At 61.7% G+C, this 56,354-nt stretch carries 56 protein-coding genes and 1 pseudogene (2 of these 57 running past the window's edge); 21 read left to right on the forward strand and 36 right to left on the reverse strand.

What is annotated here, in order from left to right; all coding sequences use genetic code 11:
* Nucleotides 1–55: the start of a cytochrome P450 gene (locus PCS43_RS05370; RefSeq protein ID WP_007734124.1), read on the reverse strand. The gene continues 1,151 nt to the left of window position 1, outside the view; 55 of the gene's 1,206 nt are visible here — the first part of the coding sequence; its start codon is at nt 53–55; its stop codon lies beyond the left edge, outside the window.
* A gap of 139 nt (nt 56–194) precedes the next feature.
* Between PCS43_RS05370 and PCS43_RS05375 the strand changes: the two genes are divergently transcribed.
* From PCS43_RS05375 to PCS43_RS05385, 3 genes are all read left to right on the forward strand, one after another.
* Nucleotides 195–1,055, forward strand: a complete 861-nt coding sequence (locus PCS43_RS05375; RefSeq protein WP_064075148.1) for an SDR family oxidoreductase — start codon at nt 195–197, stop codon at nt 1,053–1,055.
* Complete coding sequence (locus PCS43_RS05380) at nt 1,052–1,780, forward strand: acetoacetate decarboxylase family protein (RefSeq protein WP_042920495.1); 729 nt, start codon at nt 1,052–1,054, stop codon at nt 1,778–1,780. The genes PCS43_RS05375 and PCS43_RS05380 overlap by 4 nt, the downstream gene beginning before the upstream one ends.
* A 95-nt stretch (nt 1,781–1,875) precedes the next feature.
* Nucleotides 1,876–3,933, forward strand: a complete 2,058-nt coding sequence (locus tag PCS43_RS05385; protein ID WP_209911345.1) for a neutral/alkaline ceramidase — start codon at nt 1,876–1,878, stop codon at nt 3,931–3,933.
* Nucleotides 3,934–4,014: 81 nt separating this feature from the next.
* Here the strand turns inward: PCS43_RS05385 and PCS43_RS05390 are convergent, their stop codons facing one another.
* A complete protein-coding gene (locus PCS43_RS05390; RefSeq protein WP_020906161.1) occupies nt 4,015–5,211 on the reverse strand; it encodes an MFS transporter in 1,197 nt (398 codons plus the stop codon).
* Nucleotides 5,212–5,354: 143 nt separating this feature from the next.
* On the opposite strand from PCS43_RS05390, the gene PCS43_RS05395 reads away from it, so the two are divergent.
* A complete protein-coding gene (locus PCS43_RS05395) occupies nt 5,355–5,801 on the forward strand; it encodes a MarR family winged helix-turn-helix transcriptional regulator (protein ID WP_003945852.1) in 447 nt (148 codons plus the stop codon).
* On the opposite strand, the gene thrS is transcribed toward PCS43_RS05395, so the two are convergent.
* Complete coding sequence (gene thrS / locus PCS43_RS05400; RefSeq protein ID WP_064112426.1) at nt 5,798–7,018, reverse strand: threonine--tRNA ligase; 1,221 nt, start codon at nt 7,016–7,018, stop codon at nt 5,798–5,800. The two genes, PCS43_RS05395 and thrS, sit on opposite strands and share 4 nt — an antisense overlap.
* A gap of 330 nt (nt 7,019–7,348) precedes the next feature.
* Between thrS and PCS43_RS05405 the strand changes: the two genes are divergently transcribed.
* Together PCS43_RS05405 and PCS43_RS05410 are read left to right on the forward strand one after the other, a co-directional pair.
* Entirely contained in the window at nt 7,349–8,623 is a 1,275-nt protein-coding gene (locus tag PCS43_RS05405; protein ID WP_007734105.1) for a DUF445 domain-containing protein, read from the forward strand.
* A 2-nt stretch (nt 8,624–8,625) separates the two neighbouring features.
* The gene (locus PCS43_RS05410; RefSeq protein ID WP_007734103.1) at nt 8,626–9,450 is read left to right on the forward strand and encodes an Abi-alpha family protein; all 825 of its coding nucleotides are present in this window, start codon (nt 8,626–8,628) and stop codon (nt 9,448–9,450) included.
* Nucleotides 9,451–9,517: 67 nt separating this feature from the next.
* Here the strand turns inward: PCS43_RS05410 and hsaB are convergent, their stop codons facing one another.
* The 4 genes from hsaB to hsaA are packed head-to-tail and all read right to left on the reverse strand — an operon-like array spanning nt 9,518 to nt 13,065.
* A complete protein-coding gene (gene hsaB / locus PCS43_RS05415) occupies nt 9,518–10,102 on the reverse strand; it encodes a 3-hydroxy-9,10-secoandrosta-1,3,5(10)-triene-9,17-dione monooxygenase reductase subunit (RefSeq protein ID WP_003945677.1) in 585 nt (194 codons plus the stop codon).
* On the reverse strand, nt 10,099–11,001 hold the full coding sequence (gene hsaC / locus PCS43_RS05420; protein WP_003945585.1) for an iron-dependent extradiol dioxygenase HsaC: 903 nt from the start codon (nt 10,999–11,001) through the stop codon (nt 10,099–10,101). The genes hsaB and hsaC overlap by 4 nt, the downstream gene beginning before the upstream one ends.
* Complete coding sequence (gene hsaD, locus PCS43_RS05425; protein WP_003945808.1) at nt 11,001–11,879, reverse strand: 4,5:9,10-diseco-3-hydroxy-5,9,17-trioxoandrosta-1(10),2-diene-4-oate hydrolase; 879 nt, start codon at nt 11,877–11,879, stop codon at nt 11,001–11,003. The genes hsaC and hsaD overlap by 1 nt, the downstream gene beginning before the upstream one ends.
* A gap of 10 nt (nt 11,880–11,889) precedes the next feature.
* The gene (gene hsaA / locus PCS43_RS05430; RefSeq protein WP_039973406.1) at nt 11,890–13,065 is read right to left on the reverse strand and encodes a 3-hydroxy-9,10-secoandrosta-1,3,5(10)-triene-9,17-dione monooxygenase oxygenase subunit; all 1,176 of its coding nucleotides are present in this window, start codon (nt 13,063–13,065) and stop codon (nt 11,890–11,892) included.
* 195 nt (nt 13,066–13,260) lie between these two features.
* Here hsaA and PCS43_RS05435 point away from each other — a divergent pair, with 195 nt between their 5' ends.
* Both PCS43_RS05435 and PCS43_RS05440 read left to right on the forward strand, forming a co-directional pair.
* Nucleotides 13,261–14,421, forward strand: coding sequence for a Rieske 2Fe-2S domain-containing protein (locus tag PCS43_RS05435; RefSeq protein WP_209911342.1), 1,161 nt, complete (start codon nt 13,261–13,263; stop codon nt 14,419–14,421).
* Between the two features lie 2 nt (nt 14,422–14,423).
* Nucleotides 14,424–14,795, forward strand: a complete 372-nt coding sequence (locus PCS43_RS05440) for a hypothetical protein (protein WP_007734099.1) — start codon at nt 14,424–14,426, stop codon at nt 14,793–14,795.
* A gap of 73 nt (nt 14,796–14,868) precedes the next feature.
* Here the strand turns inward: PCS43_RS05440 and PCS43_RS05445 are convergent, their stop codons facing one another.
* The 7 genes from PCS43_RS05445 to PCS43_RS05475 all read right to left on the reverse strand — a co-directional run bounded on the left by PCS43_RS05445 (nt 14,869) and on the right by PCS43_RS05475 (nt 20,069).
* A complete protein-coding gene (locus PCS43_RS05445) occupies nt 14,869–15,702 on the reverse strand; it encodes a hypothetical protein (protein ID WP_007734098.1) in 834 nt (277 codons plus the stop codon).
* 197 nt (nt 15,703–15,899) lie between these two features.
* Complete coding sequence (locus PCS43_RS05450) at nt 15,900–16,526, reverse strand: TetR/AcrR family transcriptional regulator (RefSeq protein WP_007734097.1); 627 nt, start codon at nt 16,524–16,526, stop codon at nt 15,900–15,902.
* Nucleotides 16,527–16,600: 74 nt separating this feature from the next.
* Nucleotides 16,601–17,857 carry an NAD(P)/FAD-dependent oxidoreductase gene (locus PCS43_RS05455; RefSeq protein WP_209911339.1) on the reverse strand — a complete coding sequence of 419 codons (1,257 nt, stop codon included), beginning with the start codon at nt 17,855–17,857 and terminating at the stop codon, nt 16,601–16,603.
* Complete coding sequence (locus tag PCS43_RS05460) at nt 17,857–18,048, reverse strand: rubredoxin (protein WP_007734094.1); 192 nt, start codon at nt 18,046–18,048, stop codon at nt 17,857–17,859. Before PCS43_RS05460 ends, PCS43_RS05455 begins: the two co-directional genes overlap by 1 nt.
* Nucleotides 18,049–18,078: 30 nt before the next feature.
* Entirely contained in the window at nt 18,079–18,249 is a 171-nt protein-coding gene (locus tag PCS43_RS05465; protein ID WP_007734092.1) for a rubredoxin, read from the reverse strand.
* Nucleotides 18,246–19,421, reverse strand: coding sequence for an alkane 1-monooxygenase (locus PCS43_RS05470; protein ID WP_003945652.1), 1,176 nt, complete (start codon nt 19,419–19,421; stop codon nt 18,246–18,248). Before PCS43_RS05470 ends, PCS43_RS05465 begins: the two co-directional genes overlap by 4 nt.
* A gap of 171 nt (nt 19,422–19,592) precedes the next feature.
* Nucleotides 19,593–20,069, reverse strand: coding sequence for an HIT family protein (locus tag PCS43_RS05475; RefSeq protein WP_054826824.1), 477 nt, complete (start codon nt 20,067–20,069; stop codon nt 19,593–19,595).
* Between the two features lie 140 nt (nt 20,070–20,209).
* On the opposite strand from PCS43_RS05475, the gene PCS43_RS05480 reads away from it, so the two are divergent.
* Nucleotides 20,210–21,817 (forward strand): FAD-dependent monooxygenase, encoded by a 1,608-nt coding sequence (locus PCS43_RS05480; protein ID WP_136471578.1) that lies wholly within the window; start codon nt 20,210–20,212, stop codon nt 21,815–21,817.
* Here PCS43_RS05480 and PCS43_RS05485 read toward each other — a convergent pair.
* Genes PCS43_RS05485 through PCS43_RS05510 form a run of 6 tightly spaced genes read right to left on the reverse strand, consistent with a single transcriptional unit; the run spans nt 21,804 to nt 27,383 of the window.
* Nucleotides 21,804–22,292, reverse strand: a complete 489-nt coding sequence (locus PCS43_RS05485; protein ID WP_070160499.1) for a VOC family protein — start codon at nt 22,290–22,292, stop codon at nt 21,804–21,806. The genes PCS43_RS05480 and PCS43_RS05485 overlap by 14 nt on opposite strands.
* On the reverse strand, nt 22,289–23,041 hold the full coding sequence (locus tag PCS43_RS05490; protein ID WP_075832130.1) for an SDR family NAD(P)-dependent oxidoreductase: 753 nt from the start codon (nt 23,039–23,041) through the stop codon (nt 22,289–22,291). Before PCS43_RS05490 ends, PCS43_RS05485 begins: the two co-directional genes overlap by 4 nt.
* 3 nt (nt 23,042–23,044) lie before the next feature.
* Nucleotides 23,045–24,088, reverse strand: a complete 1,044-nt coding sequence (gene dmpG / locus PCS43_RS05495; RefSeq protein ID WP_007734084.1) for a 4-hydroxy-2-oxovalerate aldolase — start codon at nt 24,086–24,088, stop codon at nt 23,045–23,047.
* On the reverse strand, nt 24,085–24,987 hold the full coding sequence (locus PCS43_RS05500) for an acetaldehyde dehydrogenase (acetylating) (RefSeq protein WP_081557347.1): 903 nt from the start codon (nt 24,985–24,987) through the stop codon (nt 24,085–24,087). The genes dmpG and PCS43_RS05500 overlap by 4 nt, the downstream gene beginning before the upstream one ends.
* Before the next feature lie 8 nt (nt 24,988–24,995).
* On the reverse strand, nt 24,996–25,781 hold the full coding sequence (locus PCS43_RS05505) for a 2-keto-4-pentenoate hydratase (RefSeq protein ID WP_209911334.1): 786 nt from the start codon (nt 25,779–25,781) through the stop codon (nt 24,996–24,998).
* Between the two features lie 3 nt (nt 25,782–25,784).
* A complete protein-coding gene (locus PCS43_RS05510) occupies nt 25,785–27,383 on the reverse strand; it encodes an FAD-binding protein (RefSeq protein WP_064443102.1) in 1,599 nt (532 codons plus the stop codon).
* A 115-nt stretch (nt 27,384–27,498) separates the two neighbouring features.
* Here PCS43_RS05510 and kstD point away from each other — a divergent pair, with 115 nt between their 5' ends.
* From kstD to PCS43_RS05525, 3 genes are all read left to right on the forward strand, one after another.
* A complete protein-coding gene (gene kstD / locus PCS43_RS05515; RefSeq protein WP_270923000.1) occupies nt 27,499–29,223 on the forward strand; it encodes a 3-oxosteroid 1-dehydrogenase in 1,725 nt (574 codons plus the stop codon).
* Nucleotides 29,213–30,070, forward strand: coding sequence for a MaoC/PaaZ C-terminal domain-containing protein (locus PCS43_RS05520; protein ID WP_042449393.1), 858 nt, complete (start codon nt 29,213–29,215; stop codon nt 30,068–30,070). Before kstD ends, PCS43_RS05520 begins: the two co-directional genes overlap by 11 nt.
* Before the next feature lie 69 nt (nt 30,071–30,139).
* Nucleotides 30,140–31,903 (forward strand): cholesterol oxidase substrate-binding domain-containing protein, encoded by a 1,764-nt coding sequence (locus PCS43_RS05525; protein WP_042449392.1) that lies wholly within the window; start codon nt 30,140–30,142, stop codon nt 31,901–31,903.
* A 136-nt stretch (nt 31,904–32,039) separates the two neighbouring features.
* On the opposite strand, the gene PCS43_RS05530 is transcribed toward PCS43_RS05525, so the two are convergent.
* Entirely contained in the window at nt 32,040–32,276 is a 237-nt protein-coding gene (locus PCS43_RS05530) for a hypothetical protein (protein ID WP_007734072.1), read from the reverse strand.
* Nucleotides 32,277–32,761: 485 nt separating this feature from the next.
* Here PCS43_RS05530 and PCS43_RS05535 point away from each other — a divergent pair, with 485 nt between their 5' ends.
* From PCS43_RS05535 to PCS43_RS05550, 4 genes are all read left to right on the forward strand, one after another.
* A complete protein-coding gene (locus PCS43_RS05535) occupies nt 32,762–33,049 on the forward strand; it encodes a MerR family transcriptional regulator (RefSeq protein WP_003945791.1) in 288 nt (95 codons plus the stop codon).
* Between the two features lie 133 nt (nt 33,050–33,182).
* Nucleotides 33,183–34,370: a serine hydrolase domain-containing protein gene (locus PCS43_RS05540; RefSeq protein WP_209911332.1), complete on the forward strand. Its 1,188-nt coding sequence runs from the start codon at nt 33,183–33,185 to the stop codon at nt 34,368–34,370.
* A gap of 188 nt (nt 34,371–34,558) precedes the next feature.
* Complete coding sequence (locus tag PCS43_RS05545) at nt 34,559–35,368, forward strand: PE-PPE domain-containing protein (protein WP_209448347.1); 810 nt, start codon at nt 34,559–34,561, stop codon at nt 35,366–35,368.
* An 82-nt stretch (nt 35,369–35,450) separates the two neighbouring features.
* The gene (locus PCS43_RS05550; RefSeq protein ID WP_064688615.1) at nt 35,451–36,299 is read left to right on the forward strand and encodes a sterol desaturase family protein; all 849 of its coding nucleotides are present in this window, start codon (nt 35,451–35,453) and stop codon (nt 36,297–36,299) included.
* Nucleotides 36,300–36,317: 18 nt separating this feature from the next.
* On the opposite strand, the gene PCS43_RS05555 is transcribed toward PCS43_RS05550, so the two are convergent.
* Together PCS43_RS05555 and PCS43_RS05560 are read right to left on the reverse strand one after the other, a co-directional pair.
* A complete protein-coding gene (locus tag PCS43_RS05555) occupies nt 36,318–37,625 on the reverse strand; it encodes an FtsX-like permease family protein (RefSeq protein WP_209448346.1) in 1,308 nt (435 codons plus the stop codon).
* Nucleotides 37,622–38,467: an ABC transporter ATP-binding protein gene (locus tag PCS43_RS05560; protein ID WP_007734065.1), complete on the reverse strand. Its 846-nt coding sequence runs from the start codon at nt 38,465–38,467 to the stop codon at nt 37,622–37,624. The genes PCS43_RS05555 and PCS43_RS05560 overlap by 4 nt, the downstream gene beginning before the upstream one ends.
* Between PCS43_RS05560 and PCS43_RS05565 the strand changes: the two genes are divergently transcribed.
* Nucleotides 38,442–39,191: a helix-turn-helix transcriptional regulator gene (locus PCS43_RS05565; RefSeq protein ID WP_058227273.1), complete on the forward strand. Its 750-nt coding sequence runs from the start codon at nt 38,442–38,444 to the stop codon at nt 39,189–39,191. The two genes, PCS43_RS05560 and PCS43_RS05565, sit on opposite strands and share 26 nt — an antisense overlap.
* Nucleotides 39,192–39,200: 9 nt before the next feature.
* Here the strand turns inward: PCS43_RS05565 and zapE are convergent, their stop codons facing one another.
* A complete protein-coding gene (gene zapE / locus PCS43_RS05570; RefSeq protein ID WP_209911327.1) occupies nt 39,201–40,148 on the reverse strand; it encodes a cell division protein ZapE in 948 nt (315 codons plus the stop codon).
* A 127-nt stretch (nt 40,149–40,275) separates the two neighbouring features.
* On the opposite strand from zapE, the gene PCS43_RS05575 reads away from it, so the two are divergent.
* On the forward strand, nt 40,276–40,842 hold the full coding sequence (locus tag PCS43_RS05575) for a TetR/AcrR family transcriptional regulator (protein ID WP_209911322.1): 567 nt from the start codon (nt 40,276–40,278) through the stop codon (nt 40,840–40,842).
* A gap of 10 nt (nt 40,843–40,852) precedes the next feature.
* On the opposite strand, the gene PCS43_RS05580 is transcribed toward PCS43_RS05575, so the two are convergent.
* Nucleotides 40,853–42,013, reverse strand: a complete 1,161-nt coding sequence (locus tag PCS43_RS05580) for a lipase family protein (RefSeq protein ID WP_047269627.1) — start codon at nt 42,011–42,013, stop codon at nt 40,853–40,855.
* 209 nt (nt 42,014–42,222) lie between these two features.
* On the opposite strand from PCS43_RS05580, the gene PCS43_RS05585 reads away from it, so the two are divergent.
* On the forward strand, nt 42,223–43,017 hold the full coding sequence (locus tag PCS43_RS05585; RefSeq protein WP_208689889.1) for a putative protein N(5)-glutamine methyltransferase: 795 nt from the start codon (nt 42,223–42,225) through the stop codon (nt 43,015–43,017).
* Here PCS43_RS05585 and PCS43_RS05590 read toward each other — a convergent pair.
* The 3 genes from PCS43_RS05590 to PCS43_RS05600 are packed head-to-tail and all read right to left on the reverse strand — an operon-like array spanning nt 43,008 to nt 45,421.
* Nucleotides 43,008–43,637 carry a TetR/AcrR family transcriptional regulator gene (locus PCS43_RS05590; protein ID WP_007734052.1) on the reverse strand — a complete coding sequence of 210 codons (630 nt, stop codon included), beginning with the start codon at nt 43,635–43,637 and terminating at the stop codon, nt 43,008–43,010. The two genes, PCS43_RS05585 and PCS43_RS05590, sit on opposite strands and share 10 nt — an antisense overlap.
* Before the next feature lie 30 nt (nt 43,638–43,667).
* Nucleotides 43,668–44,468: an ABC transporter permease gene (locus PCS43_RS05595; protein ID WP_003945537.1), complete on the reverse strand. Its 801-nt coding sequence runs from the start codon at nt 44,466–44,468 to the stop codon at nt 43,668–43,670.
* On the reverse strand, nt 44,465–45,421 hold the full coding sequence (locus tag PCS43_RS05600; RefSeq protein ID WP_003945489.1) for a daunorubicin resistance protein DrrA family ABC transporter ATP-binding protein: 957 nt from the start codon (nt 45,419–45,421) through the stop codon (nt 44,465–44,467). The genes PCS43_RS05595 and PCS43_RS05600 overlap by 4 nt, the downstream gene beginning before the upstream one ends.
* Before the next feature lie 44 nt (nt 45,422–45,465).
* On the opposite strand from PCS43_RS05600, the gene PCS43_RS05605 reads away from it, so the two are divergent.
* The gene (locus PCS43_RS05605; protein WP_270923001.1) at nt 45,466–47,424 is read left to right on the forward strand and encodes a glycoside hydrolase family 71 protein; all 1,959 of its coding nucleotides are present in this window, start codon (nt 45,466–45,468) and stop codon (nt 47,422–47,424) included.
* 30 nt (nt 47,425–47,454) lie between these two features.
* On the opposite strand, the gene PCS43_RS05610 is transcribed toward PCS43_RS05605, so the two are convergent.
* The 6 genes from PCS43_RS05610 to PCS43_RS05635 form a co-directional block, all read right to left on the reverse strand.
* Nucleotides 47,455–48,915, reverse strand: coding sequence for an MFS transporter (locus PCS43_RS05610; RefSeq protein ID WP_209911315.1), 1,461 nt, complete (start codon nt 48,913–48,915; stop codon nt 47,455–47,457).
* Complete coding sequence (locus PCS43_RS05615; protein WP_003945658.1) at nt 48,912–49,760, reverse strand: mycofactocin-coupled SDR family oxidoreductase; 849 nt, start codon at nt 49,758–49,760, stop codon at nt 48,912–48,914. The genes PCS43_RS05610 and PCS43_RS05615 overlap by 4 nt, the downstream gene beginning before the upstream one ends.
* Before the next feature lie 103 nt (nt 49,761–49,863).
* Nucleotides 49,864–51,003, reverse strand: a complete 1,140-nt coding sequence (locus tag PCS43_RS05620; RefSeq protein WP_260646520.1) for a serine hydrolase domain-containing protein — start codon at nt 51,001–51,003, stop codon at nt 49,864–49,866.
* 180 nt (nt 51,004–51,183) lie between these two features.
* On the reverse strand, nt 51,184–51,594 hold the full coding sequence (locus PCS43_RS05625; protein ID WP_047269632.1) for a VOC family protein: 411 nt from the start codon (nt 51,592–51,594) through the stop codon (nt 51,184–51,186).
* 134 nt (nt 51,595–51,728) lie between these two features.
* Nucleotides 51,729–52,730 (reverse strand): AraC family transcriptional regulator, encoded by a 1,002-nt coding sequence (locus PCS43_RS05630; RefSeq protein WP_209911312.1) that lies wholly within the window; start codon nt 52,728–52,730, stop codon nt 51,729–51,731.
* A 31-nt stretch (nt 52,731–52,761) separates the two neighbouring features.
* Nucleotides 52,762–53,328 (reverse strand): GNAT family N-acetyltransferase, encoded by a 567-nt coding sequence (locus PCS43_RS05635; RefSeq protein ID WP_209911307.1) that lies wholly within the window; start codon nt 53,326–53,328, stop codon nt 52,762–52,764.
* An 85-nt stretch (nt 53,329–53,413) separates the two neighbouring features.
* Here PCS43_RS05635 and PCS43_RS05640 point away from each other — a divergent pair.
* Nucleotides 53,414–54,717: pseudogene (locus tag PCS43_RS05640) on the forward strand (DUF222 domain-containing protein).
* Between the two features lie 111 nt (nt 54,718–54,828).
* Here PCS43_RS05640 and PCS43_RS05645 read toward each other — a convergent pair.
* Nucleotides 54,829–55,998, reverse strand: coding sequence for a lipid-transfer protein (locus PCS43_RS05645; RefSeq protein WP_209911305.1), 1,170 nt, complete (start codon nt 55,996–55,998; stop codon nt 54,829–54,831).
* Nucleotides 55,995–56,354, reverse strand: the 3' portion of a protein-coding gene (locus PCS43_RS05650; RefSeq protein WP_020968404.1) for a MaoC family dehydratase. It continues 81 nt past the right edge of the window; only the last 360 of its 441 coding nucleotides appear in the window; its start codon lies beyond the right edge, outside the window; the stop codon is at nt 55,995–55,997. The genes PCS43_RS05645 and PCS43_RS05650 overlap by 4 nt, the downstream gene beginning before the upstream one ends.

Raw genomic sequence — 56,354 nt, forward strand, 5'->3', positions numbered from 1 at the left:
GGTCTCCGCTGTAGAAGCGTCCGTCGATCAAATCGAAGGTCGGTCTGGTAGCCATCACTCCACCTCTCGCACAACCCTTGCCTCAATAAGTAGAACCTGTTCCTATATAGCGTGGGGCGTTTTCACCGAAGCCGGACCGGAAAACCTCCAGAAGCAGCACGCGAGCCCGCCGGAGCAACGACCAGGAGACACGCATGGACGACGACACCGCCTCAGCGGGCATACCCACTTTCACCGGCACATCGATACTGGTGACCGGCGGCGGTAGTGGCATCGGCCTGGGCATCGCTCGTTCGCTCGTTGCGTCCGGCGCTCACGTCACGATCTGCGGACGCAACAAGGAGAAACTCGATGCTGCCGCCGAATCGATCCGGCAGGCGACTGCCGCAGGATCGGTCAGCGTCTCCCCCGCCGACGTCACGATCGAGACAGACGTCGTCGCCGCTGTCGCCGCGGCGGTGTCCGTCACCGGAAAGCTCGACGGAGTGGTGGCCTGCGCCGGCGGGAACGAAACCATCGCACCGGTCACGCAACTCGACGTCGACGCCTGGCGCCGCACCGTCGACCTCAACGTCACGGGGACCATGCTGACGATCAAGCACGGCGCGCGGGCACTGGTGGCAGGAGGCGGTGGATCCATCGTCGCGATCTCGTCGATCGCCAGCAGCAACACACATCGCTGGTTCGGCGCGTACGGCGTCTCGAAGTCCGGCGTCGACCACCTGGTGCAATTGGCGGCAGACGAACTGGGCGCCAGCAACATTCGTGTCAATGCGATCCGGCCGGGTCTGACCCGAACGGATCTGGTCGCGCTCATCACCGACGGTGGCCCCATCCTGGACGACTACCTGGCCAACACGCCGCTCGAACGCGTCGGCGAGGTCGAGGACGTCGCCGGACTCGCTTCTTTCCTACTCGGACCGCAATCCACCTGGATCACCGGGCAGATCATCAACGTCGACGGAGGCCAAATGCTGCGCCGCGGACCGGATTTCCGCTCGATGCTCGAACCCGTCTACGGCTCCGACGGACTCCGTGGGGTGGTAGCGCCATGAGCTACACGATTCTGGGCAAGAGGGTCGAGATGCCCGTCGAAGTTCGCACCGCGTCTGCCTTCATGGCGTTGTACTCGGTACCGAGCACAACCGCGCAGTCGATCATCGATTACACCGGCTTGACCGTGCTCCAGTACCGTCCTGGCCGGGCGCTGTGCGGCCTGGTTTTTGTCGACTACATCGACGGGGATCTGGGGCCGTACAACGAATTCGGAGTGACGTACATGGTGCGCAGCCACACTGCGCCTCCCGAAACCTCGGTGCTGGGAGATCTACGTTCGCTCGCTGCCGGAACTGCAGGGGCACTCATTCACGAGTTGCCGGTGGACGGCGAGTTCACCAAGGCCGCCGGCCGGGAAATCTGGGGATTCCCGAAGGTGCTCGCCGAGTTCGACACCGAGCACGTCGGCTCGGTCAAGCGCGGATCGGTCTCTCGCGACGGCAAACTCATCACACAGTTGAGTGTGAAATCCGGCGTCAGCGTGCCGGGCGGCGGAGCCAACATGTCGTTGGCCGCGTACTCACATCTCGACGGCGCCACCAGGTGCACGTCGTGGGACATGGCACCGACCGGCGTCAAATCGCGCCCTGGTGGAGCCGAGGTTCAACTGGGCAGTCACCCGATGGCGGCGGAGCTTCGGAAACTGGGACTCCCCCGCCGGGCCCTGATGACCACGACCATCAAGAACCTGGCGATGACGTTCGGGGAGGCCACAACAATCTGAGTGTCGGCCGACGGCACCCCTTTCGGTCACGTGTGACTCGGGCTACACTCCTGGACGGTTGACCAACTCGCGTCAGGCCGCCCGAAAGGACACTCGTGCAGATCACCCGACGCACCGTACTGGCAGGCGCTGCCGCCGCACCTGCGCTCGCCGCTCTGTCGACGAACCAGGCCGTCGCAGCTTCGCCGGCACGCACCGTTTCACCCGCACGCACCGACAAGTCGTCGGCGTCACTGCAGGTGGGCGTCGGAATTTCCGACGTGACCGGACCGGTCGCCGAAGTCGGCATGATGGGCTACTCGAGCTTCGATCAACGCGCCGAAGGCCTGCACCAGCGAATGCGCGCACGCGCCTTCATCTTCGAGTCCGGCGGGTCGCGGGTCGCCTACGTGTGCGTCGACAACTGCATGATCTTCCAGTCCGTTCACGACGAGGTCCTGCGCCGACTGGCCGGGAGGTTCGGTGACATCTACACCGAACGCAACGTCATGTTGACGGCCATCCATTCACACGCGGCATGTGGTGGGGCCTCGCACAACTACGCGTACAACCTCGCAGTTCTCGGCTTCGAACTGCAGGTGTTCGAAGCCGAGGTCAACGGCATGGTCGAGGCGATCAGCGCTGCGCACGAGAACCTGGCGCCAGGCACGGTCCGTTTCGGGCGGTCCGATCTCACCGATGCCAGCGTCAACCGATCGCGAGTGGCGTTCGATCTCAATCCCGAAGAGGACAAGGCCTACTACCCCGGTGGCAACGACCACCACATGCGTGTCATGCGGATCAGTCGGGGCAGCAAGGACATCGGGGCGATCAACTGGTTCGCCACCCACTGCGCCTCGCTCACGAACGAGAACCATCTCATCTCCGGGGACAACAAGGGCGCCGCGGCGTACTTCTGGGAGCACGACGACCAGGGCGTGCGCTACCTCGACGGCGACACCAGCTTCATTGCTGCGTTTCCGCAGACCAACAGCGGCGACATGTCACCCAACCTCTTCCTCGAGCCCGGACGCGGACCGACCGAAGACGAATTCGAGAACGCACGCATCATCGGGCTGCGCCAGGTAGCGGCAGCTCGAACTGCCTTCGACGCGGCGTCCGACACCGTCACCGGTGGCGTCGACAGTCGGATCATGTACCTGGACATGGCAAATCAGGTGGTGAGCGGAAGATTCACCCCCGACGGACGCGAGCACCGCACCGCTCCGGCCGCGATCGGCGCGGCAATGAGCGCCGGAAGCGTCGAGGACGGACCGGCAATCCCGATCTTCCCCGAGGGCACCCGAAACCCCATGATCGACGCCCTGGGCGGTATGGATGCTCCTGTGCCTCAATCGCTTCAGGATGCACAGGCGCCCAAACTCGTAGTCGTTCCGGTCGGCCTGCTGCCACCGGGAGGATGGGTGCCGAACGTACTCAAGATCCAGATCCTGCGGATCGGTCAGTTCTACATCGTCGGTGGCCCTGCGGAATTCACCATCGTCTCCGGATTACGAGTGCGTCGAACCGTCGCCGAGGAGCTTGGGGTTCCCCTCGAGAACGTCATCTTCCAGGGATACGCGAACTCGTACTCGAGCTACTGCACCACACCACAGGAATACGATTCGCAGCAGTACGAGGGCGGTTCGACGATGTTCGGTCGTTACACACTGCCGGCCTATCAGCAGGGGTATGCCGCCCTTGCAGCCGCGATGCGCGACGGCACCGAACCTCCTCGCGGCCCCGCTCCGGCCGACCTGTCCGGGTTCCAACCCAGCTTCGGACCTGGCGTCGACTTCGACGAGCCCTTGCCGGGAACACAATTCGGCGACGCAACCGTCCAACCCGGCGACACCTCACCGGGTGGGCAGGTTGCCGTCGAGTTCGTCACCGGCCACCCCAAGAACGACACTCACCGAAACGGGACCTTCTACGAGATCCAGCGCAATACCGGCGGATCCTGGACACGGGTCGCCGACGACAACGACTGGTCCACCAAACTGCACTGGCGCCGGGTCGGGAGCAACGGTTCCGTCGTGCGCATCACGTGGGATGTTCCGGCCGATACTCCGGCGGGTACGTATCGAGTCCAACACTTCGGTGCGTCGAAGGCTCGGGGTAGCGGCGCGATCACGCCTTTCTCCGGGGTGACCGCCGAATTCCGTCTCACCTGACCCGCGTGAACGTATCGCTCCCCTTGTTGGACAAGGGGAGCGATACGTTCACGCGATGGGGTCAGAGCGCAATGGCCAGGTTCAGGCGGCGGTCGGGTACAGCGAGGTGCTCATCGTCGACTGCTCTGACGCTGCCGGGCGGTCGATCTTCGCCGCGACGATCAGGACCAGCAGACCGGCGACGGTGACCGCCGCCCCCATCCAGATCGGGGAGGTGAAGCCGAGTCCCGCGGCGATGGTGATTCCGCCCAGCCACGCCCCGAGCGCATTGCCGACGTTGAAGGCGGCGATGTTGGCACCCGATGCCATGGTCGGTGCGGCCGACGCGTAGTTCATGATCCGCATCTGCAACCCGGGTACCGTCGCAAAACCGAAGGCGCCCATGAAGAACAGCGAGATCACAGTCATGACCTTGCTCTCCGCGGTGGCGGCGAACACGATCAGAACGACGGTCAGGATCGCGAGAATCCAGACCAGCGCCTTCGTGAGCGAACGGTCGGCCGCCTTGGCGCCGAGGAAGTTGCCGACGAACAGGCCCGAGCCGAAGAGGATGAGCAGCCACGGAACGCTGGACGTCGCGAAGCCGGTCACCTCGGTGAGGGTGAAGGCGATGTAGGTGAACGCTCCGAACATTCCGCCGTAGCCGAGGATGGTGATGATGATCGAGAGCCATACCTGCTTGTTGCGGAACGCCCCCAACTCTCCGCGCAATCCGCCGCCGGTCGTGCTGGCGGGTGTCGTCGGGACGAGTGCTGCAATTCCGATCAGGGCGATGACGCCGATAACGGTGATGGCCCAGAACGTCGAGCGCCATCCGAGTTGCTGGCCCAGCAGCGTGCCGAACGGAACGCCGAGAACGTTGGCGATGGTCAGGCCCGCGAACATCATCGCGATGGCGCCGGCGCGCTTGTTGGGCGCGACCATGTCGGCGGCAACCACCGAGCCGATTCCGAAGAACGCACCGTGGCACAGCGCCGCGACGATGCGTCCGCCCATCATGACCTCGTAGGAGGGAGCGAGCGCGGACATCAGGTTGCCGATGATGAACAGCACCATGAGCGAGAGAAGGACCTTCTTGCGCTCGAAGCGGGTGACGGCAGCGGTCAGGAGGATCGCGCCGATCGCCACCGACAGTGCGTAGCCCGAGATCAGGTAGCCCGCGACGGACTCGGTGACCTCGAAATCAGCCGAGACCTCGGGCAGGAGGCCCATGATGACAAATTCGGTGAGGCCGATCCCGAACCCGCCCATAGCGAGGGCAATGAGACCCAATGGCATCTCGATGTTCCTTTCACAGATTTACGCGTAAGCCGTTAGCGGGCGTGTGCATTAGTTGCAGGCGCGCTATAAATAGTTGCACGCGCGCGCTACATGCGCAAGCTGGTAACCTGGAGGCGCAGGAAACGGACAAGGAGAATCACATGGGGATCGCCGACGACGCCGTCGAAATCCGTTCGCAAGGGTGGCGCACGCTCGCAGCACTGCACGGCGCCCTCGACACCGAACTGGAACGCGCGCTCCAGCGTGAGCACAAACTGTCCGTCGTCGAATACACCGTGCTCGACGCACTGAGCCGCCAGGATGGCTGGCACATGCGGATGGCTCAGTTGGCTCGCGCTGCCGCACTGAGCAGCAGCGCCACGACGCGCTTGGTCAATCGACTCGAAGATCGAGGACTATTGACGCGCATCCTGTGCGCCGACGACCGTCGAGGCATCTACACCGAGCTGACGCCGGCCGGCCGCGAGCTTCTCGAAAGCGCACGGCCGACGCACGACGCCACCCTCGAAGCCGCACTCGACGAGGCATGCAAGACACCCGAACTCGCGCCACTGGTGCGCGCCCTCCACGAGCTCCCCGTCGGCTAGAAGTCTGCCGGAAGCAGGGCACGCTCTTTGATGCCCGAGACCACCTGAGCGACAAACACACTCGCATCGACGACCACGCGCCCACCACGCGCGGGGACCAGAACGTCGACGGTGCCGCCGTGCACCTCGTTGTCCCCGATCACCGCGATGTACGGGTCACGGTGAGTGCGTGCCTCGCGGATGCGACGTCCCAACGATCCGTCAGGCGCGATCGCCACTCGAACATCGCGAGCCTCGAGATCGGCCCGCAAACGCTCGGCCTCAACCTGGTGCCGGTCGCCGACGGGCAGAATCGAGACTTGGTTGGGTGCCAGCCACGGCGGCATCCGCCCTTCGAACCTTTCGATCAAAAGCGCAGTCATGCGTTCCATCGACCCGAGCAAGCCCCGATGGATCATGACGGGGCGAACCTTGGATCCGTCCTCAGCGGTGTACTCGAGGTCGAACCGCTCCGGTTGATTGAAGTCGAGTTGCACGGTCGAGAGTGTTTCCTCGCGGCCGTGCGCGTCTCGCACCTGGACGTCGATCTTGGGACCGTAGAACGCTGCCTCCCCCTTCGCTTCCACGTACTCGATCGAGCGTGCATTCAGCGCCCCGCGAAGGTGATCCTCGGCGTCCGCCCACTGCTCGTCGGTGCCGAGGTACTGCCCCTCTCCCCCTCTGATCGAGAGGCGGTACTTCCGTTCGGCAATCCCGAGAGTCGAGTAGCAGCGCTCGATCGCGTCGAGCGCGACGATCACTTCCGCTTGCACTTGTTCACGACTACAGAAGACATGTGCGTCGTCGAGATTGATCTGCCGGACTCGACTCAATCCGCTGAGAACACCGGAGAGTTCGCTACGGAACATCGAGCCGAGTTCACGAACGCGGAAAGGTAGCTCGCGATAACTACGACCGCGAGCGGCGAATACCTGAGCGTGATGAGGACAGTTAGCCGGACGAAGGAGAAATGACTCTCCGCCTATCTTCATTTCGGGAAACATGTCGTCCGAGAACTTGGACCAATGCCCAGATCTCTCGTACAACTCTTTCTTCGCCATAACGGGGGTATAGACACCCCGGCATCCGGATCGCGCTGCTTGTTCGGCGGCGAGCTTTTCGAGTTCGTTCCTGATGATCGCGCCGTCCGGTAACCAGAGTGGGAGGCCGGCCCCGACGGTGGGGGTGGTGGCGAAAAACTCCAGGTCGCGCCCGAGTTCGCGGTGGTCAACGCTCATGAGAGCTCTCCAAATCGTTCAAGGGGAGACGCACACGGAGCGACGAAACAGGAAAGCCCCGGGGCGATAACTCCCGGGGCTGAAAGGGTTCGGTCAGCAGTTGCTAAACGATGCGCCGGAAGAGAACCGGCGTCGTCGTGTTGTGCGCAATACTGACCATGTACGTGAGGTTACATCAACTTCCGACCCACCTACAGCCCGAATTGTCGGGCCTCTATGCTGACGCAACTGGGAAGGCGCAGCAGTAGCCAACGAAACACCCACGAAGAGCGAAGTTTCGGCAATCATGTCCGAACGTGAGGTTCTCGGATATGAGGAGGATGTGCGACGGTGCCGGACCACTTGCTCGAACAGTTGATCACCATTCCTTTGTTCACGGGAATCATCGGGTACATCACCAATTGGTCGGGCGTCCTGATGCTTTTTGCGCCGATCAACTTCCACGGGATCAAAGTGCCCGGCCTCAAACTGCTCTTCCCGTTCCTCCCCCGGCGCGTTCAGGTGATCCCCGCGATCACCAGCGACGGCAGATTCGGTTGGCAAGGCATCGTCCCCTCGCGGGCGGAGAAGATGGCGTCGATCGCCGTCGACAAATCCCTCGCGAAAGTCGGCAGCATCGCCGATTTCTATCGCGTCCTGGACCCGGACAGCATCGCCGAGCACTTGGTGAACATTTCTCGCAGTGAAGTGCGCGGCGTGGTCACCAGAATCATGACGGCCGAGAATCCTCAGCTCTGGCACAACCTTCCGACGTCGGTGAAGGAAGCCGTCTTCCGCAAGGTGGAGGACGATCTGCCGGCCAGCGTGCGCATGATCACCGACCGCATCGAAGAGGACATCGACGAGTTCATCGACGCGAAGCTGATGGTGATCCGCTACCTCTCCTCGCACCCCAAACTGCTCAACGACATCTTCCGCACGATGGGCAACAAAGAGCTCAGGTTCATGCAGAACTTCGGCTTCTACTTCGGGTTCCCGATGGGCTTCGTGCTCGTCGGAATCCTCCATCTGGTTCCGCAGTGGTGGGTGCTTCCCATCGGTGGCGTGATCATCGGGTACATCGTGAACTACCTCGGAATCACGATGATCTTCGAACCGATCACCCCCAGCCGTTGGGTGCCGTGGCGGCAGGGACTGTTCCTGAAACGCCGCACCGAGATCATCGCCGGGTACGCAAAAACCCTCGCCGATCACGTCGTGACGCTCGAGAACATCGGCACCGAACTCCTCGAAGGTCCCCGCTCGGACCGAACGCGGCGGATGCTCGATCAGGTACTGCGCGAATCCGTCGACGACGCAGCCGGCTGGGCAAAGTCGGTGGTCAAGATGACCGTCGGTTCGCAGAGCTACAAGCGTCTGCCTGGACTGGCCACCACCGAAGTGCTCGACCTGTACCCCCGGGTCTTCGAGGATGCGGAGTTCGCCGAGAACCAGTCGGAGAAGATTCGTGTCTTCGTCACCGAACGCATGAGCATCCTTTCACCGGAAGATTTCAGCGAACTACTACGCTCAGCCGTCAAGCAGGACGAGTGGCTGTTGTTCGTACACGGGGCCGTGCTGGGCTCGTTTGCCGGTTTCCTACACCTCGCAATATTCGGAGTATGAGCATGAGTGAGCACGACCATCGCATGATCGTCGAAGCGGAATCGTACGACTGGGCTGCGGACATCGCGCCGGTCGAATCCGTCGAAAAGCGTCTGATCCGTAGCCTTGTCGGGCTTACCGCCACGACGACGCTCACGTCGATCAAGCTGACGGGTTGGGCTTTCGGAACGGCGAAGGAGGCGACGCGGCAGATCGTTCAGGCCGCCGCCGAAGCCGCGGCAGAGGCTGCAGAATCCGCCAACGTGCAATCCGAACGTCGGGCCGAGAACACCAACGGAGACGGCTCGCGGACGGAGAACCTGCGGGCAGCAATGGCAACTCGTACCAATCGCAAGCAGAGCGTGGAGGCCACTCTCGCGGCGCTGCGCGCACGTGGCGACAGGTTGCTGGACCGTTCCGCGGACGTGACCGATCGTGACGATCTGCACCCGGCCTACGACCGGATCCTCGACGAGATCGCACCCGACGAAGCTCGAATTCTTCGGTTGTTGGCCACCTCCGGTGCGCAACCGAGCGTGGACGTACGCACGGCGCGGCCGTTCGGTGTCGGCTCGGAGATGATCGACGAGGGTCTGTCGATGATCGGAGAACTGGCGGGCTGTCGACATCTGGACCGCATCAGCGCGTACCTGAACAACCTGCATCGGCTCGGTTTGGTGGCGTTCTCACGCGAGCCCGTCGAGGCCGACCGGTACCAGGTGGTCGAGGTGCAGCCATCGGTGATCGAGGCGGTCAAGCGCGCCGGCCGATCGAACAAGATAGTGCGTCGTAGCATCCTGTTGACGCCGTTCGGTGACGACTTCTGTCATACCTGTTTTTCTCTGTAGGGCCTCCGGCCCTGTGCGCCTTTTTGGTAGTTACCACTACTAAAAAGGCGCACAGGGGGCTTGCCCCCTACAGCCAGGTATCTTCTGTCGTGGTCGTCAGGAACGCTTCCAGATCGTCACGCCAGGTAGCCGGAACAGTCTTGTCCGGCTCGATGCCCGTGTACTGCCCGCGATAGAAGAGCAGCGGGCGTTCGGTCTTGATCTCACTCATCGACGACACCCGACCGAAGACGACGTAGTGATCGCCGCCGTCGTGGACGGTTTCCACCGTGCAGTCGATGTGTGCAAGGGACTTGTCGATGATCGGCGAGCCCAGAGGCGATGGCGTCCAATCGATGCCCGCGAACTTGTCCGGCTCACGTGACCCGAAACGAGCACACACCGCCTGCTGTTCCTCCGCCAACACGTTGACGGCGAACTTACCGGTCCGCTCGATTGCCGCCCACGACCGAGAACCCTTGGTGGGGCAGAACAACACCAAAGGCGGGTCGAGTGACAGGGCCGCGAAAGACTGACATGCGAACCCGACAGGCTCACCGTCGTCGACTGTCGTGATGATGGTGATGCCCGTGCAGAATTGCCCGAGAACCGTGCGGAACTGGCGTGGATCGATCGCCTGCTCCGCACTCACCGACGCGTCGGGCGAACTCACGGCTTCATTCCCACCGTGAAGTCGTGACCCCACAGGCTCACGGCCGTGCTTTCCCTCGCGATCCAGTTTTCGTCCTCGACCTCTAGCCCCTCACAACCGAATTCGATGTCGAACCCGCCTGGAGTCTTCATGTAGAACGAGAGCATCTCGTCGTTGACGTGGCGACCGAGAGTCGCCGACATCTTGACCTTCTTGCGCAGTGCCCGGTCGAGGCACAGTCCGACGTCGTCGGAGTTCTCCACTTCGAGCATCAGGTGCACGATGCCCGTCGGGTTGGGCAACGGCAGGAACGCCAAGCTGTGGTGACGCGGGTTGCAGCCGAGGAACCTCAGCCACGCCGGGTCGCCGTCCGCGGGCCGGCCGACCATCTGCGGAGGCAGACGCATCGAATCGCGAAGCTTGAATCCGAGTACGTCGCGGTAGAACCGCAGCGAAGCATCGTCATCGTCGGTGGTGAGCACGACGTGGCCGAGCCCCTGCTCACCCGTCACGAACCTGTGCCCGTACGGGCTCACGATCCGGCGGTGTTCGAGAGCAGCTCCGTGGAACACCTCGAGGGAGTTGCCCGAGGTGTCCTCGAACGCGATCATCTCGACGACGCGACGGTCCTTGAGCTGCTCCGCCGTGCCTTCCTTGAACGGAACACCGGCTGCCGACAACCTGTCACGGATATCCTGCAGCTCAGCGGCATTCGCGGTTTCCCAACCCGAGACGAGCAGACGGTCCGTGTCGTTCGGAACGATGACAAGACGCGCCGGGAAGTCGTCCATACGCAGATACAGCGATTCCGCGTCGACGCCCTTGCCCTCGATCATTCCGAGGATCTTGAGTCCGTATTCGCGCCACGCAGCCATGTCGGTGGCCCCGATGCGCATGTACGCCAGAGATCGAATACCCATCATTTACCTCCGTCGAGCAGGAAGTCGGTTGCGAGCCGGTTGAATTCGTCGAACTTCTCGAGCTGCGCCCAGTGACCGCAACCGCCGAAGACGTGGAGCTGCGCGCGCGGGATCATCTTGAGCGCGACCAGTGCGCCGTCGAGAGGGTTGACCCGATCCTCACGGCCCCAGATCAGCAACACACGCTGACGAAGCTTGTACGCCTCGCGCCAGAGCATGCCGAGCTCGAAGTCACCGCTGGAGAAGGACTTACCCATCGCCTTGGCCGCAGCCAGCGACTCGGGAGTGCTGGCGGCAGCAAAACGTTCGTCGACGAGTTCCGGCGTGATCAGCTTCTGATCGAAGACCATGATCCGCAGGAATGCTTCGAGGTTTTCTCGGGTGGGCTGGTAGCTGAACTTTCCGAGGTTCTTGACGCCCTCGGTGGGGTCCGGCGCAAACAGGTTGACACTCAGACCGCCGGGGCCCATCAGAACGAGGCGACCCGCACGGTCCGGGTAGTCGAGCGCAAAGCGAACAGCAGCGCCACCACCGAGCGAATTGCCCAGCAGATCAACGCGACCGGTGATCTCGAGCGTGTCCAGGAGATCGTTGAGCGCCGACGCACTGTGAACGAAGTACTGCGGATGCTCCGTCGGCTTGTCGGACTGCCCGTAACCGGGCTGATCGACCGCGATGACGTGAAAGCTCTTCGCCAACACCGGAATGTTGCGGGCGAAGTTAGACCACGACGACGCGCCTGGGCCACCGCCGTGCAGCAGCACGATGGTCTTGTCGTTTCCGACGCCCGCCTCGTGGAAGTGCAGTTTCAGATCGGGGCGCACTTGCGCGAACCGTGAAGTGGACTCGTAGGTGAGGGCTTCTTCGGTGGTTGTCACTGAGCCTCCTCTAGACCATCGTGTCGGTGATCGGCAGACCGAATTCGCCGGTTCCGAACATGACGTACGCGCGTTCGGGATCGTTGGCGGCGTGGACGCGACCAGCGTGAGCATCGCGCCAGAAACGCTGAATAGGAGTGCCGTTCTGCAGCGCCGTGGCGCCGGAGTTCTCGAAGAGCTTGTCGATCGAGGCGATCGCGCGGCCCGTGGCGCGCACCTGGTCACGTCGAGCGCGCAGCCGCAGTTCCATCGGAACCTCTTCGCCCGCAAGGATCAACGCGTACTCGTCGGCGACGTTGCCGGAGAGCTGACGCCACGCGGCGTCGATGTCGCTGGATGCCTCGGCGATGCGCACCTTGGCAAACGGATCGTCCTTCGACTTCTCGCCGGCGAACGCAGCGCGAACACGCTTGCCCTGGTGCTCGACGTGCGCTTCGTAAGCTCCGTAAGCCATTCCGACGATCGGCGCCGAGATCGTGGTGGGGTGAATGGTTCCCCACGGCATCTTGTAGACCGGCGCGGTGTTGTTCTCGAGGCCCGGGGCGGTCAGTTCGCTCATCGCCCGGAAGCTCAGCACGCGATGCTTGGGAACAAAAACATCCTTGACCACAACGGTATTGGAGCCGGTTCCACGCAGGCCGACCACATTCCACACGTCGTCGATCTGGTAGTCCTCGCGAGGAATCAGGTAGCTCACGAAATCGACCGCGCGGCCGTCTTTGAACACCGGACCACCGAGAACGGCCCAGCTGGCGTGGTCACAACCCGAGGACCACGCCCACGCACCGTTGACCTTGTATCCGCCCTCGACTACTTCACCCATACCCATCGGGGCGTAAGAGGACGAGATGCGAACGTCAGTGTCGTTGCCCCACACGTCTTCCTGCGCCTGCTGAGAGAAGAGGGCGAGGTGCCAGTTGTGTACCCCGATGATCGAGGAGACCCACCCTGTGGAACCACACGCGCTGGCGATCTTCTTGACCGCGGAGTAGAACAGCACCGGATCGGCTTCGTATCCGCCCCACTGCTTCGGCTGCAGCAAGCGGAAGAAGCCTGTTTCCTGGAGAGCCTTGATGGACTCGTCGGGGATACGACGCAGATCCTCGGTCTCCTGTGCGCGCTCGCGCAGTGCCGGCAGTAGTGCGTCGAGCCTCTGCATCACCTCGTGGCTGTCATGGTTACCCACTTCGACGCTCCCGTCTTCCTCGATCGGTTGGTTCACTTACACTTGAGACTAGAACACGTTCTCTTTTCTGTCGAGACGCTGACAAAGGTCCCGTTTGTGGCCGCAATGCTGTAACAAGTGCCCCCAAAATCTGGCGGAACCGGATCGAGTTCTATAACGTGTTCTACTAACAGCTAGAAGGGATGTGAGGTCACAATGGCGCAGATTCGCGAGATCGACGTCGGAACGGTGCAAACTCGTTTCGCCCGCGGTTGGCACTGCCTGGGTCTACTGAAGACCTTCAAGGACGGCAAACCGCACGCGATCGAGGCTTTCGGTACGAAGCTCGTGGTGTTCGCCGACAGCAAGGGCGACATCAAAGTTCTCGACGGATACTGCCGTCATATGGGTGGTGACCTCACACAAGGCGAGGTCAAGGGCGATTCCATCGCCTGCCCCTTCCACGACTGGCGCTGGGGCGGCAACGGCAAGTGCACCGGCATTCCTTATGCCCGCCGCGTGCCTCCGCTCGCACGCACCCGCGCGTGGACGACCCTCGAGCAGAACGGTCAGCTCTTCGTCTGGAACGACCCCGAGGGCAATCCGCCGCCCGAAGAGATCGTGATTCCTCGTATCGAGGGCGCGTACAGCGACGAATGGACCGACTGGACCTGGAACTCCATGGTCATCGAGGGGTCCAACTGCCGCGAGATCATCGACAACGTGGTCGACATGGCGCACTTCTACTACATCCACTACGCCTTCCCGACGTACTTCAAGAACGTCTTCGAAGGTGAGATCGCCACTCAGTACCTCAACACCACGGGCCGTCCCGACATCGGAATGGCCTCCCAGTACGGCGGCGACACGCTGCTTCGCTCCGAAGCTGCGTATTACGGACCGTCGTACATGGTCAATCCCCTGTGGAACAGCTACAGCGGATACGAGGTCGAGAGTGTTCTGATCAACTGCCACTACCCGATCAGCCCGGACTCGTTCGTGCTGCAGTGGGGCGTGACGGTGAAGAAGCCGACGGGTGTCTCCGACGAGATGGCCGACAAGTTGGCCGGCAAGTTCACCGAGGGCATCAGCGAGGGATTCCTGCAGGACGTCGCGATCTGGAAGAACAAGACCAAGATCGAGAATCCCCTTCTCTGCGAAGAAGACGGCCCCGTCTACCAGCTACGACGCTGGTACGAGCAGTTCTACGTGGACAAGGCCGACGTCACCGAGAAGATGACGCAGCGCTTCGAGTTCGAGGTGGACACCACCAAGGCAAACGAAGCCTGGCACGCCGAGGTCGAGGAAAACCTCGCACGCCAGAAGGCCGAGAAGGAAGCTGCAACAGAAGCGGCAAAGAAGGAAGCAGAGGTCTAGTCGTGAGCGCCTCGATCGGAACCGACGCACGGTGGGCTCGTTGGGCCAAGGCACCGGACTTTGCCGGGCAAACGGAACGGCTCGAGGCGATCGCGGCCCAGACGATCGAGGACAAGCACGAATACCTCGACTCGGGTCTGCAGGAAGTCGACTGCAAGGCATGCGGCGCGTGTGTACTGGTTCGCAAGAACACGTACAAACACACCAGCGTGCAGTGGACTTCCGACCCGGCGCTGCGTTGCCACACCTTCAAAGAGGCAATTGCTTCCGGGCAGTCGACGGCATTGAAAGACGGATGCCCGAAACTGCACGACAGCATCGCCGACGCGGTTAGGGACGGCACCATCACGGTGCGTGATCCCGAGGTCAGCTGACCTGATTGTGCAGAACGAGGGCCGACCCACCACGGGTCGGCCCTCGTTTTACGTTCCAGCGCCTGCGCGTCCGTCAGGCAGGCGGTCGCACCTTTCGTGCAGCCACCGCGTAGACGTCGCTCGACGTGGTGAGAGAGTTCTTTCCGCTGGCCGCCGGCACTCCCCCGCGTAGATTCACGGCCCAGTTGAGCGCACCCAGCGGTCCACACCCGCTGGCTCCCGGCGCCGCAAACACCGCATCCGAATGTGGGACTGCCGGGAACACTGCACCGGGGAACTCACCGATAGGTTCCGACGGAGGGTTTCCGGTTGTGGTCAGGTGAAGGTTGATCGGATTCGAAACCGAACCGATGTAGCAATCGTCACCGAGCAAGGGATTAGACAGTTTCAATCGAACAGGCATGGTGAGTTCCTGCTCGAGAACCTTCAGATCCGGGACTCCCACCGATTCCACCGTCGCGCTGATCTGAGTCAGTCCCAGCGGAGTATCGATCCCGAGAGCACCTCCGGGTACCGAAATCGGATTGGAATAGACCCCGTTGGACCCGTCCTGCTTGGCGACGAACGTCTCGACGAAACTGTTGTCCGGCTGGGTCGCGTATTTCACTCCGCCCGCAACCTTGAGGCTTCCGTCCGGGATCGGCACCGAAAGTGCGCCCAATTTCATGGTCCCTCCGCGAACTACGACGCTGGCGCACGTCGTCACCTCGAGATCCTCGATCGGGCACGTGCCCCAACCGTCGAAGGTCAACGGATCAACCGCTGCCGCACCGGAGGAACCGAGCGATCCGCTGCCGGAAGACCCTGACGATGATTCGTCGGCAATTGCCACACCTGCACCGGCCATGACAAATGTTGCAACTAGCGCGACTGTCGACATCACTCGAGATTTGTTGCGGCTCTTCATCTTCGAATTCCTCCACCGTTGACGGAAATTCACGAGAGCCACCCCCTGCGGATCGCACCTCGATCTACGCCCGGCACGCTACCGAGAAGTGAGACGCGGATTCACACATAACGACGATATTTCCCACCAAAGAACTACGGCGATCACGCTCGATCGAACTTCCGTCCTAGCCCGGAAACCGTATCGATCCTGTCGGCTCAGTTCGGTTCGACTGTGCCCGAACCGATGACCTGATCGAGGAACGGCCCGAACATCTCCCCCAGGTTCTCGGCGATCTGATCGGGGGTACCGAAAGACAACGTCACGTGACTGATCGCCAGACGCACTATCGTGCTGCCGAACATCTCGGCATGGATGCGGTCGACGTTCGCCCAACTGGTCATGAAGATCTCGGCCAACCTCGCGCTCGCATGTTCGAGCAGCGGAGTCCCGTCAGTGGTGACCAAACTCAGCAGGTCGTGCTGCGGCCGGGGACCGACAATGCTGACCACCATCGGATCCCGGGCACCGGCGTCGAAGAAGGCACGAAATGCAGCCGAGACCGCGCCACGCGGATCCGAATGATGCAGCGTTACTTCGCGTTCCACTTCTTCGAGAAACTCGTCAACGAAACGGATGAGGTATCCGGACGCCAATCCCTGGCGGGACGTGAACTCCTTGTACAACGTCTGCCGGCTCATACCCGCAGCTTCCGCGATATGCGCCATCGTGATGTCGTTCCACGATTTCTCGGTCAAGAGTTCGCGTGTGGCGTCGAGCGCTGACGCACGGAGGAGTTGACGAGCTGCCTCGTGGTACGGGACACGGGCACGAGCGGTGGACATATCGGGAAGATTTCCATCGCCCGTGCTCGGTGTCAAAACGGTGGACACGCAAGCCACAGAAGTCACGAGTGCACTCAGAGCACCGGTGAGGCGACAAGACCCGCCGCAAGTTCGGTCAGATCCCTGTTTGTATCGGCGAGTACGTCGGCGCTGATGTCCGGGGAGCGTTCGATAAGGGTTCGGACGGCACGAATGTCCTTCGGCCGGCCCACGCTCACAGCACCGACGATATTTCCCTCGCGCATGCAGATCGCAGTGAAGTCATAGGAGTCCAAGTCTCCTCGAACAATCACGGTGTCGTCCGCGCCTGGCCAACCCGCTACTTGAATGTTGCGGCCGAATTGGTTCGACCAACTCCAAGGGACGGATTCGAAGGGTTCTTCCTTCCCGACGATGGTCTTGGCAACTGCAACTGCGTGGTCCTGCGCAGTGTTCCAGTGCTCACCACGGTGCATGCCGCCGAGAAAACCGTTGGGCACGCTGGCCACATCGCCGATCGCGTACATATCAACGACGGAGGTCCGGAGGTATCGGTCTACCGTAATCCCGTTGTCCACCGCAATACCCGCAGCAGCAGCCACATCGGTATCGGGCAAGGATCCGATTGCGACGACGGCCAACTCCGCTGTCCACTCGCGTCCGTCACGCGCACGTGCGGTGACGCCGTCGGCACCCGTCGTGAGCGTCTCGAGGTCGACTCCCGTCTGCAAGGCGACGCCCGCCGAGGCGTGCAGCGCGGCGATCTTCTCCGCTATCGACGGTGGAAGCAGCCTGGACAGGGGCACCGGTTGCGCTTCGAGAACCTGCACACTGCAACCCAAGTCGCGTGCCGTTGACGCCACCTCCGATCCGATCAAGCCACCGCCGATCACCAATAGCGAGGATCCTTCGATCAGCTGGGATTGCAAGCGTCGCATGTCTGCGATATCTCGAAGATAGTGAACGCGCTCGGAATCTTCCGCGGCCAACCGTCGGGACCGTCCACCCGTGGCAAGAATCAGAACGTCGTAGTCGATGCTGTCACCGTCGGCTAAAAGTACTGTGCGGGAATCTGTGTCGATACTCGTGACAGTTGCGCCGATCCGAAGATCGATACCCTGCTCGTTCCAGAAAGTCGACGGCCGCAACCGAACCCGATCGAACGACGCTTTCCCGGACAGTAGCTCCTTCGACAGCGCCGGGCGGCGGTACGGCTCCTCAGGTTCGCTGCCGATCAGGATGATGCTGCCGCCGAACCCTTCCTTGCGCAGGGCCTGCGCGGCACCGGAACCGGCGATGCCCGTGCCCACGATCACGACGGTGCGTGTGTCGGGCTCGCTGACCGCTGTCATCAGCGGTCCACCTCCACCATTTCGAAATCGACTTTGGCGGCACCACAATCAGGGCAGGACCAGTCTTCGGGAATCTCGTCCCAGCGAGTACCCGGCTCGATACCGTCGTCGGGCCAGCCGATCGCTTCGTCGTATTCGAACCCGCACTGGAGGCAGCGGAACAATTTGTAAGCAGTGGCAGTCTCGGACATCGGTTTTCCTTTCACCGGTGGGTATTTCGATCAGGATTGCGTGACGAGGGTGAAGTCGACCTTCTCGCGGACGCCGCAGTCGGGGCAGCACCAGTCGTCCGGAATACTCGACCACGGCGTGCCGGGCGGAAAGCCTTCTCGCGCAGCGCCTGTCGATTCGGTGTACGTGTAGTCGCAGATCGGGCAGATGTAGGCGTTCATGCGTTCACCCCGTAGGCTGCGAGGATCTTGGCCCGCTTCTTCGGCGCGATGTTGACCTGGGTGATGTCACCTCGGTAGTGCTCGAGAACGCGGTGGTCCATCACCTTGCGCCACAGGGGCGGGACTGTTGCGAGCATGATCATGCTGGCGTAGCCGCTCGGGAGCTGAGGGGCCTCTTCCATACTGCGAAGCGCTTGGTAGCGCCGTGTCGGATTCGCATGATGATCGCTGTGCCGCTGCAAGTGATAAAGGAAGACGTTGGTGCAGATGCGATCACTGTTCCAGCTGTGCGCCGGCGTGCATCGCTCGTACCGTCCGCTTGCGGTTTTCTGACGTAGGAGTCCGTAGTGCTCAAGGTAGTTGATCGCTTCGAGCAGCGAAAACCCGATGAACGCCTGGATCACGAGGTACGGCGCGATGCCGATCCCGAACACTGCAAGCGCGACACCGAACAGAACAACCGACATGAGCCAGGCGTTGAGCACGTCGTTCTTGATGCTCCAGTGCGTGGTGCCCAAACGCTCGAAGCGCGTCTTCTCGAGATGCCACGCCGACTTCAATCCCCCGCCGACGCTGCGCGGCCAGAAACCGTAGAGGGTCTCACCGAAGCGCGAGGTCGCCGGATCTTCCGGAGTCGACACTCGCACATGGTGGCCACGGTTGTGCTCGAGGTAGAAGTGACCGTAAGCACTCTGTGCGAGAACGATTTTGGACAACCAGCGCTCGACGCTCTCCTTCTTGTGCCCGAGTTCATGGGCTGTGTTGATGCCGATTCCGGCCGTCACACCGATCGTCACTGCGAGTCCGATATTGGAGAGAACGCTCAAATCCCAACGCGCCCAGATGTAGCAGGACAGGAAGAAGGCCGTGTACTGCAGCGGCAGATAGGCGTAGGTGCACCACCGGTAGAAGCGGTCGTTCTCGAGTTCGTCGATCACCTCGTCGGGCGGATTCTTCCCGTCCTCACCCGCCAGGATGTCGATGACGGGAATGAGAGCAAACGCGATCAGTGGGCCGGTCCACCAGAAGACATTCCATCCGGTGGCGGTAACAAGCCCCACGGCGATGAAAGTTGCCGATGACGGAATCAGCGCCAGCAGCCACAAGTAGCGTTTCCGGTCTCTCCAAGTTGCGAGCCGACCATCTGGCTCGGTGTACACCAACGCCGCCATCGAATTCTCCAGTTCTCGTTCGGATCAGTGAGTGCGTCCTGCGCGGTAATCCGCGACACGAACAACATCTATGTATAGAGAGTGGACAAATGATGGCGTTTTGTCAACGATTTTTGAGGTAAAAGTTTTACAAACACGCAGATTTGTACATCACTAGGATGTGGCGGCAGATCAGCGTTCAAGGAATCGAGGGCGCAAAAGTGCGCCGAAAGGCGCTCGCGCCTCAGGCGGAACGTAGGCCGCCTCGCCATGCCGGGAATACAGGTGGTCGTCCTCGTATCGCGGAAATACGTGGACGTGGTGGTGCCAGACGTCCTGGTTGCCCGCCGGTTCGTTGTGCTGCCGGGTCGAGACGCCGTCGCAGCCGTAGGCTTCACGAATTGCAACAGCCACGGCCTGAACCAGGTCGAAAACCGAGTGCCCGACGCTCGTGGGCAAAGTGTAGAGATTCTCGAAGTGCTCGATCGGCGACACAAGTACGTGGCCGGGGTTGCCCGGCCACCACTTCGGGGAAATCCGAGCGATTGCGTGGTCGGTTCGAGCAACCAGGTCGGTCGACGCGTTGTGCTCGTCGAACTCGCCCAGCGCGAAGCGACAGAACGGGCACCGGTACCCCGGCGGCTCATGATGCAACTCGCCTGCCTTCACGTCGCGATCTTCCCACGACCTCAACGTCTGCGACCCGTGTGGAAAGCCCCAAAATGCCCGATCTGCGCGAATTTCCCCAAAACAAAAGTTCGCGTACCCATACTTAAATGACCGACTGTCCCCGACGTGAGTGGGTCCTCATGGATACCGACGTATTGGTAGCGGGCGCCGGCCCGATCGGATTGACCACCGCGATCGAGCTGCGCAGACGCGGTATCTCCTGTCGAATAGTCGACCCCCTCGACGAACCGCGGCAATACGCGAAAGCAGTCGGGATTCAGCCACGCACTCTCGAACTCTTCGAGAACATGGGGGTGCTCCGCCAGGCACTCGACGCCTCGACATTGATGCGCGGTCAGATCATGTACACGAACGGCGTCGAGGTCGGCCGCGTCGACCTCACCCTCCCCGACGACGTTCCTTACTGGTTTCTCTGCCTGCCTCAGTACTCGACGGAGCGCATCCTCACCGAGCGCCTCACCGAGTTGGGAACAACCGTCGAACGCGGAGTCGGCCTCACTGCATTCGAACAGTCCGACGACGCCGTCACCTGCACCCTCAGCGACGGCAGCACTGTGACAGCCCGGTACCTGGTGGGTTCCGACGGCGCGCACAGCGTGGTCCGCAAAGGGCTGGGCCTGAGCTTCGAGGGCGGCGCGTTTGCCGAGAGCTACATGCTCGGCGACGTCGAAGTCGACTGGTCGATACCCAGCGGCTACTCCGTCCGCGCCAACCACACCGCCGACGACGGAACCACCGACGACCTACTCGTCTGCATCCCACTTCCCGGACACAAGCGGTACCGCATGTCGATGCTCGTTCCGGACGAGTTGATGCCGGACGAATCGTCGAACAAAGCCGCTGTACAACACGGTTTTTCAACCGGAAAGACACCTGAACTCCATCACATCCAGGCTGTGCTCGACAGACTGTCCCCAGAACCGACAACCGCCTCGATGCTGCGATGGTCCTCGGTCTTCCGCATCAGCCACCGCATCGTCGACGCTTACAGCCGCGGACGGGTTTTTGTCGCCGGCGACGCCGCGCACATCCATCCCCCGACTGGCGCGCAGGGCATGAACACCGGGATCCAGGACGCCCACAATCTTGCGTGGAAGATAGCGCTCGCCGTCAAAGGTGTTGCGAAAGCGGATCTTCTCGAGACCTACGACGCCGAAAGGCGGCCGGTCGGTGAAGAAGTCGTCGGGATGACGGTCCGAAATGCTCGAGAAGGAATCGGTTCGGGAGAGTCCTCCATCGACACGGCAATGCGGCGCCAGGCTCAATTGTTGATCGACTACTCGGAGAGTCCGCTGAACACCGGGCGTAATTCTTCGAGTCCACACGTTCAACCGGGCGAGCGTGCACCCGATGCACGCGGAATGCGCCGAGACGGTGTGCAGTATCCAATTCGGTTGTTCGACTTGCTGTCCGGAGTCGACCACACGTTACTGCTGACTTCGGACGGATCCGCGGAGAGCATCAACAGCTTGGAGAAGGTCGCCGACGCCGCAATTCGATCAGCGCACGGCTTGCTGGACGTCTACGCGATAGTGCCACCGGGAACCGTGACCGTCGACTCGCTGGTGCCGATCATCGAGGACAACGCCTCGCAACTGTGCGCCGCGTATGGGGTCGAAGGTACGGCGGCGCTGGTCATTCGCCCCGACGGCTACCTCGGATTCCGTGGTCACCCGGAGAACGTTTCCGACTACTTCACGAAAGTATTTGCCGTCAATCAGGAATGAGCGAAGCGAACATCAACCGAATCTCGGGCGAGAGCTTCATCAACTCGACGTATCCACCCAACGGCCCGGCATCGAGGTAGGAGAACTCCATGCCGACGCCCTCTACCCGACCTTGTTGCACCACCGACATTCCGCGACGCTCGGCCTCGAGCAACGTCGCCTCGTAATCGCCTGGAACCCAAGCCATGTGATGAACTCCGACGCCGTGAGTCTCCAGGAACTCCGTGTACAGGTTGCGTCCGGACACTGGTTGGATCAACTCGAGCTGTTGGCTGCCCGCATATCCGATCGACACGTGAACGACATAGTCCGCGGGCTCACCTCGATACGTTGTGGTCTCGGGACCAAAGGCGATGTCTGGCATACGTAGCCATCGCTCCACTCCCCACTGCCGAGTGAACTCCTGTTCGGCGGCCTCGATCTCCTCGACCACCCAGCAGATCTGGAAGATCGGTCCCGAGACCAACGGGGTCATGCCATTTTTCCGTTGTCCACCGAGTAGACGGCCCCGTGTATCGCCGCGGCGTCGTCGGAGGCAACGAAAGCCACCATCTTCGCAACGTCCTCGGCTTCCATCAAGCCACGCGGCGAGGCAACCTTCATGACGAGGTCGAAGTCGACTCCGTCGGGGAAGGTGAATCCGGTAACTTGAGGAGTCATCATGCCGCCGGGGCAGATTGCGTTGACACGCAGAGACTTTCCGGTGAACTCCATCGCCATCGCTCGGGTCAGTCCGATGAGTCCGTGCTTGGCAGCACAGTATCCAGCCGAGTACGCCTGCCCTTCCAGCCCCGCGATCGAGGAGACGTTGACGATGTTGCCGCCCCGTTCCAGCAAGTGCGGCAGTGCTGCTCGGGAAAGGAAGAACGGTCCGTTCAGATTGACCGCAAGGTCATGTGCCCATTCGGAATCCGCAATATCCGCCGTATGACGAAGCGAGTGCGATCCCGCCACGTTGACGAGGATGTCGATACCACCGAGTTCGTCGACGCACGCCTGCACGGCCGCATCACACTGAGCGGAATCCGAGACGTCCGTCGCCGCGAAACGACGCTCTCCATCCGCGCCAACCACCTCGACCATCGACTGTCGCAGCTTTTCCTTGTCGCGGGCGATACCGAAAACCTGTGCGCCCCTGCGGTGGAGAATCTCGGTGACGGCGCGCCCCAACCCTGAGGACGCGCCGGTCACCAAGGCCACTTTTCCGGCCAGTACGTCTGCCATGACCTAGGAAGCCGCTGCTTCGCGCTGGAGTTCCAGCGCGATGTCGATCAACTGATCTTCCTGTCCGCCGACCAACTTGCGCTTACCTGCGCGCACCAACAGCTCCGCGGACGACACTCCGTACCGCTCGGCCTGACGCTCGGCATGCTTGAGGAAGCTCGAGTACACGCCGGCGTAGCCCATCATCAGTGCTTGACGATCGAGCAGGCATTCCTGCGGCATTGCCGGGCGCACAACATCTTCGGCTGCATCGGCGATGGCGAAGAAGTCGATACCGGTCTTGACGCCGATCTTGTCGCAAACACCGACGAAGGCCTCGACCGGGGCGTTGCCGGCGCCGGCACCGAACCGACGGGTACTACCGTCGATCTGCTTGGCTCCCGCACGAACTGCCGCAATGGAATTGGCGACGCCCAGGCCCAGGTTCTCATGTCCGTGGAAGCCGACCTGAGCGTCGTTGCCGAGTTCCTGAACCAGCGCCTCGACGCGATCGGATACCTGCTCGAGCACAAGTGCGCCGGCGGAGTCGACCACGTACACACACTGGCAACCCGCGTCGGCCATGATGCGAGCCTGCTTGGCCAGCTTCTCCGGCGGAATCGAGTGAGCCATCATGAGGAATCCGACTGTTTCGAGTCCACGCTCACGCGCGAGGCCGAAGTGCTGGATGGATACGTCTGCCTCGGTGCAGTGAGTTGCGATGCGGCAGATAGACGCACCGTTGTCCTGTGCGATGACGATGTCGTCCTTGATGCCCAATCCGGGCAGCATTAGGAAGGCGATCTTCGCGTTGGTCGCCGTCTCGACTGCAGCTTTGATCAGTTCCTGCTCGGGAGTCTTCGAGAAGCCGTAATTGAAGGAGGACCCGCCGAGGCCGTCGCCGTGAGTGACCTCGATGACCGGCACTCCGGCTCCGTCGAGGGCACCGACGATGGCTCGTACTTCGTCGACGGTGAACTGATGACGCTTGTGGTGGGAGCCGTCGCGCAGCGATGTGTCGGTGACGCGGATGTCCCAGCTCGAATCGAAATGAATCATGTCGCTCATGCCTTCACACTCAGAAGCTTCTGGGCGATTTCCTCGCCCACCTTGGTGGCTGCTGCCGTCATGATGTCGAGGTTGCCCGCGTACGGCGGCAGGAAATCGCCTGCGCCTTCGACCTCGACGAACGTGGTGACCGTTGCATAGCCACCGGAAACGACGCTCGGTTCGTCGAACTGCGGTTCGTTGAGCAACCGGTAGCCGGGCACGTACTGCTGGATGTCCTTGACGACGCGGTGAATGGAGTCGGTGATCGCGGCCTGATCGGCGTCTTCGGGGATAGCGCAGAAGATTGTGTCGCGCATGATCATCGGCGGGTCCGCGGGGTTGAGGATGATGATCGCCTTGCCGCGCTGTGCGCCGCCGATGGTCTCGATACCGCGGCTGGTGGTCTTGGTGAACTCATCGATGTTCGCGCGAGTTCCCGGGCCGGCGGACAACGATGCAACCGAGGCGACGATCTCGGCGTACGCCACGTCGACGACACGTGATACCGCGTAGACGATCGGAATGGTTGCCTGCCCACCGCAGGTGATCATGTTGACGTTGGGTGCGTCCAGGTGCTCACGCAGGTTCGCGGGCGGAACCACAGCCGGGCCGACCGCGGCCGGCGTCAGGTCGATGGCACGGATACCGGCGGCCTCGTAGCGTGGTGCTGCCTCGCGGTGCACGTATGCCGACGTCGCCTCGAAGACCAGGTCCGGTTTCTCCGCCTGGCTGAGCAACCAGTCGACGCCCTCGGCGGAGGTCTCGAGTCCCATCTTGCGGGCGCGCGCCAATCCTTCACTCTCGGGATCGATTCCGATCATCCATCGCGGTTCGAGCCACTCGGAATGCTGCAGTTTGTACAACAGATCGGTACTGATGTTTCCCGATCCGACGATCGCCACACTTGCCTTGGTCATGACTACTCCTACGTGAACTGAAGAGAGACGGAACCGAGGCCGCTGAACTCGGCTCGGAAGTTGTCGCCTGGATGAGCGTCGATCGCTCGCGTGCACGAACCCGGCAGAACGATGTCGCCGGCCTTGAGCCGAACTCCGAACGTGTCGACCTTCTGCACCAACCACGCGACAGCGGTGACCGGGTTACCGAGAACCGCATCGCTGCGCCCCTCCGCAATCCGCTCCCCGTTGCAGGTCAGCACCGCGTCGATGGCCTTGATGTCGATGTCCGACGGGCGAACTCGTTCCTTGCCGAGGATGAACCCGGCGGAGGACGCGTTGTCCGCGATGGTGTCCGAGAGGCCGATCTTCCAGTCCTTGATCCGGCTGTCGATCAACTCGATGGACGGCGCATAGGCGACAGTAGCGTCGATGACGTCTTGTTCGGTGCACCCGGCGCCCGGCAGATCTGCTCCCAGAATGAAGGCGACCTCCACCTCGACGCGCGGGAAGCAGAAGCGCGACGTGTCGACCGGACGGTTCTCGAACTCTTCCATCTCGGCGAGCAGGTGACCGTAATCTGGCTCGTCTACGCCCATCATCTGCTGCATCGCCAGTGACGAGAGTCCGACCTTGTGTCCGACCACCTTTGCGCCACCGGCAACACGACGCCGGATGTTGATGAGCTGGATCTCGTAGGCGTCGACGACGTCGATGTCCGGATACGTGGCGATCAGCGGGCTGATCGGAGCGCGATCCCGTTCCGCCGAATCAAGATGGTCGGCAAGTTCGCCGCGGATCTGCGTCGAGAGCATCGTTCAGGCCTTTCCGACTGTGGAGAATGCGGCTGCGTGCTGACCGGCTCGTCGTCCGGAGAATACGCAGTCGGCGAGCGACAAGCCGCTCACATACGAGTTGGAACAGATACCGACCGCGGTACGGCCGGCGGCGTACAGACCAGGGATACCCTCCCCGGCCTCGTTTTTCACCATGCCGGACGATTCGTCGACCACCAATCCACCGAGCGTGAGCATCGGGCACGGATTCATCATGTTGGGCTTGATCGAGACGTCGTACATCGTGAACGGCGCAGACAGTATCGGCCTGACGAAGTCCGACGGTTTACCCATCGGATCAGGTTGTCCGGCAGCGGCAGCGGAGTTGTGCGCGTCGACGGTGGCTTGAAGGCCGGCGACGTCTATCCCCGCTTTGCGGGCGACCTCGGCAATGGTGTTGCCACGCAATGCAGTACGCATCATTCCGGTGGTCTGTACCCGCTGGAACCACATCGACTGGTCACTTATCTGCGATTTCGCTTCGCGAACGAGTTCGGAATCTGCCAGCAGCCAACCGATTCCGCTGCTCTTCTCCGCCATCGCCTGACCGAGAGCGGCACCGTAACGGGACTCGTCGACGATTCGCGCACCGGATTCACCCACCAAAATGGAACCGAGAAAAGCACTCGGCGGGACGATGAATCGCCAGGCGGACACATTGCCGAGCTTGTCGGTGGCTCCCCCGGCTTCGACACCGAGGTTGATGCCTTTGCCATCGTCCCCGGAGGTGCCGAGCGGGATACCGCCCTTGTAGGCGGGAGCATGGGTACGCATCATCTCGCGATTGGACACGAAGCCGCCGGCGCTGAGGATCACGCCGCCGCGTGCCTGGATACGAATCCGCTTGGCGTGCTTCTTCTCGATCTTCGCGATCAGTGCGTCGAGAATCGTGCGCAACTGCGGTGCGTAGACGCCGGGCTTGGAGGACAAGGACCCGAGCGTCGCGTGACGGCGACGAACTCCGGCGGGTGCGTCACGCAGCGTCAGTGCTTCGACACCGATCACCCGGCCGTCCTCGATGATCAGCCGGTCCGCTCGCGTCTGGCCGAGCAACTGGACGCCCTTCGCCTCCGCGGACTTCGCGAGCGGGCCGTACAGCATCTTTCCCGACGTGCCACGCCCCTTGGCGCGATGACCACGCGGAGCAGGTTTTGCGATGTCACGGAACCCGCCGGCCGATTCGCTACCCGAGAAGTAGAGGTAGTGCTTGTTGCTCGGGTACGACGTCTTGTACGGACAGAGTGAGGCCTCGAACGGCACGCCGTGACTGCGCAGCCAGTCGATCGACGCCGGGCTCTCGTCGACGAACCGGCGCAGAGTCTGCGGCGTCACCGCGTCACCGACCTCGCGGTTCAGGTAGGCGAGCATGGCTTCGGGACTGTCCTCGACACCGGCTTCCTTTTGAATCACGGTGCCGCCGCCGGCGTAGTAGATTCCTCCGGAAATCGTGCTGGCACCACCACCGAGTGCTCGGTCGATTGCCAAAACCGACGAACCGGCCGCTACAGCTTCGAGCGCCGCACTGGCGCCCGCCACACCGAACCCGACCACAAGGACGTCAACCGAAGTATCCCAGGTCACACCGCACCATCCTCAATCTCACTGCAACGTGTTTCGTTATCAATGACAACGTCCGGAAATACTTCCTGGCAGAAAGCATGGACTGACACCCCCATCATTCTATAACGTGTTCTACATGAGCAAGCAGGAATACGACATCGTCGTCGTCGGCAGTGGTGCCGCAGGTATGACAGCGGCCTTGACCGCAGCCCACCAGGGCTTGAGTGTGGTCATCGTGGAGAAAGCCGCCCACTACGGCGGATCGACCGCCCGTTCCGGTGGTGGGGTCTGGATCCCCAACAACGAGGCACTTCAAGCGGACGGTGTCACCGATACACCGGAGGCCGCACGTTCCTACCTGCACAGCATCATCGGCGACGTTGTCGCTCCCGAACGCATCGACACCTATCTCGAGCGCGGTCCCGAGATGCTCTCGTTCGTGTTGAAGAACAGCCCGCTCGAGCTGCAGTGGGTTCCCGGCTACTCCGACTACTACCCGGAAGCACCCGGCGGACGCCTCGGTGGCCGCAGTGTCGAGCCCACCCCGTTCGACGGCAACAAGTTGGGCGCCGACCGCAAGAACCTCGAGCCCGACTACGTCAAGGCCCCCAAGAACTTCGTCATCACCCAGGCCGACTACAAGTGGCTCAACCTGCTGATGCGCAATCCTCGCGGACCCCTGCGCGCCATGAAGGTCGGCATGCGATTCCTCGCAGCGAAGGCCACCAAGAAGGATCTGCTGGTTCGCGGCCAGGCACTGGTCGCCGGTATTCGACTCGGACTTCAGTCCGCCGGAGTACCCATCCTGCTGAACACCCCGCTGACCTCCCTGTACACCGAAGACGGCGCAGTTCGCGGCGTCAACGTCATCGTCGACGGCGAGGAGCAGGTCATCCGCGCTCGCCACGGAGTCGTGTTGGGATCCGGCGGATTCGAGCACAACAAGGAAATGCGTGAGAAGTACCAGCGCGCACCTATCGGCACCGAATGGACCGTCGGCGCGAAGGCAAACACCGGCGACGGTATCCGCGCAGGCCAAGAAGTGGGCGCTGCAGTCGATTTCATGGACGACGTCTGGTGGGGCCCGTCCATTCCGCTGACCGGCGGACCGTGGTTCGCTCTCTCCGAGCGCACCCTCCCGGGCTGCATGATGGTCAACATGTCGGGCAAGCGCTTCGGCAACGAGGCGGCTCCGTACGTCGAGGCAACCCATGCGATGTACGGCGGTGAGTACGGTCAGGGCGAGGGCCCCGGCGAGAACATCCCGACGTGGATGATTCTCGATCAGCGCTACCGCAACCGCTACACGTTTGCCGGTATCACTCCCCGCTCCCCCTTCCCCGGCCGCTGGCTCAAGGCCGGCATCGTGGTCAAGGCGGGAACCATCGCCGAATTGGCAGAGAAGACAGGGCTTCCCGTCGCATCGCTGACCGAAACCGTCGATCGGTTCAACGGCTTCGCGCGCAACGGCAAGGACGAGGACTTCGGACGCGGTGACAGTGGTTACGACGCGTACTACGGCGATCCCCGACTGAAGAACCCCAGCCTCGCCGAAATCAGCAAGGCTCCGTTCTACGCCATCAAGATGGTTCCGGGTGACCTCGGCACCAAGGGCGGAATCTGCACCGACGTCAACGGCCGAGCATTACGCGAAGACGGAAGCGTCATCGACGGCCTCTACGCGGCTGGCAACGCGAGCGCTCCGGTCATGGGCCACACCTACGCCGGACCAGGCGCGACCATCGGTCCCGCAATGACTTTCGGTTACTTGGCCGTACTCGACATCGTCGAGCGTGCGAAGAAGGCCGAGACAACCGAAGCACCTGCAGCTGAAAAGACGGCGGTCGACCATGCCAATTGATCCGAAGATCGCACTCGGCGCCGAGCTTGCGCCACAAGAGTTCTCGTGGACCCCGTCGGACGTGCAGCACTACCACTTGGCACTGGGGGCAGGTGCTCGTCCGCTTGATCCGAACGAGCTTCGGTACCTCGACGACGAAAAGCCTCAGGTACTACCCACCTTTGCCACCGTCGCCGCCAACTTCCACGCCACCGAAGCACCGAAGGTGTCGTTCCCCGGCGTCGAAATCGATCTGGCGAAGGTGGTGCACGGAAGCCAGGAAGTGACTGTCCATCAGCCGATCCCGGCAAGTGGAAGTGGCCGCACCACAACTCGAATCGCCGAGATCTGGGACAAGGGCAAGGCCGCGGTGATCGTGCAGGAATCCGTCACGGTTGACGCCGAGGGCAACCCGCTGTGGACAGCTCGCTCGTCCATTTTCGCCCGCGGCGAGGGTGGTTTCGGGGGTGAACGTGGTCCGTCGGAGTCGATTACGCTTCCGGATCGCGAAGCAGATGAGACAGTGGTGACGCCTGTGCTTCCACAGCAGGCTTTGCTGTACCGGATGTGTGGTGATCGGAATCCGTTGCACTCGGATCCGCAATTCGCCTCCGCGGCAGGCTTTCCAGCGCCTATCCTGCATGGACTGTGTACTTACGGAATGGTCTGCAAGACCGCAGTGGATACCATGCTCGACGGCGACAGCAGTCGGGTAGCCGGATTTCGGGCCCGCTTTGCCGGGGTCGTATTTCCCGGCGAGAACTTGAGTATCCAGATCTGGAAAGACAATGGGCGACTCCTGATCTCAGCTTCTGTACTGGAGCGCGAAGCTCCTGCCCTGGCTGACGTAGTTCTCACTCTTGTCTGATACCAACCTGTCTGATACCCACCTGTTAGAACTCACCGTAGTTCTCGAACCCGATGGAGTAGCCCGAAGATGACGGCACAAGACGAAAAGTTCCGACTGTCCCGACGAGGTTTCATGGCCGCTGGAGCCGGCGCCGTGGCAGCGACCGCATTCGCCGGCTGGACGCCGGCCTACGCCGTCCCCGCCGGCTCTTCCGGCTCCGCGGGCGGTCCCGTGTCCACCCTCACACCGCCGCCTGCCTTCCCCGAAGGCATCGCGCTGTACCAGCAGGCATATCAGAACTGGTCCAAAGAGATCATGCTCGACGCGATCTGGACCTGTTCGCCCAAGACGCCCGAAGACGTAGTCCGCCTCGCGAACTGGGGCCATGCCAACGGCTACACCATTCGTCCCCGCGGTGCCATGCACGGCTGGACGCCGCTGACCATCGTCAACGGTGCGCCGGTCGACAAGGTCATCCTCGCCGACACCACGGTCCACCTCACCGGCGTCTCCGTCAACGCCGGTGGCAGCCCAGCCACCGTCACCGCAGGACCCGGCGCGACCCTCGACGCCATCACCACCGCACTGCAGGCACAGGGCCTCGGGTTCGCGAACCTGCCGGCGCCGGGTGTGTTGACCATTGCCGGCTGCCTCGCCGTCGACGCTCACGGCGCAGCGCTCCCCGCCGAAGGCGAAGCACACGTTCCCGGACAGACTTTCGGCTCACTCTCCAACCTCGTCACCTCCCTGACCGCAGTGGTCTGGAACGGCAGCGAGTACGCACTGAAGACGTACGCGCGTAGCGACGCGGCGATCAAGCCGCTGCTGACTCACCTCGGACGCACCTTCCTCACCTCCGTCACCTTGCAGGCCGCCCCCAATTACCGCATGCGCTGCGTCAGCCACACCGACATCGGTTGGCAGGAACTCTTCGGCGCCCGCGGAGCGTCCGGACGCACGTTCGAGAAGTTCGTCCGCGAAAACGGTCGCGCAGAAGCAATCTGGTACCCCTTCACCGAACGCCCGTGGATGAAGGTGTGGTCACTTGCCCCCACCAAGCCGCCGTTCTCGCGTGAGGTGACCGGACCGTACAACTACATCTTCTCCGACAACCTCCCGGAGCCGGTCACCGACATGATCGGCCAGATCAACTCCGGAAACCCGGGCATCGCACCGGCATTCGGGCAGATCATGTACGCCACCACCGTTGCCGGACTCGCCGCGACGTTCTCCAACGACCTGTGGGGATGGTCCAAGGACGTCCAGTTCTACATCCGGGCCACCACCCTGCGCCTGACCGAGGGCGGCGGAGCCGTCATCACCTCGCGCGCCAACATCGGCCAGGTCATCCACGACTTCACCCAGTGGTTCAACGGCCGCATGGAGTACTACCGCTCCATCGGACAGTTCCCCCTCAACGGCCCCGTCGAAATCCGTTGCTGCGGCCTCGATCAACCATCCGAGGTCGAGGTCGACTCGGCAGGCGCCCCCACCATCTCGGCCATGCGCCCTCGCCCCGACCATCCGGAATGGGACACCGCCATCTGGCTCAACGTCCTCGGCGTCCCCGGAACCCCCGGCATGTTCGCGTTCTACCGCGAAATGGAACAGTGGATGCGTAATCACTACAACAACAACGACGCCACCTTCCGCCCCGAGTGGTCCAAAGGCTGGGCGTTCGGCCCCGACAAGCCGTACACCGACACCCCGATCATCACCCAGGGCCTCCCCCAGACCTACCGCGACGGCGTCCCATCGAGCGACAACTGGGACACCGCCAACGCCGCATTCAACGCGTTGGATCCGCACAAGGTCTTCAGCAACACCTTCCTGGACCAGTTGCTGCCTTGAGGTTCAAGTACTGAGCGCACACTCTGACAACTCGACGGTCGTCGCCACTCCCTTTACTTTCGGGAGTGCGGCGGCCGTCGTGCGTTGCAGTGAGCGGGATGAAGGAGTCCCCCCGCATCCCGACGAGGCAGCTGCCTCAATCGCGATCAGGATGGATCGCCTCGTGCATACTTTCCACTGCCCTGGCGTGAGTTGAGAGCTCGGACCGAGCCGACCGAATCGTGGCGCTGTCGCTGCGTGCCCCCGGCTCGGACGACGACGAGTCCTCTCCGGGGTTCGGCGCGCCACCAGCTGGATGCTCGGAGGAGCCGGTGCGCTCTTCCCTCTCCGCGCGGGCGCGCAACAACGACTCGGACTTCGGGGTATTTCGCATCGGAGCATTGTCCCAGATCCATCTCCTATGACTCACATTGAGCGCTCTCACCCCCCGGCGACCAGGCTGTTCCTGAATATCAACACCTAGAATGTTCGCAACAAAATATCTACAGCGGTCAGGGTAGACATTCTCGCGAGGCTGTTGTATCTTTTTTCTCGTAGCAAGGAACGAGTCAAGAGATGCGGGAGAGATGAACTACCCGCAAGCAGTACCGCAGGGCAGGGACGTGCCGGGGCCGAATTCGTGTGTGAGTGTGTAGTCGGACCCGGCACCCCCCTTCAAAGCGGCTACCGGATGTCTTGTGCGAGTCCGGAAGTTCGAAAGAATGCAGTTATGTAAGTAAGTTCAACCCCATCCGGCCCCCGGCGCTCCTCGCGCCGGGGGCCCCGTCCGTTCAGCGAAAGAAGCGAGCCATTCCGGCAGATACACCACCGGGGGACCCCTCCGGCAGATTCGACGACGAGAACTATCCTGCGTACAGCATGGGACATGCGGCCGAGATCCTCGGTGTCAGGCAAGCTTTCCTTCGTAGCCTCGATGCCGCGAAACTACTTACCCCGCAACGCTCTGAGGGCGGACATCGCCGCTACTCCCGCTACCAGCTGCGCATCGCAGCCCGCGCGCACGAACTCGTAGCCAACGGCACGGCGCTCGACGCGGCTTGCCGCATCATCATCCTCGAAGACCAACTCACCGAAGCCCGTCGCATCAACGCCGAGCTTCAGCAAGCGCAGGACCTGCGAGAGGAACCGGACGCGGCACCCGAATGAGGACTGCACTGGAACAGCAGTTGCGCCTATACGGTCGATCTGACCCCTCCTCCTTCCAACTGCGGTAAATTCGGCCAATTGGGACATTGCTCGGCGTCGGTTGCTCGATTTCCACATCGAAGGGATCGCAGGCATGACTTCCTCCCACCACCGCGCTCGGGTGCGGCTGTCTGCTCTGTCGATCGCCTTGACCGTTGCCACTGCAACCGCTGCGTGCAGTTCCGACGATGACTCCGTAACAAACACGGGCAGCGCCTCTCCCAGCACCTCGAGCAGTCGGGAATCCACCGAGATCACGGACATCGTCCGCCGCCAAGTGGCCGACTTGGGCCTCAGTGCCGCTGTGTTCGGGGTGTGGCGAGGCGACGACGAAGTTGCTCTCGGCGCCGTCGGAGAGTCCCCTGTCGGAGTTCCGGCGACAACCGACATGCAGTTGCGCGTCGGCCAACCGATGGAACCGATGCTCTCGACAGTCCTGCTGCAACTCGACGAAGAGGGAACGCTTCCCCTCGATCAACCGATCGCGAAGTGGGAACCGAACTTTCCACGCGCAGACACCATCACTCCGCGAATGCTGGCCAACAGCACGTCGGGCATCTCCGACTACGTGACCGATCCACAGTTCCTCAAACTCTTCACGGACAACCCGATGAAGGGCTGGACTTCTCGAGAGATCCTGGATCTTGCCAACTCCCGCCCGCCGTTGTTCGAACCCGGCACCGGTTGGGCGTACGCGCACAGCGACCTGACGCTGCTCGGCGACGTCATGGAGAAAGCGACTGGAAAACCGCTGGGCGAACTACTTCAGCAGCGCGTCTTCGATCCACTCGGGATGGATCACAGCAGCGTTGTACTCACGTCGCAGATGGACGAACCGATCCTGCACGGTTACACCAATGAACGTGGAGTATTCGAAGACTCCACTTTCTGGAATCCGACGGCGTTCCTGCACAGCGGAAACATGAACGCGCCTGTCGCCGACGTCGGAAAGTGGGTGCGCGCGCTGGGAACGGGAGAGTTACTATCCGACAAGGCTTTCGAGCAGCAGATGGCGCCGACGACTGCGGGCTTGGGAAGTATGACGGCGGACAAGTTCTTTTCCTTCGGGACCGGGCACCTCGACGGCTGGCTGGTGATGAACCCGTCGTACGGCGGTTACAACGGTCTCGCGCTCTACTACCCCGACTCGAAGACGACGATCGTCGTCTACGCCACACTCGGGCCGACAACCAACGCGGACCTCAACAACGCCGTGTCGATGGGGAAGGAGATCGGAACCCTCCTCGAGCCGGATCACCCGCCGCAGGTACCGACGCCGTGACGCCCCACACACGCTGGTAGTAAACAGCGCCGGTCGGCAACTTCCTGTTTACGCACGGATTACCTCCAGGACTTATCGCCCCATCACCATTCTCTTCAGTACCGAACGAAACGCGTCGGACCGCGGGTTGTCTCGCCAGTGAACGAGAACGTAGATAGATGGGGACAGGCCCGATGAGGAAATACGCGATGTCAGTGGCATGCACGGTTGCAGTCACAGCGGGGGTGACTCTTGTGATGTCGGTACCTGCCGGAGCGGACCCGAATGACGGTGGGTCGTGCCCGGCCGGTGCGGTATTCGCGGTCGGCGGAACGTGGGATCCGACGGGACAAACGACGCAACCCGTCACCGACCGCTACGTCACCCAGGGTTACGCCTCCAAGCCGGTGACCTACCCCGCCAGCTTCTGGCCGCTCGGCGAACAGACGTACGACCAGAGCGTTGCCGCCGGCGCCCAGACGCTTCGCACCGAAGTCAACGCTTTCCACGCTCAGTGCCCGGGCAGCGAGATCGTCGTCACCGGATACTCACAGGGAGCACGGATTGCCGGCGACGTTCTCGGGGACATCGCACGTGACGGATCCATTCCCCAATCGCAAGTCGAAGGCGTCCTCTACGCCGACCCTCGCAACTCGGCCGGGGGCATCGAAACCGTAGTGCCCAATGTCGTTCCGGGAGCGACGATGTCCGGAGCACGCGGCGGATTCGGAGACATCGCAGTGCAGGAAGTCTGCATCGAGGGTGACGGCATCTGCAACATGCCCAAGCCGCGTGATGCGCCCGAGGTGTTCGTGGATTCGGTCTTCGGCTACTTCACGAAGCACAACACCTACACGCCGATGATGTCCGAGCCCGCTCCGCCTGCTCCCCCGGCGCTGCCGCAGACACCGTCGGTGCCACTGCAACCGGCTGACGTCGCCACTGCGATCGTGACACGGGTCGTCGAGAACATCACTCCGTATCTGAGCGCTGCACTCGCCACCGTGCTGACGAAGTAACGCGACACCGCTTGTTCGGCTGACTGAAAGTCGACCGATTCGTACAAGTCGAGGACCACCCGCGCCGTGCACCATCGAATACATGCTCACCTTCATCGTCAGATACGGGTACGTCCCGTTCATGCTCTTGGGAATCAACGGAGCCGCAATCGCGCTGGCGGCATCCGGCGCGCCGAAATGGTCACTGGTGGCATTGATTCTCTTCGCAGTGGTCTGCTCGTTCGCGGCCGAACGGGCGCTTCCCTACGAATCTTCGTGGAATGCCCCGGGACCGGACAGGTTTCGCGACGCTGTCCATGCGTTTGTCAACGAATCCCTCATCTTGGTCAGCGTCGCGGTAATCCCGTTGATGGCCGCGGTGATTCCGTTCGACGGGCTGTGGCCGAGCGGTCTTCCGTTTGTCCTTCAGGTCGTCTTCGCAGTGTTGGTTGCCGATTTCGGCATCACCGTGGTGCATTTGATCAGCCACAAGGTTGGATGGTTGTGGCGTTTCCACGCGGTTCATCACAGCCTCGAACGGTTCTACGGTATGAACGGACTGATGAAGCACCCCGTGCATCAGACTTTCGAAACCGCCGGTGGCGTCCTGCCACTGATCCTCCTCGGGATGCCCGTTCCAGTTGCCTCGGCGCTCGCGGTTTGTGTCGCTGTCCAACTCCTGCTTCAGCATTCGAATGCCGACTACCGCATCGGCCCCCTGCGTCCGATACTCGCCCTCAACGCCGGCCACCGATTCCATCACCTCAAGTGGGCGGGAATCGGTGACGTCAATTTCGGTTTGTTCACTCTGATCTGGGATCACCTGTTCCGCACTTATTCTTTCGATCCGGAAAAGCGATTCAGCAGTGACGATCTCGGAATGGCGGCCAAGCCCGACTACCCGGACGACTACCTCGGCCAGTTGGCCGAACCGTTCCGGAGACAGAACTGACGGACGAGGGGTGGAGATTCAGCCCGCGAGTACCCGTCGCATGACGGGCTTGGCTGCAAACGCACTGGCCAACACCAACGCGATCCCCACAGCCAGGGTGACGCCCAACTGAACCAGCGCCATTGGAGTGGTCAATACGGCTGCCCCTGCCAGCGGGAAGAGGAACAGCAGTGCAGCGCCGGCGCCGGCCAGTGCCATCACCACCACGGGAGTGCGAACGTGCCTCATGCGGGCGCTGTCCATCACCTCGACAGGTGTGCCGGCCAAAGTCAGACTCCGATACAGCTCACGGTTGTCGAGGATCCCGGATACCTGGGTGAGCGCAGACGAGATGGCCGCCAACGTGAATGTTGCTCCGAGAGTGAACAACACCCCGGTTCTCATGTCCGCGAACAGGAACTCCTGCCCTGGCTGCAAATCGTGCCCTTCCCCGTTGCCTATCGCGGCGAGGAGAGATGTGCCTGCGGCAACGAAGCTGGCCATCGTCACACCGCTGACCGTGCGCCACACAGCCTTCGGATTATCCAGGACCCGACGCGCCGCAATCAGCGAAGCACCGTCTTTGGCGCATTTGAGCATGATCCGTCCAAGCAGCGAAATGACGAACGGACCGACCAACGCAACAACGCCGAAGCAGAGACCAAGGCCCACCAGGATTGCCGCGATGCTTGCCGCGGAGCCCCCAAATGCACTCCACCCCAGAAGAACCCCCACCCCAGCCACCGCGAAGATCATCTTCGGTGCGGCGCTGGGATTGCCCGCCGTGACGCCCAACGGGCTCACGAACACCTGGCGCATCCCGAGCATCGACGTCAAAGCAGCCAGGATGGTCATTCCGAATACGATGCCCACCAGCGGAAGTGCGCCTACCCAAAGCTCACTCCACTCGAATGTCCGACCTTGAAATCTCAAGAGAGCTACGAGCGGCAACGCGAGGAGGTATCCCACCACACCGATCAACGCACCAGCCAAGCCCTGGATACCCGATTCCGCAGCGCACAGCGCAACGATCTGGCGAGGGGTGGATCCGATGAGTCGCAGCGAGGCAAGTCGTTCGTCGCGACGGCGCGCGCCCAAGCGGGCCGCCGCCAGACCGAGAGTGACGGCTGGAACGATCATCAACACCGAAGCAACCCCTGCGAGCGCTAGGTACGCCTCGGCTTCGGGTTCGCTCGATCTGCCCGCAAATGCACCGTAGCCGCCGAGCACCGTCAGCAACAACGTCGTCGAGGCGGCAAATGCGGACACTGGGAGCGCGAAGGTACTCAAGGCCTTTCGGCCTTCACCTCGCACCGTCATCAATGCAACGCGCGCTGTGGCCTTCATGCCGCCACCTGTGTCCCGACGAGCGAACCGGCCTGCATCATCATCGTGCGATCACACCACCGAGCGACTTCGGCATCGTGAGTGACGACGACCAACGCAGAACCGATCTGTTGAGCCGAATCACGCAACACCCTCATCACTTCCCAACTCGTCTGCGCGTCGAGGGCACCGGTCGGCTCGTCTGCGAAGAGAACGGCGGGTTTGGTCACCAACGCTCGCGCAATCGCCACACGTTGCGACTGCCCACCCGACATCTGACCCGGGCGACGGTCCTGCAGCCCGTCCAGTCCCAATGGCGCGAAGAAGCCGTGCGCCGTCCGCTTGGCTTCGGCGATGGACAACCCGTTGAGCACCAAGGGCAAAGCGACGTTCTCGATCGCCGGAAGCTCCGGCAACAGTTGGCCCGATTGAAAAACGAATCCGTACGACTCGCGTCGGAGGCGGCTGCGGTCGTTCTCACCGAGGTTCTCGATATGCCTGCCGCTCAGCAGGATTGCTCCCGAGTCGGGCTTGACGATTCCTGACATGCAATGCAGCAGAGTCGACTTGCCCGACCCTGAAGGACCCATGATGGCCGTAGCAGTACCGGCGCGCACTTCCAGCGATACACCTCGGAGCACTGGAACGTCGCCGTACGACTTGCCCAGCGCGTGGACCGACAGGACTGCGGGTGCTTGTGCGTTGTTCATGATTCCACCTTCTCGTGAACCCCTCGCCAGCACATCGGCCCAGCGCACGATCTTCGAACCGAGTGCGGTCCTACCGGAGGATGACCGGACCCCGAGCTCTGTCAGGGTCGTCACTATGATTTCCGACATGACCTGGTCCGGCGCCGTCCACATGGAGCCCGGAATTCTCATGTTCACCGGCGCAGTGGGATCCGCGCACATGCATTCGCATGCCGCCGTTCAGATCATGATCGTCGACGACGGGGACGTCACGGTCACGGACGGGGACGGCCACAGTGAAGTCGTGCGGTCCGTGGTCATTCCATCCGGGGCGGTCCACGCGTTGTCCGCCTCCGAGGGTGCGCGGGGACGAGCGATCTACGTGGACTCCACCACGGGGATGGGCCGGCGCATCAGGCCGCCTGTATCCGAGCACGGTGGTGTGGCCGACTGGTCGGACCGTGGGCGGACCGCAGTAGCGATGACGGACCGTGGCGCTGATTCGGATCTGGAATACGCAGCGAGGCTGATCGATTCACTGTCCGAAAGTAGACAGCCGTCGAACTTAGGCGCTCTTCACCCTGCACTCGAGCATGCTCTGACGATACTGCCCGAGCGACTTTCGGGGCCGATAACGGTGACGGACACCGCCGCGCTGGTCTCCATCTCGCCCGGCCGATTGGGAAGAATCTTCAACGATCAACTGCAGATGAGTTTTTCGACCTACATTCGTTGGTTGCGGCTACGACGCGCCATGGAAGTGATGAGCGGTGGCGCAAGCCTGACAACCAGTGCCCACGAGGCCGGCTTCACCGACAGCGCCCATCTCAACCGGATCTGCCACAGCATGTTCGGACTCACGCCCAGCGCCGCGACCGGCGATCTCACCTGGAATTGACGCTGCTCCTCAACTGATGCTGCCCACCGCCGACCTCGCCAGTAGCGACAGACGACTGTAGAGGCGCGCCAACCCCGGCACGTCCCGGAGGCTGCCTGCCACTTCTTCGACGTAAGCGTCGGCGTAGATCGTCAGCCGCGCATCGACGTCATAGAGAACATCGACGACATTCGCGAAACGGCGAAGGGCAAATTCCGACGCCTCGGCGAGCACCGGCACTCCGAAGATCACCCAGTCGTCGAAGCGGGCGGCGAGCGCGAGGTAATCGGCAGCCGAGGTCGAACCAGTGCACAGCACCTCGAAGTCGAACCAGACGACACCGTCTCGAATCGCCGAGCACTCCAATGTGCGTGTGCCTATCGTCAATTCGACACTTTCGCCCGAAGGCCGCGTAATTCCCGAGCCGACGAGGAATTCCCCTGTCGCAAATCGGTAGTCCCCGGCACCTGGCTGTCCCGCCGTCCGATAGTCGACGGAGCCACCCAACTCGATCACCTCGAGAGTCCGTTCGATCAACTCGATCGACGGAACGAACTGCTCGTGAAAAAGCGGATTGGGAAGAAGATCGGTCGGCGAAACATTGGACGTGACGACAACAGTCACGCCTTTCGCGACGATTGTGTCGAGAACCCTTGCCATGAACATGGCGTCGGCGACGTCGTCGAGGTGGAACTCGTCGAAACAGAGCACACGGATTCCATCGACGACGTGATCCAGTGCCACGCCCATCGAGCCGAGTTCATGCGCCCGAGAGTGCAGATCTGCAAAGAACCGATGAAAGTGAATGCGCCGCTTGCCGACCGGGAGCCCGTCGTAGAACTCGTCCATGAGCATCGTCTTCCCGCGGCCGACGCTACCCCAGAGATAGATCCCACCCCCGACCTCACCGCCCGAGATCCGGGCCTGCAGTGCGTCGAGGGCTTCGCGTGCCGCCAACTGCTCTTCGTCCAGAAGCATAAGACTCCTCTACGTCTGTAGAGTCGAGGCTAGTGATCGAAGGCAAATCGAGTCAATGTGACCCTCACGACGCACCATCTGCAGCATGCAGCTCCGGCAGCATGCAACATCGACAGCAAGGAACGACATGAAGCCTGATCGCAGAGCCCTCATCGCGGCATCCGCCGTCACGATCATCGCCGAGCAGGGCCCGCGTGCACTCACCCATCGGGCGGTTGATCAGTCCCTGGAACTTCCTGCCGGTTCGACGTCGTACTATTTCCGCACTCGCGAGGCACTACTCGAAGCAACCGCATTGCACATCGTGCACCGGTCACGTTCGATATTCGACGAACTCCGCGAGAGGCCCAGCGATCCTGCTGCCCTGACGGCCGAGTATCTCGATGATCTTCTTTCGCACCGCAGACACGAATTGATCGCGAGATATGCACTGCTCTTGGAAACTCCCCGAGATTCGGCATTGCACCAACTCCTCGAAGACAGCCTGTTTTCACGGGAGAAGGCAAGGCCTGTCTTCGACATCATTGGCGTTGACGATCCTGACGTCGCCGCCGAAAATTTTCTGAGCCTTCTGGAGGGCTTGATCTTCGACTACTGCCTCGGAGCGCGTAGCCGAGATCCCCGCTCCTCCGAAACCGTTCGGCAACTTCGGATCCCGATCGACATCTATCTGCGCGGAGTTGGTGCCACCTGAAAGATGTTGGTCAGCAGAGGCTTCCGGTGCAGGGTCGTTGACCAGAGAAGAGTGCCGCGACAAACGGGGTGCTGTCTGGAACCGAAGCCGGAACGGTTCCCAGATGATCAGTGGGATAGGTATGGAATGCAAAGTCGACACCGTTGGCAGTAAGGTCGGCCGCGAACTTCAGTGTCAGCGGTGCCGGAACATCGATGTCCGACAACCCCTGACCGATGAAGAACGGGCGGTCGTATCCTGCGGTCGGCACAGTGAGCAGGTCACGCGCAGCCTCCATGAATACTGGATTGTCCAGCGACTTCGTCAGCACCTGCCCGAGTGTGACGGTTCCGTACTTCGTGCGCGCCTCGGTGTAGCACATGTTGTTCTCGACGTCGTCGAGGATGGTCTTGCCGAGAGGGGTCAGATACGAGTCGATGTCGATATCCGGCCGCGAAGCACGCAGTCCGTCAAGAACGTTCGCGATGTAGACCGTCGTACCCTTGAGCGGTAGCGCCGGGAAAGCCGGACCACCGAGCGGTAGAAGATTCTCGATGTTCGAGGGGACACCAGTGGCGACAGCGCCGCGGTAGTCCAACTCCGGCGCGTAAGCAGTGGCAAGCGAAGCGGTGAACATAGTCGCCTGCCCGCCCTGCGACTGCCCCATCGCAACCCATGCGCTCGACAGGTCGTCGTCGACCGCACGAGCGGCACGCACCATGTCCACAACGCTGTGTGCAGCGGAACGACCGTCGAGATACGGGTGAACACCGGGTGTTCCGAGCCCCACGTAGTCGGTGGTCACGACCGCGTATCCCTGCTCCAGCCAGTGACCCAGATGCGTCGCGGTCCGTTCGAGTGGAACACTGCTGCTCGGCGCACACTGATCCGCGACACCCACCGTCCCGTGCGCGTAGGAGATGACCGGCCAACCACCCTCGGGCGGAGCTCCCTCTGGGCGATACACCACACCGGTACTCGTCATCGGCGCATCCTTCGGGCCCGTCGACCAGTACGTCACCTTCGTTGCGCTCACGGCACCCGGGATCACCCGGTCGGGACCGAGCAACTCCTGACTCACGACAGCACCCGGAGCATCGTTCGGTTCCGCTCCGGCCGGCGCCGCAACTGTCAACGCCACCAACGCACTCGCGCTCAGTCCGACGAGCGTCCTACACAGTCGCTTACTCACGTACTTCTCCTACCGATTGCGGTGACGGTGCATATGTGGTGATCGGCCCCACATCAGCTGATCGAGTTCAGACCATAGAACAGCCTTACCATTTGGTCAACCTAAATTTCCGCTGCGCATCGACCGTCGTGACACGCCTGCTCGGGTAGGGTGGCGGTGTTCGATACGTGCAGGTCCCCCGCGAGATCAGGAGGCCGAAAGGCTCTCTCATGTCAGCACCTGATCTCCCGACCTTCCCTGCTTCGCAGCAGAAGTCGGTGGCCGCGATCCTCCGAGCAGCAGGTTGCGTCTTCGCCGAAGACGAGGCTCGCCTACTTCTTCACACCGCACGCTCTCGCGATGAACTCGACGCGATGGTCGACCGACGAGTTGCCGGCGAACCACTCGAGCCCGTCCTCGGATGGGCCGAGTTCTGCGGCTTGCGCATTCACATCGACTCCGGAGTCTTCGTCCCACGCCGGCGCACCGAGTTCCTCGCCCGGCAGGCCTGCTCACTTGTCACCCCAGGAAGCGTCGTCGTCGACATGTGTTGCGGCTCAGGAGCTGTCGGTGTTGTCCTGCAGTCGACGCTCAACGCCGTCGATTTGTACGCGGTAGACGTGGAACCGGCCGCAGTGCGGTGCGCTCGCCGAAACATCACACCGCCCGAGCGTGTACTCGAAGGCGATTTATTCGAACCACTGCCGACGAAATTACTCGGTCGCGTGGATGTCGTCGTCGCCAATGCACCTTACGTCCCCACCGAATCGATCAGGCTGATGCCGCCCGAAGCCCGTCTTCACGAACCGCTGGTCTCGTTGGACGGCGGTACCGACGGACTGGACCTGCAGCGTCGCATCATCGCGGACGCCGCGCCGTGGCTACGACCGGGTGGCTGTCTTCTCGTCGAGACGAGTACGGAGCAGGTCGAAATGACTGTTGAAACATTCACTCGGGGAGGGTTTCTCACTCGGGTGGCAACCTACAGCGAGACCGCGTCGACCGTGGTGATCGGTCAGCGTTGAAGGCGATCGGATCCTGGCGTGGACCACTCCCGAGCGCGGGCGGCAAAGCCGTCGACAAAAAGCCCGAACGCGCGATCGACGCGGGCCCGGTCGCCGGTGGCCAGAAGATCCATCGACAGACCCCGCATTTGCGAGAGCAACAGAGTAGCGACAGAGGCAACATCGTCCTCGGGGCAACCCGCTTGTCGTAGACCGGCTTCCAGTGCCTCGATCCAATCGCCCACAAAACGGTCCAGGAACCGTCCGTAGCGGTCGCGGTCGCCGAGCGCGAGGGCGTAGATCTCGACCATCACCCGGAACCGCGGCAGGACCTCCGGCGTCGTACGTTCGGTCCACCACGCAGTCAGCACTGTCGCCGGATCGACCCCCGGTTTCATCGGCACCGCAATCGGAATGGACTCACCACGCATGTTCTCGATGACCTCGGAGAGCAGATTCTCCTTGCTCTCGAAATGGTTGAGTAGCGACGCATGCGACACACCCACGGCCTTGGCGAGCTGCCTCACCGTCAGTTCCCCGACACCGTTGTCGATGACGTAGCGGGTCAGCGCGTCGAGCAACTCCTCACGTCGCCCGGCGTATCTCAGGCTGCGTTTGTCGATGCGTTCGGGCTCCGGCACATATCCACCCTACCGGCCGGAATCACCAGGTCAGCGGCTGACTGCCTTCTGATACCGACGAATAGCGAACGGCACGAAGACGATCAGCAAACCGAAAGTCCACAACAACGACGCAATGACCGGATTCTGCAGTGGCCACGCATCCGGAACCGTCATTGCAGGATTGGTATTGCCGAACAATTCACGCACCGCCTGGGTAACCGCCGACACCGGATTCCATTCGGCGATCACTTTGAGCGGGCCGGGAAGATTGGTGGTCTCGACAAAAGTGTTCGCGATGAACGACAGCGGAAAGATGACGATGAAGCTCGCGTTGTTGAATACCTCCGGTGTCCGGATCCAAAGCCCGACAACAGCCATGACCCACGACAACGCGTACGCGAAGAACAGAAGCAGCGCATAACCCGCCACCGCTTCGAGGAAACTGGAGTGAATCCGCCACCCGACCAGAAGACCGGTCAACGACATGACCACCAAACTGATGACGTTGATCAACACGTCACTCGATGTTCGGCCGGTCAGCACGGCAGACGGAGCCATGGGCAGCGATCGAAATCTGTCGATGATTCCTTTCTGAATGTCTTCGACCATCCCCAAACCAGTCCAGGTAGCACCGAATATGACCGTCTGCGTGAAGATTCCGGCGATCAGGAATTCTCGATACGACGTGCCCGGGACGGAGATCGCACTGCCGAACACATACGCGAACAAGAGCACGAACATGATCGGCGACAAAGTGGTGAACACCAACAGGTCCGGAACGCGCTTGATCTTGATCAAGTTTCGCCTGGCGATGGTCAAACCGTCTTCGAGCGCCATCTGCACGGTCATTTCTGATCCTCCAGTTCAGCCTGGTGCCCGGTCAGTGTGAGGAAGACATCGTCGAGAGTGGGTCTGCGCAGGCCGACGTCGAATACGCGGATGCCTCGTGCCGACAGAAGATTCAGCGCCGCGACCAACGCGTCGGTGCCGTCGTCGACAGGAACGGTGACGCGACGGACATTCTCTTGAACCTGAATGTCCCCCACGGCAAGCGAGCGCAATTCCTCGCGGACGATGTCGAGATGCTCGACCTCGTGCACACTCAGTTCAATGCGCTCACCCCCGACCCGCGCCTTCAACTGATCTGCAGTACCGCGCGCAATGACCGAGCCGCGGTCGATGACGGCGATCTGGTCGGCCAACCTCTCGGCTTCCTCCATGTATTGCGTCGTGAGCAACAGCGTGGTCCCCTGAGCCACCAACCCTTCGATGACGTCCCAGAGACCGAGTCGCGCCCGAGGATCGAGGCCGGTGGTCGGCTCGTCGAGAAACAACACCTGCGGCCGAGCAACCAATGCGCCGGCGAGATCGAGACGTCGCCGCATTCCGCCGGAATAGCCCTTGACCGGTCGATCTCCAGCCTCGACGAGATCGAACTGCTCGAGCAATTCACGCGCTCGGGCCTTACTGCTTCGGGCGCCGAGGTGATACAGCCTCCCGACCATGTCCAAGTTCTCATAGCCCGTCAGGTACTCGTCGACCGCGGCGTACTGACCCGAAGCACCGATCTTGGATCGCAACGCCCGCGCATCCTCGACCACGTCCAGCCCGGCAACCTTGGCGCGTCCACCGTCGGGAATGAGCAGCGTCGTGAATATCCTTACCGCAGTGGTTTTTCCGGCGCCGTTGGGGCCCAACAGGGCCATCACCGAACCCTCGCGCACTTCCAGGTCGATGCCGTCCAATGCCGTGACGTCGCCGTACTTCTTGACCAGCCCCTCGGCCACAATCGCTTCGGTCATGAGCCCTCCCGCGTCGGTAATCCGTCGGTAGTCCGTTCCCCAGTGTGACCCAGGAGGCCGACACATTCCAGGAAATTTCGTCAGTTGCCCGGCTGCAATCACCTCCCTGGTTTCGCCGGTGCCTTTCGGCCACGAGGTACGGAACAGACCACACGTCCCAGTCCTGTCCAATACAGCCGATAAATTTCACCGACCTTTCGACGGATATATATCGGAAAGAAAAACCCGAAATTCTTGAACAAAGACCGCTTTCAGGTATTCATGATGAACGCGGCAGCGTTACACTCGTTCAGCAAGTGACACTCGGGCCGGTGACGGTTGACTTATGGTGTCGAATCTCGAATTACAAATCAGACAGAGGCCGAAAAGAATTGAATCACCGATTCAGTGCACGCGGGGAAGACTCACACTTCGGGGGATCGAGAAAGGCTGACTGTGCCATGAGTATCAGAACTCGATACATCCGAACTCCGTGGATCCGAAAAACGGCGAAATATTCCTTCGAGACCATCTGCTTCACCCTGGCCGTGATTGTCGCGGCCGCACTGATCGCCGCGTACAACACACAACCACGCTCCGCGTCGACGTACACGCCGGCCTCGTTCTCGGCGAATCCTGAATCTGCAGCGCTGCCCTTCGACATTCCACCCAAGTCAGCACTGAACGGAAAGTTGGTTTTCGCTCACTACTTCCCGCCCTATCCGGTTTCGATCGACAATGCGAATCCGTCTGGCGATTACTATGCGACACAATATCTTACGTTCAACGGCGAGAACAACAAACACGTTCGCTACGGAGGATTCCTCCGCGATCGGCCGACACCGCGGCAACCCATCGCCGATACGCAGTGGCGCCAACGCGACCTCGAAAACGAAGTTCGTTCGGCAATCGCCACGGGCATCGACGGATTCTCCGTCGACATCATCGCCAAGGCAACCGACACCAGTTGGTGGGGTTCCACCGTGCCCACCGCCCTGATCAAAGCGGCCGCAGCAGTCGATCCGAATTTCAAGATCATGCTCATGCCTGATATGAACGGCGCGTTCAAAAACATGACCGCAGCTCAAATGGCAGCAGAGATGAAACCGTATTCGACCATGGCATCATCGTTCAAATTGAACGACGGACGGCTCGTGATATCTCCATTCCTTGCCGAAAACAAGACTGCGGGCTGGTGGTCGGAGTTCATCACTCTGATGAAGAATTCTTACGGCATAAATGTGGCATTTGTTCCGGTTTTCCTCGACGCTGCAGCCAACCGGAATTCTTTTGCATCGATCAGCTACGGGATGTCGAATTGGGGTAATCGAAATCCGGCAGGAAATCCGCTCTCGGGATCGAACCCGAACTCTCCGATGGGACTTGCCGCTGCCGCTCACTCCTTGGGAAAGATATGGATGCAACCAGTCGCCTTCCAAGATGTTCGTCCAAGTCAGTCGATCTACGACGAGGCACAGAATTCACAGAATCTGCAGAACATGTGGCAGATTGCGATTGCGTCCAACAGTGAATGGGTACAGCTCGTCACCTGGAACGACTACAGCGAGGGAACGTCGTTCGCACCCAGCGCCGGTCATGGGCGCGCGTTACTCGACATGAGTTCCTACGGGCTGTACAGCTTCCGCTCCGGCGCCTCACCCGCGATTGTTCGCGACACCGCGTATCTCATCTACCGCAATCAGTCGGTCTCCGCGGTCCCCGTCAATCGCTCTGCTGCCCCTATGACACTGCGCCAATGGTCATCCCCCGCTCGCGATACCGTCGAAGTCCTTTCCTTCTTGACGGCGCCGGCGGTCGTCAAAGTGACGGTGGGAACCACGACAACCACCTGCAATGCCCCGGCCGGGATGAGCAGCTGCATCGCCCCGTTGAAAGTAGGTTCCATCAAGGCCTCTGTCGTTCGCGGCACTACCGAGGTGTCTCGGGTGAGTTCGCACGCGGCGGTGACGGCCACGCCGTACAACCAGAATCTCGAGTACCTGGTCGATTCCAGTCGGAGATAACGGTGACGAAGATCGGGTGAGTCCGTCGACTCACCCGATCTTCGTTGCGCCATCGGTTTCAGCGGCAATTGGTAACTCGGGCCGCGATACCGCCCCCGTCCGCTCCACCCTCACTGCCAAGGTCACCGCGGCCGCCAGTGCCGATACGCCCGCTCCGATCCAGTACAAAACCGCGAACGAATGCAGGGTCGGCACAGTGCTCGCACCGATCACCACCGTCGAACCGGCCAATACCGCTGCCGCAACGGCGCTTCCGGTGGAGGTACCGACCGAACGGAGCAGGCTGTTGAATCCGTTGGCCGAGGCAGTCTGATGGATCGGCGCAGATTCGGTGATCAGAGTCGGCATGGCTGCCAGGGAAAATGCCACACCGGCCGATACCACGGCAGCGCCGATCACGATATTGACCAGCGTCGGCGTCAACAGCACACGCAAGACGTATCCGATTGCGATGACGATCGCTCCTGAGGCCAACGTGGCCTTCGCTCCCCATCGCCTCGTCACCTTCGACGACACCGGCGCCAATCCGATCATCAGGACTCCGCCCGGCATCATCGCCAGTCCGGCTTCGGCAGCCGAGAGTCCGAGACCGTCCGCCGACGCCAGGGGCAACTGAAGTTCCTGCGTTGCCGCCAACGCGCTGATGAACATGGCAAAACCGAGTAATACTGCGCAGACGTTCGAAACCAGAATCGGAGCGCGAAGTGAAGTCCGCAGATCGACCAGCGGTGCCGGCGTGTGCAGTTCCCACGGAATCCATCCACAGAGCAAGACCACGCCGGACGCGATCAGAACCAGAACCTCGGGGCTTGCCCAGCCCCATTCGGTTCCTTTCGAAACGGCCAGCAGCAGTGCAGTCATAGCGAGCGTGAGGACTGTGGCTCCCAGAAAGTCGAAGCGTCCGCGACTCTTCACAGCCGATTCCGGCACCACCAGCGGCAAGACGACTATCAGTACGACCCCGAATCCACCGGTGACCCAGAAAAGCGCGGGTAGTCCCCAGTGCGCCGAGATCACCCCAGCCATCGGCATACCGAACATGCCACCGATCCCCAACGTCGCACTCATGAGAGCTACTGCACCACTGAGCTTTTCCGGAGGAAGGACATCGCGCATGATGCTGATTCCGACGGGCAGAAGTGCCGTCGCGAACCCCTGCAACGAGCGCCCGAGGATCAGTAACCAGAAACTCTGGCTGAGCGCCGCAACCATGCAGCCGACGATCATCACGGCAAGACAGACGAGCATCATCGCGCGCTTACCGAACATGTCGGCGAGTCTGCCGATGAGAGGGGTTGCGACGGCACCGGTCAGCAACGTCGAGGTCACCAGCCAGGAAGCGGTGGAGGACGATACTCCCGATGCCGTCGCGAACGCAGGCAGGACCGGCACCACCAAGGTCTGTTGCAGCGCGACCACCACACCGCTCAGACTCAGGATGCCGACGACCCACCCGGTCCGCGCTTTCGCGCGAACAGTCTTGTCCGTCAAGCGTTCGAGCGAGCGGCTACTCCGGCGTCGACAGGAACCACGATGCCACTCATGTGGGCACTCGCGTCGGCGGCGAGGAACAGGACTACTCGCGTGATCTCGAAGGGATCCAGCCAACCGACCGGCTGCGCATGCAGAGTCGCGTACACGGGTTCGACGTCGTCTGCCGTCGGCGATTCGAGGTCAGGCCGCATCATCGCGTACATCATGTCGTTGTGAATCATCGGCGTCGAGATGTTCCCCGGTGCAATAGCATTCACGGTCACACCCGAGTTTGCCAGTTCGAGCGACACACTCTTCGTCAAACCGATGACGCCCCACTTGGAGGCGCCGTACGCAGCCATCTGGGTGCCACCGGAGCGACCCATCATCGAGGAAATCGTGATGATGCGACCGTAACCACGTTCCGCCATTCCACCTGACACGGCCGCAACGGTGTTGAACACACCAGTCAGGTTCGACGAGATGACTTCGTTCCACTGTGCCGACGTCATCGACGTGATCGGAGCGGGCACGGACACACCGGCATTCGCGACGGCGATGTCGACACGGCCGAACTCGGCTTCAGCGCGGGCAACGAGCGCGTCCATTGCGTCGCGATCAGCAGTGTCTGCCTTGACGGCAATGCACCGACGACCGGTGGCTTCCACCAAACGAACGGTTTCCTTCAGATCCTCCTCGTTTGCGAGGGGGTAGGCGACGACATCACTGTTCTCGCACCGGTCGCAGATCACGATGTCCGCGCCACGCTCCGCGAATGCGACAGCGTGGGCGCGCCCCTGACCGCGTGCGGCGCCGGTGATCAGTGCAACTTTTCCTTCGAAGCTGCCTTCGAGGCTGTTCATGCCGTCTCCTAGTTCGTCGTATGCAAGCGTGCGCTGTACTGCATGCGTACTCCGAACCCGCCCGAAAGAAACAGTCGATCCCGGACAGCGGGAATCCAGCCGATCACTGGTAAACGGCGGTCTCGAATTCCAGGTATCCGTTGATGGATCCAGCGTCCGCGAACGGCAGAATCTGCGTTGCCCAGAACCCGCCGACGCCGGTCTGCCGGTCGATCCAGTAATAGAGGTTGGCAAGACCCGCCCAAGCCAGCGATCCGGCCGGCCTACCGGTGGGTGCCACCTCTTCATTTGTCATGAAGGAGTATGCCCATCCTTTGGGTACACCGGGGAAGAATTCCGCATCGTTGGACAGCGTCGGGAGAACTCCGGGCAACAACCCCACGTGCTGGCCTTCGAGCCCGTTCTGAACGGCTGCAGCTACCGTCTCCGACGACAACACGCGACCCGAAGTGCCCGCGCCGTCGTTGAGCCACATACGGATGAACTTCATGTAGTCGCCGACAGTGCCGTGCAAACCGTGACCACCCATGTGCACCTCGGGTTCGGCCGGAAGCTCGAATCCGATGAGCGGAGTGAGGCTTCCGTCGCTCTCACGCTGATGGATCGGCGCAAGTCGATCCTTCATCGACGGGCTCATCGTGAATGCCGTATCGGCCATCTCGAGAGGTTCGAAGATGCGCTCGCGCATGACATCGCCGAGTCGCTGACCTCGAATCGACTCGACGACCTGTCCGGCCCAGTCGATGTTGGTGCCGTACTCCCACTTCTCACCCGGGTCGAAGAGCAGCGGTGTCGTGAGCGCCGCTTTGCTACACGTGATCACGCTGGGCTGCCCATGTTCCTGCGAGAGCCGGTTGTACGACTCGTTGAAGAAGTCGTAGCCGAACCCTGCAGTGTGAAGGAGCAGCATGCGAGTGGTGATGTCACGCTTGGGTTCCCGAAGAACGGGGTTTCCGCCGGCGTCGAAACCGTCCAGGACCTTCAGCTCACCGATGTCGGGAACATAGGTCGCTGCAGGTGCATCGAGATCGAGCAATCCCTCCTCCACACATTGCAGGACAGCGGTACCGGTGATCGCCTTGGTGGTGGAGAAGAGCGCAAAGGTTGTATCGAGGGTCATCGGTTCGCCGTGACCGAGAGTCCGCTCGCCCGCAGCACCCTCGTAGATGTTGCCTTCTCGATCCGTGATCATCGCGACCACACCCGGGACGCGATCAGCCCCCTGAGTTGCTCGCGCCAGCACGTCGTCGAGGCGCTGCTTCGAAAGGGGCTTCCGCGCAATATCTTCGATCGTCACTGCATTTCTCCATCCGACTTGCAACTTGTCTTGTCGAACAGAATGTAACGGCGATCACACACCCGGCTCTGCCTCGAAACGGCAGGAAAACTGTCTCGTTTCGGCAGAACCGGGCAGAGATTGGAGTCAGCTCTGGGGCGCTCCGATATTCACCAGCCAGGAAATGCCAAATTTGTCTGTACAGGCGCCGAATTCGTCGCCCCACATCTGCTTCTCGAGTGGAACGCTCACCGTTCCCGTTCCCGACAACTGCTCCCAGTACCCGCGCAGCACATCGCCGTCGTCGCCGCTGAGGCTGACCGTGATGTTGTCGCCGGGGTTGTACGGCATGCCGGGCGGAGTGTCGGCACCCATCAGGGTGTATCCCTGATCGGTTTCGAGCATTCCGTGCATGATCTTGTCGCCGCCTTCACCGGGATTGCCGAACTCACCGAACGTGCTCAGCGCCAGCGTGCCACCAAAGATTTCTTTGTAGAACTCCAACGCCTCACGGGCATTGCCGTTGAAGCTGATGTACGGATTGAGTCGAGTTGCCATGACGTACTCCTAGCTCGTGGGATTGCTGTCACGTTCGATTTCAATCCTTGCAGAACGCTCCGACACGAAACAACGGATCACGGCAGTTCATCGAGTGCGTAAAACGATCGTCATGACCGTTCAAACAACTGTCCTCAGAGTCGATTCCGGGTCTCGGAAGGCAACTCTCCGAACCGTTTCCGGTATGTGGCCGCAAACATGCCCAGATTGACGTAGCCCCAGGCGTTGGCGATTTCGGAGACGGTTCTCCCGTCGGAACGCAACAGTTCGCCGCGTACACCCTCCAACCGACGCGCGCGCAATCGTTGCCCCGGCGTGGTGTCTCGGTACCGTCGAAATCCCGCAGTGAGCGCCCGGACACTGACACCCACCGCAGCCGCGATCTCCGATGCCGTCGGCACCGAGCGAGCAAACGTATCGATGTACTCCTCTGCCGATCGCACGTAGGCAGGTTCGGCGGAGGCGACGTCGACGTCGAGTTGCAGCCCGGCCTGCGTCGCCCACTCGTCGAGAAGCTGAGCCGCGATGAGTTCTTGAACCCTGGCACCCAGCCTTTCGCTCGACATCGCCTCAGGCGACTCTGCAATTGCGCGAACGACGTAGTCCATCAATGCCAGCCAACTCGAGCCCCGCCCGCCAATGGTGCACTTGTGCCGCCACAGACGGTCGTCGGGAACCGACCCGAACCATTGCATGGCGTGATCGGCGACAAGCTGATGCGGCACAGTGAGATTCAGCTGCAGATGATCTTCGTCGAATTCGACGAAGTAGTCGGTCCGGCTACAGTCGGCGACGAAGGTCTCCCCCACGGCAGTATTCACCGCAGTTCCTCCGCCGAGGGCATGTCGACCGTTGCCTCTGATAGTCGTCAGAACCAGAATGTTTCCGGCCTCAGGCGAACATTCACCGACGGAGACCGGAATCCCGTAACAGAATCTGGTGACGTCGATCTTGCCGACTGCCGCGGAGTACATGTCCGAAGCCGGCTTCAACCGACTTCCGATCGGCGTGACCGTATACGGCATGTAGATGTTGTCGGACCACTCCTTGATGCGGTCCCAGTCCCGAGAAAAGGCCTGGTGATGCTGCATAGTGGGCCGGCCGGCCGCGTCGATGAGCAAGGCATCCTCGAACATGGTTCGAGTATCGCACCAGGGCCCGGGAAGGTCACGCGAAGTGAGATGACGTGATCTCTGGCTGTACGGCGGCGGGTCGTGTTGCAGCAAAAAGCAGCGAATCCACCGCGGTCCCCCGGATCACCATGTGTGCCCTCATTCGCCCCTCCTCCTCCATTCCGATTTTGGTGAGCACCGACGCCGACGCCGAATTCTCCGGACGACACGTTGCCTGCACTCGCTGCGCTCCGAAGCGAGCAAAGGCGAATTCCAGAACCGCGCGCCCCGCCTCCGACGCATAGCCCCGCCCTTGGAACTTCGGGTTCACGACAAAACCGAGTTCCGCCCGCCGGTGCGCGGCGGATACTTCCCACACAGCTATCGAGCCGATGACCGCTCCATCGGCCTTCGACGTGATGGCCAGGGTGAACGTGCGACGTTCGACGAGCGCAGCTTCGAGTGCCGCGTCCGCCAGGAATGCCCTGGTCACCGCGGGGGTGTTCGGCCCCCAATCAACATATCTACAGACGGCAGGGTCGGACGCGTACTGATGGACGGCACCTTCATCCGCGGCAGTGAAATCTCGAAGAACAAGGCGTTCCGTAGTCAACGTGAACATCCAGCGATCCTAGAGCGAGCCCAAAAGCACCTCTTGACTCGAACGCATGTTCGAGCATGATTTGGGGAGGGGATCGGGGGATTCAATGAGTGTCTTGTTGTCGGACGTGGTTTCGGGTTCTGCGGTGGGGTTACGTGGACGTCTGTGGCAGTTGTCTGCTTCTGAGTTGCGTACCGCTGCTATCGAGGCGAGTGCGGAGATTCTGCGTCTCGAGGCTGTGCGGGTGGCGGTGGTCGACGAGATGTCGATGCGCCCGGATGATCAGGTGATCGCCAGCCGCGGAGTGGGGTCCTGGTTGGCGGGCAACACGATGCTGCAGGTTCGGGACGGGAAAAAGATCGCCGCGTTAGGTGCAGCTTTGCGGCCGTTTCCGGCGGTGGCTGCTCGGTTCGATTGCGGGGACTGCTCGTTCGAGCATGCCGTGTTGATCGTGGCGTTCTGTGAATCACCACCGAAAGGCATGCCAGACGAAGCGCTCCCTCGCTGTATCGACCTACTGCTTGCGGCTGCTTCCGGAGTTGAGGCGACGACGACAAAAGTGCGGAACGTGATCGCGACCTTGGAGCGGTTGTTCGAATCGGATGAGATCCCGCCCGCCGAGGATGTCGATCTCAATGAGTTGCGGATCGCCTCGACGCTCAATGGTCGGGTGGTGGTGCGCGGCGATTTCGATGCCCTGACCGGTGAAATGCTGTTGTCGGCGTTTCGAATCTGACGATGCCGACCCCGGCACCGGATGGGACGCCGGATGCTCGGTCGGCGGCGAAACGCACGGCTGACGGGTTCACCGAACTGATCCGCCGCTATCTGGACTGCGCCAAGACCGGTACCGATGGTGGTCAGCGTCCGCATGTGAACGTGCACATCAATGCTCGTGATTTGGCGGAGCATCGGGATTGCGCCGCCGCACCCGCTGCTTCTGATGACGGAATGGCTGTGTCGGATCTTGATGTCGGGCACATGCCCTGGCTGGGCCCGCTGTCGGTGTCGCAGACCAGGCTTCTCGGGTGTGATTGTTTCCTGTCGACCGTTCTGCTCGACGATCACGGCGCGCCCTTGGATGCGAAACCAGGAAAGAGGTTGGTCACCGCCGAACAACGGACTGCGTTGATTGCCCGCGACAGAGGCTGCGCGTTCCCGGGTTGCACATGCGTGCCCGCCTGGACTGATGCGCACCACATCCGGCACTGGGCGAACGGTGGCCCGACGGTGATGAACAACCTGGTGCTGCTGTGCCGTTCACATCACCGACTGATGCACCGGAAATCAGGGTTCGTCGGCAAATGGGAAATCCGAATAGGCGCCGACAACAAACCCTGGTTCATCCCGCCACCCTCGATCGACCCGCAGCAGCACCCGAGGCCGGCGAACACCACCTTCAAAACCTGAGAGGTCAAACCTCTTTGGCGACAACAGAACACGGACCGAGCACCGCATCGAAGGAGACCTCGATGCGGTGCCAACCGGCCGTGACGCTTGATGAAGCTGTGCCCACGATAATCAGCGAGTCAGCACAAGCCCCGATGTCGGAACGCCCGTTCCCGCAGTCACCAGTACATTCTCGACGGAGTCGACCTGGTTGACCGAAGTACCGCGGATCTGCCGAACACCCTCGGCGATACCGTTCATCCCGTGAATGTATGCCTCGCCGAGCTGTCCACCATGGGTGTTGATCGGAAGCTTGCCGCCGAGTTCGATTGCGCCACCGGCGATGAAGTCCTTTGCCTCTCCCCTGCCACAGAAACCGAGTTCCTCGAGCTGCATCAGAACATAGGGCGTGAAGTGGTCGTAGAAGATCGCCGTCTGCATGTCCGACGGGCGCAGCCCACTTTGTGACCAGAGCTGATCGCCGACAAGGCCCATCTCCGGTAGGCCGGTCAAACCGTCGCGGTAATAGCTGGTCATGATGTATTGATCTGCCCCGCTGCCCTGTGCGGCGGCAGCGATAACGGCGGGGGTGTTCTTCAGATCTTTGGCTCGTTCTGGCGAGGTGACGACGATCGCGATGCCGCCGTCGGATTCCTGGCAGCAATCGAGGAGATGCAAAGGTTCAGCGATGAATCGCGAGTTCTGATGGTCCTCGAGGGTAATCGGTTTTCCGTAGAAGAACGCCTTCGGATTGGTGGCTGCATGCTTACGGTCGGCGACGGCGATTCGACCGAAGTCCTCGCTGGACGCTCCGTATACGTGCATGTATCGCTGCGCGACCATCGCGACAAAGGATGCGGGAGTACCCAATCCGTGAGGATAGGAAAAGGCGTTGTCCGTTCCCGACGAATTGACCTGCGCCACAAGGCCGGAGTTCACCTGCCCGAAACGCGCACCCGATCGCTCGTTGAACGCGCGGTAAGCGACGACGACGTCTGCGACGCCGGTGGCAACAGCCATGGCGGCCTGCTGAATCGTCGCCGCAGCGGCACCACCACCGTAGTGAATACGACTGAAGAACTTGAGGTTCGGGATACCCACCGAACGAGCCACTGCCACTTCGGTGTTGGTGTCCATGGTGAACGAGGTAAGACCGTCGACGTCGACGGGTGTCAGACCGGCGTCGTCCAACGCGGCTTGAACAGCCTCGGCGGCAAGTCGCAGTTCACTGCGACCGGAGTCCTTCGAGAAATCCGTGGCTCCGATTCCGACGATCGCTGCCTTGCCGGACAATGCGCTCATTCAATGTCTCCGTTTTCAATGTCTCCATTCGAGCCCGACGCCGGAAATGCCAGTGTGACCTGTGCGGTGATGTGATCTCCCAGGCTGTTCTTGCCGACCACCGCGAGCGACACGAGATCCTCGTCGTAGGAGGTCACCGTTCCGGAGAGCGTCAAGGTGTCGTAGGCGTACCAGGGGACTCCGAGGCGGAGTTTGATCGACGTGAGTACAGCTCGCGGTCCGGCCCAATCGGTCACGAATCGCTGCACCAAGCCGGTGTCGGTGAGGATGTTGACGAAGATGTCCTTCGAGCCGCGTTTCTGTGCGAGATCGCGGTCGTGGTGAACATCTTGAAAATCGCGGGTAGCGAGCGCCGC

The organism is Rhodococcus sp. C-2, assembly GCF_027854095.1.
GTDB classification, from domain to species: Bacteria; Actinomycetota; Actinomycetes; order Mycobacteriales; family Mycobacteriaceae; genus Rhodococcus_F; species Rhodococcus_F qingshengii.

Excerpts from the sequence above, each read along its gene's own strand:
- PCS43_RS05565 (WP_058227273.1), top strand. The coding sequence starts at position 38,442 with ATGACCTGGTCCGGCGCCGTCCACATGGAGCCCGGAATTCTCATGTTC.
- PCS43_RS05535 (WP_003945791.1), top strand. The coding sequence starts at position 32,762 with ATGGGACATGCGGCCGAGATCCTCGGTGTCAGGCAAGCTTTCCTTCGT.
- PCS43_RS05395 (WP_003945852.1), top strand. The coding sequence starts at position 5,355 with ATGGGGATCGCCGACGACGCCGTCGAAATCCGTTCGCAAGGGTGGCGC.
- PCS43_RS05560 (WP_007734065.1), bottom strand. The coding sequence starts at position 38,467 with ATGTGGACGGCGCCGGACCAGGTCATGTCGGAAATCATAGTGACGACC.
- PCS43_RS05390 (WP_020906161.1), bottom strand. The coding sequence starts at position 5,211 with ATGCCATTGGGTCTCATTGCCCTCGCTATGGGCGGGTTCGGGATCGGC.
- PCS43_RS05480 (WP_136471578.1), top strand. The coding sequence starts at position 20,210 with ATGGATACCGACGTATTGGTAGCGGGCGCCGGCCCGATCGGATTGACC.
- PCS43_RS05460 (WP_007734094.1), bottom strand. The coding sequence starts at position 18,048 with ATGTCCGAGACTGCCACTGCTTACAAATTGTTCCGCTGCCTCCAGTGC.
- PCS43_RS05630 (WP_209911312.1), bottom strand. The coding sequence starts at position 52,730 with ATGTTCGAGGATGCCTTGCTCATCGACGCGGCCGGCCGGCCCACTATG.
- PCS43_RS05470 (WP_003945652.1), bottom strand. The coding sequence starts at position 19,421 with ATGGCGGCGTTGGTGTACACCGAGCCAGATGGTCGGCTCGCAACTTGG.
- zapE (WP_209911327.1), bottom strand. The coding sequence starts at position 40,148 with ATGCTTCTGGACGAAGAGCAGTTGGCGGCACGCGAAGCCCTCGACGCA.
- PCS43_RS05445 (WP_007734098.1), bottom strand. The coding sequence starts at position 15,702 with ATGAAGAGCCGCAACAAATCTCGAGTGATGTCGACAGTCGCGCTAGTT.
- PCS43_RS05525 (WP_042449392.1), top strand. The coding sequence starts at position 30,140 with ATGACGGCACAAGACGAAAAGTTCCGACTGTCCCGACGAGGTTTCATG.
- kstD (WP_270923000.1), top strand. The coding sequence starts at position 27,499 with ATGAGCAAGCAGGAATACGACATCGTCGTCGTCGGCAGTGGTGCCGCA.
- PCS43_RS05455 (WP_209911339.1), bottom strand. The coding sequence starts at position 17,857 with ATGACAGCGGTCAGCGAGCCCGACACACGCACCGTCGTGATCGTGGGC.
- PCS43_RS05530 (WP_007734072.1), bottom strand. The coding sequence starts at position 32,276 with ATGCGAAATACCCCGAAGTCCGAGTCGTTGTTGCGCGCCCGCGCGGAG.
- PCS43_RS05645 (WP_209911305.1), bottom strand. The coding sequence starts at position 55,998 with ATGAGCGCATTGTCCGGCAAGGCAGCGATCGTCGGAATCGGAGCCACG.
- PCS43_RS05540 (WP_209911332.1), top strand. The coding sequence starts at position 33,183 with ATGACTTCCTCCCACCACCGCGCTCGGGTGCGGCTGTCTGCTCTGTCG.
- PCS43_RS05615 (WP_003945658.1), bottom strand. The coding sequence starts at position 49,760 with ATGAACAGCCTCGAAGGCAGCTTCGAAGGAAAAGTTGCACTGATCACC.
- thrS (WP_064112426.1), bottom strand. The coding sequence starts at position 7,018 with ATGAGCGTTGACCACCGCGAACTCGGGCGCGACCTGGAGTTTTTCGCC.
- PCS43_RS05520 (WP_042449393.1), top strand. The coding sequence starts at position 29,213 with ATGCCAATTGATCCGAAGATCGCACTCGGCGCCGAGCTTGCGCCACAA.
- PCS43_RS05380 (WP_042920495.1), top strand. The coding sequence starts at position 1,052 with ATGAGCTACACGATTCTGGGCAAGAGGGTCGAGATGCCCGTCGAAGTT.
- PCS43_RS05485 (WP_070160499.1), bottom strand. The coding sequence starts at position 22,292 with ATGACCCCGTTGGTCTCGGGACCGATCTTCCAGATCTGCTGGGTGGTC.
- PCS43_RS05600 (WP_003945489.1), bottom strand. The coding sequence starts at position 45,421 with ATGACCGAAGCGATTGTGGCCGAGGGGCTGGTCAAGAAGTACGGCGAC.
- PCS43_RS05575 (WP_209911322.1), top strand. The coding sequence starts at position 40,276 with ATGAAGCCTGATCGCAGAGCCCTCATCGCGGCATCCGCCGTCACGATC.
- PCS43_RS05505 (WP_209911334.1), bottom strand. The coding sequence starts at position 25,781 with ATGCTCTCGACGCAGATCCGCGGCGAACTTGCCGACCATCTTGATTCG.
- PCS43_RS05585 (WP_208689889.1), top strand. The coding sequence starts at position 42,223 with ATGTCAGCACCTGATCTCCCGACCTTCCCTGCTTCGCAGCAGAAGTCG.
- PCS43_RS05555 (WP_209448346.1), bottom strand. The coding sequence starts at position 37,625 with ATGAAGGCCACAGCGCGCGTTGCATTGATGACGGTGCGAGGTGAAGGC.
- dmpG (WP_007734084.1), bottom strand. The coding sequence starts at position 24,088 with ATGAGCGACATGATTCATTTCGATTCGAGCTGGGACATCCGCGTCACC.
- PCS43_RS05410 (WP_007734103.1), top strand. The coding sequence starts at position 8,626 with ATGAGTGAGCACGACCATCGCATGATCGTCGAAGCGGAATCGTACGAC.
- PCS43_RS05375 (WP_064075148.1), top strand. The coding sequence starts at position 195 with ATGGACGACGACACCGCCTCAGCGGGCATACCCACTTTCACCGGCACA.
- PCS43_RS05435 (WP_209911342.1), top strand. The coding sequence starts at position 13,261 with ATGGCGCAGATTCGCGAGATCGACGTCGGAACGGTGCAAACTCGTTTC.
- PCS43_RS05550 (WP_064688615.1), top strand. The coding sequence starts at position 35,451 with ATGCTCACCTTCATCGTCAGATACGGGTACGTCCCGTTCATGCTCTTG.
- PCS43_RS05625 (WP_047269632.1), bottom strand. The coding sequence starts at position 51,594 with ATGGCAACTCGACTCAATCCGTACATCAGCTTCAACGGCAATGCCCGT.
- PCS43_RS05450 (WP_007734097.1), bottom strand. The coding sequence starts at position 16,526 with ATGTCCACCGCTCGTGCCCGTGTCCCGTACCACGAGGCAGCTCGTCAA.
- hsaC (WP_003945585.1), bottom strand. The coding sequence starts at position 11,001 with ATGGGTATTCGATCTCTGGCGTACATGCGCATCGGGGCCACCGACATG.
- PCS43_RS05500 (WP_081557347.1), bottom strand. The coding sequence starts at position 24,987 with ATGACCAAGGCAAGTGTGGCGATCGTCGGATCGGGAAACATCAGTACC.
- PCS43_RS05490 (WP_075832130.1), bottom strand. The coding sequence starts at position 23,041 with ATGGCAGACGTACTGGCCGGAAAAGTGGCCTTGGTGACCGGCGCGTCC.
- PCS43_RS05635 (WP_209911307.1), bottom strand. The coding sequence starts at position 53,328 with ATGTTCACGTTGACTACGGAACGCCTTGTTCTTCGAGATTTCACTGCC.
- PCS43_RS05545 (WP_209448347.1), top strand. The coding sequence starts at position 34,559 with ATGTCAGTGGCATGCACGGTTGCAGTCACAGCGGGGGTGACTCTTGTG.
- PCS43_RS05595 (WP_003945537.1), bottom strand. The coding sequence starts at position 44,468 with ATGACCGTGCAGATGGCGCTCGAAGACGGTTTGACCATCGCCAGGCGA.
- PCS43_RS05465 (WP_007734092.1), bottom strand. The coding sequence starts at position 18,249 with ATGAACGCCTACATCTGCCCGATCTGCGACTACACGTACACCGAATCG.